Annotated in this window: 38 protein-coding genes, 3 tRNA genes and 1 pseudogene (1 of these 42 cut by a window edge); 14 read left to right on the top strand and 28 right to left on the bottom strand. The window is 39.5% G+C overall.

What is annotated here, in order from left to right:
• Both QT76_RS08380 and uvrB read left to right on the top strand, forming a co-directional pair.
• A pseudogene (locus QT76_RS08380) lies at positions 1-259 on the top strand (histidinol dehydrogenase); the annotation flags it as partial.
• Between the two features lie 40 nt (positions 260-299).
• Positions 300-2,276, top strand: a complete 1,977-nt coding sequence (gene uvrB / locus QT76_RS03920; RefSeq protein ID WP_033616677.1) for an excinuclease ABC subunit UvrB — start codon at positions 300-302, stop codon at positions 2,274-2,276.
• Positions 2,277-2,299: 23 nt separating this feature from the next.
• Here uvrB and QT76_RS03915 read toward each other — a convergent pair whose 3' ends face one another.
• The 6 genes from QT76_RS03915 to QT76_RS03890 all read right to left on the bottom strand — a co-directional run bounded on the left by QT76_RS03915 (position 2,300) and on the right by QT76_RS03890 (position 7,923).
• Positions 2,300-3,133 carry an outer membrane protein gene (locus QT76_RS03915; protein WP_033616675.1) on the bottom strand — a complete coding sequence of 278 codons (834 nt, stop codon included), beginning with the start codon at positions 3,131-3,133 and terminating at the stop codon, positions 2,300-2,302.
• Positions 3,134-3,331: 198 nt separating this feature from the next.
• Complete coding sequence (gene purB, locus QT76_RS03910) at positions 3,332-4,654, bottom strand: adenylosuccinate lyase (protein WP_033616674.1); 1,323 nt, start codon at positions 4,652-4,654, stop codon at positions 3,332-3,334.
• Positions 4,655-4,764: 110 nt separating this feature from the next.
• The gene (locus QT76_RS03905) at positions 4,765-5,709 is read right to left on the bottom strand and encodes a thiamine pyrophosphate-dependent enzyme (protein ID WP_000238168.1); all 945 of its coding nucleotides are present in this window, start codon (positions 5,707-5,709) and stop codon (positions 4,765-4,767) included.
• A gap of 12 nt (positions 5,710-5,721) precedes the next feature.
• On the bottom strand, positions 5,722-6,945 hold the full coding sequence (locus QT76_RS03900) for a 2-oxoacid:ferredoxin oxidoreductase subunit alpha (RefSeq protein ID WP_033616673.1): 1,224 nt from the start codon (positions 6,943-6,945) through the stop codon (positions 5,722-5,724).
• Between the two features lie 9 nt (positions 6,946-6,954).
• On the bottom strand, positions 6,955-7,347 hold the full coding sequence (locus QT76_RS03895; protein ID WP_000656174.1) for a 4Fe-4S dicluster-binding protein: 393 nt from the start codon (positions 7,345-7,347) through the stop codon (positions 6,955-6,957).
• A 15-nt stretch (positions 7,348-7,362) separates the two neighbouring features.
• On the bottom strand, positions 7,363-7,923 hold the full coding sequence (locus QT76_RS03890; RefSeq protein WP_000486466.1) for a pyruvate flavodoxin oxidoreductase subunit gamma: 561 nt from the start codon (positions 7,921-7,923) through the stop codon (positions 7,363-7,365).
• A gap of 289 nt (positions 7,924-8,212) precedes the next feature.
• Between QT76_RS03890 and QT76_RS03885 the strand changes: the two genes are divergently transcribed.
• Positions 8,213-8,875 carry an outer membrane protein gene (locus QT76_RS03885; RefSeq protein ID WP_033616672.1) on the top strand — a complete coding sequence of 221 codons (663 nt, stop codon included), beginning with the start codon at positions 8,213-8,215 and terminating at the stop codon, positions 8,873-8,875.
• Positions 8,876-8,881: 6 nt separating this feature from the next.
• On the opposite strand, the gene QT76_RS03880 is transcribed toward QT76_RS03885, so the two are convergent.
• Positions 8,882-10,189 carry a hypothetical protein gene (locus QT76_RS03880; protein ID WP_033616671.1) on the bottom strand — a complete coding sequence of 436 codons (1,308 nt, stop codon included), beginning with the start codon at positions 10,187-10,189 and terminating at the stop codon, positions 8,882-8,884.
• A gap of 186 nt (positions 10,190-10,375) precedes the next feature.
• Here QT76_RS03880 and QT76_RS03875 point away from each other — a divergent pair, with 186 nt between their 5' ends.
• Complete coding sequence (locus tag QT76_RS03875; protein ID WP_033616670.1) at positions 10,376-11,791, top strand: glycosyltransferase family 8 protein; 1,416 nt, start codon at positions 10,376-10,378, stop codon at positions 11,789-11,791.
• Between the two features lie 11 nt (positions 11,792-11,802).
• Here QT76_RS03875 and QT76_RS03870 read toward each other — a convergent pair whose 3' ends face one another.
• The 4 genes from QT76_RS03870 to QT76_RS03855 all read right to left on the bottom strand — a co-directional run bounded on the left by QT76_RS03870 (position 11,803) and on the right by QT76_RS03855 (position 15,986).
• Positions 11,803-12,849 carry an NAD(P)-dependent alcohol dehydrogenase gene (locus QT76_RS03870; RefSeq protein WP_033616669.1) on the bottom strand — a complete coding sequence of 349 codons (1,047 nt, stop codon included), beginning with the start codon at positions 12,847-12,849 and terminating at the stop codon, positions 11,803-11,805.
• A 169-nt stretch (positions 12,850-13,018) separates the two neighbouring features.
• Positions 13,019-14,029 (bottom strand): glucokinase, encoded by a 1,011-nt coding sequence (locus QT76_RS03865; RefSeq protein ID WP_033616668.1) that lies wholly within the window; start codon positions 14,027-14,029, stop codon positions 13,019-13,021.
• Entirely contained in the window at positions 14,016-14,699 is a 684-nt protein-coding gene (pgl, locus tag QT76_RS03860; protein WP_033616667.1) for a 6-phosphogluconolactonase, read from the bottom strand. Before pgl ends, QT76_RS03865 begins: the two co-directional genes overlap by 14 nt.
• Before the next feature lie 9 nt (positions 14,700-14,708).
• Positions 14,709-15,986, bottom strand: a complete 1,278-nt coding sequence (locus QT76_RS03855; RefSeq protein WP_033616666.1) for a glucose-6-phosphate dehydrogenase — start codon at positions 15,984-15,986, stop codon at positions 14,709-14,711.
• A 65-nt stretch (positions 15,987-16,051) separates the two neighbouring features.
• Here QT76_RS03855 and edd point away from each other — a divergent pair, with 65 nt between their 5' ends.
• From edd to hcpC, 3 genes are all read left to right on the top strand, one after another.
• A complete protein-coding gene (gene edd / locus QT76_RS03850) occupies positions 16,052-17,878 on the top strand; it encodes a phosphogluconate dehydratase (RefSeq protein ID WP_033616665.1) in 1,827 nt (608 codons plus the stop codon).
• Positions 17,879-17,896: 18 nt separating this feature from the next.
• Positions 17,897-18,517, top strand: coding sequence for a bifunctional 4-hydroxy-2-oxoglutarate aldolase/2-dehydro-3-deoxy-phosphogluconate aldolase (locus QT76_RS03845; protein WP_033616664.1), 621 nt, complete (start codon positions 17,897-17,899; stop codon positions 18,515-18,517).
• A gap of 74 nt (positions 18,518-18,591) precedes the next feature.
• Positions 18,592-19,464: a Sel1-like repeat protein HcpC gene (gene hcpC / locus QT76_RS03840; protein WP_033616663.1), complete on the top strand. Its 873-nt coding sequence runs from the start codon at positions 18,592-18,594 to the stop codon at positions 19,462-19,464.
• A 146-nt stretch (positions 19,465-19,610) separates the two neighbouring features.
• Here hcpC and QT76_RS03835 read toward each other — a convergent pair whose 3' ends face one another.
• From QT76_RS03835 to QT76_RS03815, 4 genes are all read right to left on the bottom strand, one after another.
• A complete protein-coding gene (locus tag QT76_RS03835) occupies positions 19,611-20,363 on the bottom strand; it encodes an SDR family oxidoreductase (protein WP_033616662.1) in 753 nt (250 codons plus the stop codon).
• A 21-nt stretch (positions 20,364-20,384) separates the two neighbouring features.
• Complete coding sequence (locus QT76_RS03830; RefSeq protein WP_033616661.1) at positions 20,385-21,920, bottom strand: membrane protein; 1,536 nt, start codon at positions 21,918-21,920, stop codon at positions 20,385-20,387.
• 430 nt (positions 21,921-22,350) lie between these two features.
• A tRNA-Ala gene (locus QT76_RS03820) sits at positions 22,351-22,426 on the bottom strand.
• 15 nt (positions 22,427-22,441) lie between these two features.
• A tRNA-Ile gene (locus tag QT76_RS03815) sits at positions 22,442-22,518 on the bottom strand.
• Positions 22,519-22,632: 114 nt separating this feature from the next.
• Between QT76_RS03815 and galE the strand changes: the two genes are divergently transcribed.
• A complete protein-coding gene (galE, locus tag QT76_RS03810; protein WP_033616660.1) occupies positions 22,633-23,667 on the top strand; it encodes a UDP-glucose 4-epimerase GalE in 1,035 nt (344 codons plus the stop codon).
• Here the strand turns inward: galE and truA are convergent.
• From truA to QT76_RS03790, 4 genes are read right to left on the bottom strand one after another with little or no spacing between them, the layout of a single operon-like run.
• Entirely contained in the window at positions 23,661-24,389 is a 729-nt protein-coding gene (gene truA, locus QT76_RS03805; protein ID WP_033616659.1) for a tRNA pseudouridine(38-40) synthase TruA, read from the bottom strand. The genes galE and truA overlap by 7 nt on opposite strands.
• The gene (locus QT76_RS03800) at positions 24,390-25,427 is read right to left on the bottom strand and encodes an LptF/LptG family permease (RefSeq protein WP_033616658.1); all 1,038 of its coding nucleotides are present in this window, start codon (positions 25,425-25,427) and stop codon (positions 24,390-24,392) included. It lies immediately after the preceding gene.
• 10 nt (positions 25,428-25,437) lie between these two features.
• Positions 25,438-26,067, bottom strand: coding sequence for a protein-L-isoaspartate O-methyltransferase (pcm, locus tag QT76_RS03795; protein ID WP_033616657.1), 630 nt, complete (start codon positions 26,065-26,067; stop codon positions 25,438-25,440).
• Positions 26,068-26,076: 9 nt separating this feature from the next.
• Positions 26,077-27,102 carry a ribonucleotide-diphosphate reductase subunit beta gene (locus QT76_RS03790; protein WP_033616656.1) on the bottom strand — a complete coding sequence of 342 codons (1,026 nt, stop codon included), beginning with the start codon at positions 27,100-27,102 and terminating at the stop codon, positions 26,077-26,079.
• Between the two features lie 199 nt (positions 27,103-27,301).
• On the opposite strand from QT76_RS03790, the gene QT76_RS03785 reads away from it, so the two are divergent.
• Positions 27,302-27,386 (top strand) — tRNA-Leu (locus tag QT76_RS03785).
• A 25-nt stretch (positions 27,387-27,411) separates the two neighbouring features.
• Here QT76_RS03785 and pseC read toward each other — a convergent pair.
• The 7 genes from pseC to accB form a co-directional block, all read right to left on the bottom strand.
• Positions 27,412-28,548: a UDP-4-amino-4,6-dideoxy-N-acetyl-beta-L-altrosamine transaminase gene (pseC, locus tag QT76_RS03780; RefSeq protein WP_033616655.1), complete on the bottom strand. Its 1,137-nt coding sequence runs from the start codon at positions 28,546-28,548 to the stop codon at positions 27,412-27,414.
• Positions 28,545-29,144, bottom strand: coding sequence for a hypothetical protein (locus tag QT76_RS03775; protein WP_033616654.1), 600 nt, complete (start codon positions 29,142-29,144; stop codon positions 28,545-28,547). The genes pseC and QT76_RS03775 overlap by 4 nt, the downstream gene beginning before the upstream one ends.
• A gap of 92 nt (positions 29,145-29,236) precedes the next feature.
• Positions 29,237-29,443 (bottom strand): type II restriction endonuclease, encoded by a 207-nt coding sequence (locus QT76_RS08655; protein ID WP_324286862.1) that lies wholly within the window; start codon positions 29,441-29,443, stop codon positions 29,237-29,239.
• A 34-nt stretch (positions 29,444-29,477) separates the two neighbouring features.
• Entirely contained in the window at positions 29,478-29,786 is a 309-nt protein-coding gene (locus QT76_RS08650; RefSeq protein ID WP_001912967.1) for a hypothetical protein, read from the bottom strand.
• Entirely contained in the window at positions 29,786-30,748 is a 963-nt protein-coding gene (locus QT76_RS03765; RefSeq protein ID WP_033616653.1) for a restriction endonuclease, read from the bottom strand. Before QT76_RS03765 ends, QT76_RS08650 begins: the two co-directional genes overlap by 1 nt.
• A 92-nt stretch (positions 30,749-30,840) precedes the next feature.
• Entirely contained in the window at positions 30,841-32,208 is a 1,368-nt protein-coding gene (locus QT76_RS03760; protein WP_001887906.1) for an acetyl-CoA carboxylase biotin carboxylase subunit, read from the bottom strand.
• Between the two features lie 14 nt (positions 32,209-32,222).
• On the bottom strand, positions 32,223-32,705 hold the full coding sequence (gene accB, locus QT76_RS03755; protein ID WP_001053790.1) for an acetyl-CoA carboxylase biotin carboxyl carrier protein: 483 nt from the start codon (positions 32,703-32,705) through the stop codon (positions 32,223-32,225).
• Positions 32,706-32,841: 136 nt separating this feature from the next.
• Here accB and dcd point away from each other — a divergent pair, with 136 nt between their 5' ends.
• Together dcd and QT76_RS03745 are read left to right on the top strand one after the other, a co-directional pair.
• A complete protein-coding gene (gene dcd / locus QT76_RS03750; protein WP_000523106.1) occupies positions 32,842-33,408 on the top strand; it encodes a dCTP deaminase in 567 nt (188 codons plus the stop codon).
• Positions 33,409-33,566: 158 nt separating this feature from the next.
• Positions 33,567-35,813: a porin family protein gene (locus QT76_RS03745; protein ID WP_033616652.1), complete on the top strand. Its 2,247-nt coding sequence runs from the start codon at positions 33,567-33,569 to the stop codon at positions 35,811-35,813.
• A gap of 91 nt (positions 35,814-35,904) precedes the next feature.
• On the opposite strand, the gene QT76_RS03740 is transcribed toward QT76_RS03745, so the two are convergent.
• Together QT76_RS03740 and QT76_RS03735 are read right to left on the bottom strand one after the other, a co-directional pair.
• Positions 35,905-36,585 (bottom strand): 16S rRNA (uracil(1498)-N(3))-methyltransferase, encoded by a 681-nt coding sequence (locus QT76_RS03740; protein WP_033616651.1) that lies wholly within the window; start codon positions 36,583-36,585, stop codon positions 35,905-35,907.
• A complete protein-coding gene (locus tag QT76_RS03735; RefSeq protein WP_000892137.1) occupies positions 36,586-37,017 on the bottom strand; it encodes a hypothetical protein in 432 nt (143 codons plus the stop codon).
• A 55-nt stretch (positions 37,018-37,072) separates the two neighbouring features.
• Between QT76_RS03735 and hemH the strand changes: the two genes are divergently transcribed.
• The 3 genes from hemH to ccsA form a co-directional block, all read left to right on the top strand.
• Entirely contained in the window at positions 37,073-38,077 is a 1,005-nt protein-coding gene (gene hemH, locus QT76_RS03730) for a ferrochelatase (protein ID WP_033616650.1), read from the top strand.
• 75 nt (positions 38,078-38,152) lie between these two features.
• Positions 38,153-38,818, top strand: a complete 666-nt coding sequence (locus QT76_RS03725) for a SoxW family protein (RefSeq protein ID WP_033616649.1) — start codon at positions 38,153-38,155, stop codon at positions 38,816-38,818.
• A gap of 9 nt (positions 38,819-38,827) precedes the next feature.
• A protein-coding gene (gene ccsA / locus QT76_RS03720; protein WP_033616648.1) for a cytochrome c biogenesis protein CcsA crosses the window boundary here: on the top strand, positions 38,828-41,394 show its 5' portion. It continues 244 nt past the right edge of the window; only the first 2,567 of its 2,811 coding nucleotides appear in the window; the start codon lies at positions 38,828-38,830; the stop codon falls past the right edge of the window.

Here is a 41,394-nt window from a genome sequence, read left to right as displayed (position 1 = left end):
AAAAACAAACGCAAGCGATAAGTAACATTAACCAAGCTAAAACGAACGCTAATAACGAAATAAGCGAAAAACAAACGCAAGCGATAAGTAACATTAACGAAGCTAAAACGAACGCTAACAATGAAATAAGCACCAACAAGCAAGAAGTTTTAAACAATATCACGCAAGCTAAAACTACAGCCACAAGCGAGATTAACGAAGCGAAAAACACGATCATTATCAAAACATTGATTTTTTGAGATTGAATAAAGCGTGTTAAAAATCCACTATAATACCCCTAAAAAATGCGAGTTTTAAAGATGCCTTTATTTGATTTAAAAAGCCCTTATCCACCAGCAGGAGATCAGCCCCAAGCCATAGAAGCTTTAACAAAAAGCTTGAAAAATAACAACCATTATCAAACTCTAGTGGGGGTTACAGGGAGCGGTAAGACTTATACGATGGCCAATATCATCGCTCAGACCAATAAACCCGCTTTGATCATGAGCCATAATAAGACCTTGTGCGCACAGCTTTATAGCGAGTTTAAGGCGTTTTTCCCGCATAATAGGGTGGAGTATTTTATCTCCCACTTTGATTACTACCAGCCTGAAAGCTATATCCCTAGGAGGGATTTATTTATTGAAAAAGACAGCTCTATTAACGATGATTTAGAGCGTTTGAGGTTGAGCGCGACCACCTCGCTTTTAGGTTATGATGATGTGATCGTGATAGCGAGCGTTTCGGCTAATTATGGTTTGGGTAACCCTGAAGAATATTTGAAAGTCATGGAAAAAATCAAAGTGGGCGAGAAGCGCGCTTACAAGAACTTTTTATTAAAGCTAGTGGAAATGGGTTATAGCCGTAATGAAGTGGTGTTTGATAGGGGGAGCTTTAGAGCGACGGGGGAATGCGTGGATATTTTCCCCGCTTATAATGACGCTGAATTTATTAGGATTGAATTTTTTGGCGATGAGATAGAAAGGATTGCGGTCTTTGACGCTTTAGAAAGAAATGAAATCAAGCGCTTGGATTCTGTCATGCTTTATGCGGCCAGTCAGTTTGCCGTAGGGAGCGAGAGGTTGAATTTAGCCATTAAAAGCATTGAAGATGAACTCGCTTTAAGATTGAAATTTTTTAAAGAGCAGGATAAAATGCTTGAATACAACCGCCTCAAACAACGCACTGAGCATGATTTAGAAATGATTAGCGCAACCGGTGTGTGTAAGGGCATTGAAAATTACGCGCGCCATTTTACAGGTAAAGCCCCTAACGAAACGCCTTTTTGTTTGTTTGATTATTTAGGGATATTTGAGCGGGAGTTTTTAGTCATTGTAGATGAAAGCCATGTGAGTTTGCCGCAATTTGGGGGGATGTATGCAGGGGATATGAGCAGGAAAAGCGTTTTAGTGGAATATGGTTTTAGATTGCCTAGCGCTTTAGACAACCGCCCTTTAAAATTTGATGAATTTATCCATAAAAATTGCCAGTTCCTTTTTGTGTCCGCTACGCCCAATAAGCTAGAATTAGAGCTTTCCAAAAAGAATGTCGCTGAGCAAATCATTCGCCCTACAGGGCTTTTAGACCCTAAATTTGAAGTGCGAGACAGCGATAAGCAAGTCCAGGATTTATTTGATGAAATCAAGTCAGTGGTGGCCAGAGATGAAAGGGTGCTCATCACCACGCTCACTAAAAAAATGGCAGAAGAATTGTGTAAATATTATGCTGAATGGGGCTTGAAAGTGCGTTACATGCATAGCGAAATTGACGCGATTGAAAGAAATCACATTATCCGCTCTTTAAGGCTTAAGGAATTTGATGTTTTAATAGGGATCAATCTTTTAAGAGAGGGGCTGGATTTGCCTGAAGTTTCTTTAGTAGCGATCATGGATGCGGATAAAGAGGGGTTTTTAAGGAGCGAAACAAGCCTCATTCAAACCATGGGGCGAGCTGCTAGAAACGCTAACGGCAAGGTTTTATTATACGCTAAAAAGATCACCCAAAGCATGCAAAAAGCCTTTGAGATCACGAGTTACAGGCGCGCCAAACAAGAAGAGTTCAATAAAATCCATAACATCACCCCTAAAACCGTTACTCGCGCTTTAGAAGAGGAATTGAAATTAAGAGACGATGAGATTAGAATCGCTAAAGCCTTAAAAAAGGACAAAATGCCTAAAAGTGAAAGGGAAAAAATCATTAAAGAATTGGATAAAAAAATGCGAGAATGCGCGAAAAATTTGGATTTTGAAGAAGCGATGCGTTTGAGAGACGAAATCGCAAAATTAAGAACGCTTTAAAAACTATCGCTTAAAAATTGCATTTAAAAACTATAAGTGTAGTTGAAATAAACCGAGTAATTGCGCCTGAAATCAACTTGGTATAACAAGCTGTTGATCCCGTATTCCAAAAATCGTAAAACTTTGAGGATATCTTCACTATTATTGCTAATGTTATTCATGGAATAATAATGGTTAAAATAATAAGTGGGGATTTTAATCCCAAAGCCAAATTGGTTGCGCTTATTCCCTAAACGAACCCCTAAATTTACCAAAAACTGGAAGCCATTTGGATCCACTTTCCCGCCAAAAGTGTCTAAAAGAAGCGCTTGATACAATAACGCATCGCTCAATTTATCATACACCCCAGCAAAAGCAATCCCCAGATTGAACCCGGCAAAAAACTTATCCCCATTATAAGCGTTAAGCAATAAATCCATATAAGTGCCGTAAGTGGAAATGATGACAGACTGCGATTCTTTTTGGCCATAAAGAGAGGCGCTCAAATCATAAAATAGCCCCCACCTGAAGCCAAACCACTTCGTTTCTTCATGCTTACCCACCCATTTATAGCCCACCTGAACGCCAAGGCCGTTAGACACATACGAATTTTTAAAAACAGGGCTTAAACTATCGCTGAAAATGATTTGGCTTTTATTGAATTGCTGGGATAAATTCAAGTTGCTGTAGTTGTGCTGAATGCTCCCCAACTGATACCCAAGCCCCAAATAAAACGCCGATTGATCCGCATAGCGTTTGATGGGCGAAACCACCTTTTTATTAAAAAAAGTGTAATCCCCTTTAATCAAAACATCTTTAAAACCCTCTGCATTAAGCGTGCAAAAAAGCCCTAAAATTAAGTATAACGCTCGTTTCAAAAAACCCCTTAAAACTTCAATTTTTTACCGCTTTATTAAAAAAAGTGTAATCCCCTTTAATCAAAACATCTTTAAAACCCTCTGCATTAAGCGTGCAAAAAAGCCCTAAAATTAAGTATAACGCTCGTTTCAAAAAACCCCTTAAAACTTCAATTTTTTACCGCTTATTTTATAGTTTTGTTTTTGTAAAAACGCGCCTTATTCAAACACTCTTTTAAAAATCGCTCCCACGTTTTTAGTGTAATAGTTGTAATCAAAACATGCTTTGATTTCGTCCTCGCTCAAATATTTTTTCAAGCGTTCATCGTTGAGTAGGGCGTTTAAAAACAAATTTTCATCAGCGTTTTTAAAAGCACCTTGTTGCAAAACCTCCCATATTTTCATCGCATTTTCTTGCACGATAGAATAGCTCTCTTCTCGGCTCAAACCTTTTTTAGGCAATTCCAATAACACCCGTTGCGAAAAGACTAGCCCCCCACTCAAAGCTAAATTTTTAAGCATGTTTTTAGGATAAACCACCAAATTTTTAATCACGTTGTTCAAGCGGCTGAGCATAAAATCGCTAGTGATAAACAGATCGGGTAATGCAAAACGCTCCACAGAGCTATGGCTCATGTCCCTTTCATGCCATAAGGCGACATTTTCTAGCATAGGGGTCGTAAAAGAGCGAATCACCCTGCAAAGCCCGGTGATATTCTCGCTCAATATGGGGTTTCTTTTATGAGGCATCGCAGAGCTTCCTTTTTGCCCTGTTGAAAAAGCTTCTTCCACTTCATAGACTTCACTGCGTTGCAAATGGCGGATATTGACAGCGATTTTTTCACAACTGCTCGCTAAAAGAGCCAGATCGCATGCAAGCCTAGCGTAGCGGTCTCTTTGAATGACTTGATTATTGATATTGGCGGTTTTTAAGCCTAAAAATTCGCACGCTAATTCTTCTAATTCTAAGGGAGCGTGTGCGAAATTCCCCATAGCCCCACTGATCGCTCCCACGCTGATAAATTCCATCGTTAAATCTAAGGCTTTTAAATGCCGTTTGATTTCATCAGCAAAAAGGGCTAACACTAAGCCAAAAGTAATGGGTTCGCCAAACACCCCATGGCTTCTGCCTACCATTAGCGTGTCTTTATGCTCTAAAGCCCTGTTTTTAAGGGTTTCATAAAGGTTTTGAACGCCTTTTTGAATGAGCTTTAAGCTTTTGGTCATCAATAACGCCATAGCCGTATCAATGCAATCGCTAGAAGTGATCCCATAATGGAAAAAGCGGGATTCTTCACCCAAGCTTTCAGCCACGCAAGTAGTGAAAGCGATTAAATCATGCTTAGTGGTTTTTTCAATTTCTTTGATGCGTTCAAGATTAAATGCCGCTTTTGAGCAGATTTTTTCACAATCGCTATCTTGGATTTGCCCAAGCTTGTTCCACGCCCTAACAACAGCTTTCTCCACTTCTAAATAGGTTTCAAATTTGGTTTGCTCATTCCATAGGGCTTTCATTTCTTCATTCGCATAGCGTTCTAACACCGGACAATCCTTACAATCAAAATGGGATTTATGTTACTTTAAAGGGGTTTAAAGAATCAAGGGGGAAAATCGTACAAGGCACAAAAAAGCCCCTTGATTTAATGGAAAGGTTATACTTTAGCTTCTTCTCTGCGTTGCAAGTATTCCCAACGCTCATTCACATCTTTTTGCAATTCTTCAATGATGTGTTCGTTTTCCTTTTTGAAAAGGTGTTTGAAGCGCTTTTGAGCCGCTAAATAATCCCTTACAGGAATGATATTTCTCGGGCGGTAAGTGATTTTCAATTCCCTGCCATTAAAGATTTCAAACAAGGGGAACATCAAGCTATCCACAGCCATATCCGCTAATTCAATGGTTTTATTGGATTCAAATTTCCATTCAGTCGTGCATGGGCTAAGAGCGTTGATAAAGCAAGGCCCTTCAGTGTCTAGAGCGGTTTTAATCTTTTTATTCATGTCTTTCCATTTGTTAGGCGAGAGTTGCGCCACATAAGGGACCCCATGGCTTGCCATGATATTGACGATGTCTTTTTTCTTTTCTTTTTTACCAAAGCTCACCGATCCTGATGGCGTGGTAGAAGTGCTAGCCCCTAATGGCGTAGAGCCGCTTCTTTGACCGCCGGTATTGGCGTAGTTTTCATTATCTAGGCAAATGTAAGTCATGTCATGCCCTCTTTCCATGCAACCGCTGATGAATTGAAGACCAATATCATAACTGGCCCCATCGCCTCCAAACGCCACAAATTTTGGTTTTTGACCTTGATAGCGGCCCTTATTCACTAAAGCCTTATACATCGCTTCCACCCCTGAAATCGCCGTAGAGCCATTTTCAAAACCAATATGAATCCAAGGCACATCCCATGAAGTGTGCGGATACACAGCCGAGCATACCTCTAAACAACCGGTAGAATTGCCTAAAACAATAGGCCCATCTACAGCGTTTAAAACTTCGCGCACAATAATGCCATGCCCACAACCTGGACAAAGCAAGTGCGAGCCTTGGAATTTCTCAGCGCTTTGGCTAAAACCTTTGAGTGTTTTGACTTCTTTTACCATGATATTTCCTTTTTAAAAAAAGCTCATTTTAGGGCCGTGCAAACCTACGAATTGTTGGGTAGGGTGCGTGAGCGTGCCTTTAAGAGCGTCTTCATTGATTTCTTCAAAAATCTCGCATAAATGCGCGATCGTCATATCCCTTTCGCCTAAACCATAAATGTAGTTAGACACCACCGGGTGTTTAGTCCCTTGGGTTTGATACACCGTGCTCGTTACTTCATTAAACATCGCCCCCATAGCGCCCGCTGGAGAGCTTTTATCTAAAATCGCTAAAGCTTTAAGGTTTTTCAAATCCTGCCCCAATTTTTCATAAGGGAAGGGGCGTAAGGAATGGATGGTGGCCACGCCGGCCTTAATGCCTTTTTTACGCATTTCTTTAGCCGCCACGATAGCGGATTCATAAGTAGTGCCTAACGCAAAGATAGCGATTTCAGCGTCTTCTAGCTGGAAAGTTTTGGTCAAATGGTATTGTCTGCCTGTGAGTTTAGCGAAATCATTGAACACTTCTTCAATCACAGAAGACGCGCTCATGATGGCATGGTGGAGTTGGGCTTTATGCTCATAATGCCATTCTTCTTCAGCTTGTGCGCCATAGCTTACCGGTTTATCAAAATCCAAAAGGGAATGCTTGGTTTGGTATTCGCCTACGAATTGATAAGCCACTGCATCGCTCAAAGGGCGGACATTCTGCACGGTGTGCGAGCATAAAAAACCATCTTGATTGACAATGGTAGGCACGCGCACCTTTTGGTGCTCTGCGATTTTAAACGCCATTAAAGTGAAATCGTAAGCTTCTTGAGGGTTGCATGTGCATAAACTTACCCAGCCAGAATCCCTACTTAAATACATATCAGAGTGATCGCCATGGATATTTAAAGGGGTTGCTAAAGCACGATTGACTAAATTCAAAACAATAGGCAAACGCATGCCAGAAGCCTGGTATAAAACCTCTACCATTAGCGCCAAACCTTGAGAGCTGGTCGCAGTGCTGACTCTCCCTCCAGCTGCCGCAGCTCCCACGCATGCGCTCATGGCGGCATGTTCAGATTCCACTAAAACGAATTCGCCATCAATATAGCCATTATCCTTAAAGGTGCCATAATTTTGCACAATGGGCGTTGATGGGGTGATAGGATAGGCTGCGATGACATCAATTTGAGCCTGTCTTAAAGCGTTAGAACTAGCGGTATTGCCATCCCACACTTCTATCTCTTGCAATTCAATACTTTTTGCCATATTTTTTCCTTATGATTTTTTCTTTTCTTGTTTTTGCGGCCATTGAGTGAGGGCGGTAGCGGGCTCAATTTGTTCTTCAAACATCCATAGCGATTTAGGGTTGGTGGGGCAGACATCCACGCACACGCCACAGCCTTTACAATGAGAATAATCCACGCCTTTTAACTTGCCCTCTCTTGAAAGAATGGCAGCGTCTGGGCAATAAACCCAACAATTAAAGCAATTGATGCAAATATTATTGTTATGCACAGGCTTAGCCACGCGCCAATGAGCCACTGAAGTGGTGAAGTAGCTTTGCTCGGTGTAATGGCGCTCATCGTTGTGTTTTTCCATTTCGCTTTGTGCGTTTTTTTCAAAAGGGAAGAGCACCGCTCCCATTTCAAATTCATTCCAATCTTTCATCTTTGTTCCTTAATGTTATTGAACTTCTTCATAAGCTCTTTGGATAGCGAGCATGTTAGCGTCAATGACTTCTTGCGTGAGTTTTTTGCCTAAAACTTTCTTAAAAGCTTCTTTAAAAGCCTCAATTTCAAGCATGCCAGACACTTTCATTAAAGCTCCTAGCATGGGCGTGTTAGGGATGGGGCGTTTTAAGGTTTCCATAGAGATCTTTAAACAATCCACTAAAAACACCTTACGGGTTTTTAATTCAGGTTTTTTTTCAAACAATTCTTCTTTGTTAAGATAGCTGGTGATGATATAAGTCGTGTCTTCTTTTTCATTGGCGAAGATGTTTTCAATGAAAACCAAACCGGGATCAATCACCAGCACATAATCAGGCTGCATGAAGCGTTCATGGTTTAAAATAGGCTCATCATCAACGCGGTTATAAGCCATCATAGCAGCCCCCCTTTTAGCTGAGCCATAAGAAGCGAACGCTTGCACTTCTTTGCCTGTTTTTGAAATCACATCAGCTAACCCTTTAGCGCCAGTGATTGCGCCTTGACCCGCTCGTGCATGCCATCTAATTTGAAACATGGTAATATGTCTCCTTAATATCGTATAAAATAAATTGAATTTAGCCCAAACATTATACAAGAAAAACTATTAATGTGTCTTATAACAATATCTTTTTAGGAATTTTTATAGGAAAATGGGGGCATACTTACAAGAATTATGGCTATTTTATGGCTATTTATTCTAAAAAGATAGGCGTTCTTAATCAAAATCACTAATATTTATTTTAAACTTTGTTATTATTAGGGTGTGATTTGATTTTAGTCTGTATGGGGCAAGTGTGGGGCAGGATAACATAAGGAATTGGGTTATGAATAAAACAACGGTTAAAATATTGATGGGCATGGCGTTATTATCATCGCTTCAAGCCGCAGAGGCAGAGCTTGATGAAAAATCAAAAAAACCTAAATTTGCGGACAGGAATACGTTTTATTTAGGGGTTGGGTATCAGCTTAGCGCGATCAACACATCTTTTAGCACCGAGTCTGTAGATAAATCGTATTTCATGACCGGCAATGGCTTTGGTGTGGTGTTAGGGGGGAAATTTGTGGCCAAAACGCAAGCTGTAGAGCATGTGGGTTTTCGTTACGGGTTGTTTTATGATCAGACCTTTTCTTCTCACAAATCCTATATTTCTACCTATGGTTTAGAATTTAGTGGTTTGTGGGACGCTTTCAATTCGCCAAAGATGTTTTTAGGGTTAGAGTTTGGCTTAGGCATCGCTGGGGCGACTTACATGCCAGGAGGGGCTATGCATGGGATTATCGCTCAAAATTTAGGCAAAGAAAATTCGCTTTTCCAATTGCTTGTGAAAGTGGGTTTTCGTTTTGGCTTTTTCCACAATGAAATCACTTTCGGGTTGAAATTCCCTTTCATTCCTAACAAAAGAACTGAAATCGTTGATGGATTGAGCGCGACCACTTTATGGCACCGCTTACCGGTCGCTTATTTCAATTATATCTATAATTTTTAGATATGGTTATTTAGAGGTTTTAGATTTGACAAAATCAATCAACTCTCGTGTGTCTATGGTTAGGGTTAAGAATTGCTGATAGGTAGTGATCCACTTGCCCCCTTTCCCATACAAATGATACCCATCGCCCCCACCTAAAAAGTTAAAAAACGCATCCGCTCGCACGCTTATCCATTTATTTTTATAAACATAGTAAAGCCCTATCATGTCAAAATTAGGGGCTCTATACCATGGCAAGCCGGTATAAAGGGATTGGCCATAAGTAGCATAAAAATGCATTTGAGGTTTGTTGGAAAAATAGTATCTGTTAAAAATCCCAAAGCCTTTGTATTGCGCTTGGGCGTAAAATTCCCCCCCAAAGCTGTTATAAAATTGAGCGTTTTTGCACTCGCTAGCATAACGCACGCAATAATGGGTTTGAGACGACTGCGTGCCAAAGGTCATAAAAATATTGTCCATATAAGGCATGAGATTTTTAAAATCCGCTTTTAAATAAGCATGGTAATAGACCCTGTCTAAAATGGTAGGGTTAGAGTATTTCCCTATTTCTCCGCCTTGTGGGTTATTTTTTTGACTGAAATAGGGGTAGCCATTAGGCCATTGCGGGGTTATATCGCCTGGTTTGAGATAGGAATTTCCGCCATAAGGGTAGTTATTTCCCATGCTATGATGGCTGGCGTTATGAAAAATGACAAGCTGCCCCCCCAAACCTAAATACCCTTTAAGAAACTGAAATTCTGAAGAAACAAAATACAAGAATTGATCAAAATCGTAATTTTTCTTTTTGGGCTGGTTGTTCCAATTACGCCCCCCATACCAATCCACAACGCCCTCAAACCACCCATTCCACCAACGATTGGGATCATAAGCTGGTTTGAATTGAAACGCTCCTCCCCTAAAAGTGGGGTCTATAAACCAAAAAAGTTTTTTAAAAGCGCTTAAAGGGTAATGCCCTATTTGATAGCTTCGCGGCACAATGCCTAAAAAAAATCTCAAATTTTTCCCTATGTATTGGTAATACATGGTAACCCCCCACGAATAAGGGAAATAGCTATAATGCGTGTGTAAATTTTGAATGAACCACGCTCCAAACATCAAGGCCTGTCTTTTGTCCAATTGAACGCCAATTTGAGGCATGAGACGACCTTGCATTTTGGTTAGGCTATTCCAATAAGGGTTGTTATTTGGGGCCACTAAATTGAAATTAAAGCTCATGAACTTCAAGTCATAGACAAAACTAGCCGCTTTTATTAAGGGTGGTATTGAAAAACTTGAAATTAACAACGCATAAAGAGATTTTTTTAAGAAAATCAAACTAAAATACAGCCCCTTTCATCATCTTTTAAAATTGCAGCATTTAAAATAGCGGCACTTAAAGACAAGATGCGATTTTAAATTAATTTTCATTAAAAACAGCATAAAAACCAAAAACAGAACCCTTTCAAGTTCGGTTTTTTTTTTTTTTGATAAAATAGCTTCAAAAAAGGGTGTTTAATTTTTATGACTTCAGCTTCAAACCATTCTTTTACAGAACAAGATTTTCATATCCCTATCGCTTTCGCTTTTGATAAGAATTACCTTATTCCTGCGGGCGCATGCATTTATTCCTTGCTAGAAAGCATCGCTAAGGCTAATAAAAAAATCCGTTACACCCTACACGCTTTAGTGGTAGGATTGAATGAAGAAGATAAAGCAAAGCTTAATCAAATCACAGAGCCTTTTAAAGAATTTGCTACTTTAGAAGTAAAAGATATTGAACCTTTTTTAGACGCTATCCCCAACCCTTTTGATGAGGATTTCACCAAGCGTTTTTCTAAAATGGTGTTAGTGAAATATTTTCTAGCGGATTTATTCCCCAAATATTCTAAAATGGTGTGGAGCGATGTGGACGTTATCTTTTGCAATGAATTTAGCGCTGATTTCTTAAACATTAAGGAAAATGATGAGAATTATTTTTATGGGGTTTTAGGAGGTGGAGAGCGCCATGTGTTGGAAGGGTTTTTGTTTTGTAATTTAGATTACCAGCGCAAGAACCATTTTGTCTCAAAAACCCATGCACTTTTGGAAGAAAACAAGGCTACAGAAGAATTGGATTTCACCCAATGGTGTTGGCCTAACATGAAAGCTTTAGGGATTGAGTATTGCGTTTTCCCTTGGTACTACACGATTAAAGATTTTTCTAATGCATACTTAAACGAGAATTATAAAAAAACCATTTTAGAAGCGCGAAAGAACCCTATCATTATCCACTATGACGCTTGGTGGGGGGCGGTGAAGCCTTGGGACTATCCTTTTGGTTTAAAAGCGGATTTATGGCTGAACGCTTTGGCTAAAACCCCTTTTATGAGCGACTGGATTGATTCGATCGCTAGGGTGGAAATAGGCAGCGAAAAATGGCATCGTTACCACAGCATTGTTGCCTATCACTACTACTTTCCCCTATGGAAGACTGAAGAGCAGATCGCCCACGACGCACTCAAGACCTTTTTAGACCATTATTTTTCGTGCATCCATACCACAATCAAGCAAGAAAATCTCGGAATGTTCTTGAACCACTACTTCTCGCATGCCCATGCAGAGATCAAAGAAAACTCCCTTGAAGCGTTCTTGAACCACTACTTCTCGCATGCCCATGCAGAGATCAAAGAAAACTCCCTTGAAGCGTTCTTGAACCACTACTTCTCGCATGCCCATGCAGAGATCAAAGAAAACTCCCTTGAAGCGTTCTTGAACCACTACTTCTCGCATGTTTATAGGCTCCCTAAAAACGCACGAAAGAAACTCTTTAGGGTGTTTATCAAACACTGCATCCTCATACCACTCAAGAGCCTTATTAGTAAAACCCTTAAAATCCTAGGACTCCATGCACTAGCCAAAAAAATCCTAATCAAACTCAAGCTTTTAGGAAAGGGCTAGAGCCAAAACCTTTAATCAAACGATTTTTTCATGTCAATCACATAGCGGAATTTCGCTTTCCCATGGGTTAGGTTATGATAAGCGGTGTCAATATCCTTGCCTAAAATCAAATCCACTTCAGGGTAAATATTGTGTTTGATAGAAAAATCCATCATCTCTTGGGTTTCTTTAATGCCCCCAATCAATGAGCCATAAACCTTGCGATTGCTTAAATAGATAAAATCAAAAACGCTAAGTGCTGGGGCGACTTCTACAGGGGGGAGTCCCACAAGGGCTAGATCGCCATTATAAGTTAAGAGCTTGAGGTAGTCTTTTAAATCATAATGGGTAGGAATGGTTGAAATGATAAAGTCCAATTCCTCTTTGCATTGTTTGGGGTCAGTATAGAAATGTTTAACCCCCATGCTCAAAGCGTCTTGCTTTTTGTGTTCGTTTCTTGCAAAAACGCTCACTTCAGCCCCCATAGCCACAGCGTATTTAACCGCCATGCCTCCTAGCCCGCCAAACCCAGCGACACCAACTTTTGTGCCTTTAGTAACCTTAGAAAATTTTAAGGGCGAATAAGTGGTGATGCCCGCACAAAGCAAGGGGGCCACTTTTTCTAAAGGAGCGTTTTTATCCACGCTAATCACATAGTTTTCATCCACGACAATATTATTAGAGTATCCGCCCATGTGGGGTTCATTGTCATGGAAAGAATCCAAACAATCATAAGTAAATACCACTTTGGCGCAAAATTGCTCTTGGTGTTCTTTACAGGGCTTACATGTTTTGCATGAATTGACAAAACAGCCCACGCCCACCACATCGCCAACCTTAAATTTCTTAACTTCCTTACCCACTTCTTTGATGACCCCAGCAATTTCATGCCCAGGAACCATAGGATAAATGCCTTCTTTCCATTCGCTATAAGCGCTATGAATATCGCTATGGCAAATCCCTGCATAAAGAATGTCAATCAGCACATCTTTAGGGCCTACAGCATGGCGGCTAAAATCATGGGGCTTGAAATGCCCGTCTTTAGAAAAAATAGCAAAACCTTTAGATGGAACTCTCATTAAAACTCCTTGTTTGATTAAAATACCGCTATTGTATCGTTTTTATGGTTTGCTTATGTTCCTATAGGTTTAACTAATTTGATAGTTATTGGCTATATGGTAGCGTTGTTTGGCGCGTTTAAACGCACCCCTTACACTAATCGCTTTTATCTTAAGCGGCTACTATTTGCTAAATTTTATCATGCAGTAAGTAATTCTCTAACGCAATGCCCGCCCCATCAAGTCCGGGAGTTTTTTTCAACACGACATGCACAGGGATAGAAGCGAGAAACGCTCCCATGCGCCCTTTCGTTTCAAAACGCGCTCTAAAAGGCGAGGTTTTAAAATAGTCAATGAATCGTGGGATAATCCCCCCACACAAATACACCCCACCTCTAGCACCCAAAGTGAGAGCCACATCAGCAGCGAGTGTGCCAAGCATGGAGCAAAAAGTGTCCAAGGTCAATCGGCATATAGGGTAATCCCCATTCAAAGCGCGTTCGCTAATGATTTGTGGGGTCAATTCAGCCTTGCTCAATTTCGCCACTTTTTCTAAGCCTTTTCGTTTGGATAAAGCTTCATAAATCAGCACCAAGCCGCTCCCGCTCAAAAACCTTTCCGCGCTCACATGGTTGAATTTAGAGCGGGCGTATTGCCACACTAAAATTTCCAAATCATCAAAAGGGGCAAAGCTCACATGCCCCCCTTCGCCGGGCAAGACTTTCAAAGAGCCATCGCTGTTTTGGATAAGAGTGCTTACCCCAAGCCCCGTTCCTGGCCCTAAAATCGCTTTAGGGGCGTTGATCTCGCACTTAATCCCGCCTATTTGGGCCAGATCGTTTTCTTGCATCGCGCTAATGGCATAGGCTTGCGCGACAAAATCATTGATGACAAGCAATCTCTCTAAGCTCAAACATTGCCGTGTCGTTTCAATAGAAAAAGTCCAATGGTTGTTCGTCATTTGGACAAAATCCCCCATAATGGGCGTAGCCACAGCAAAAGAGCCATAAATAGGGTGCAGTTTAAGGCTTTCTTTGCATTTAGAAAGGTAAAACCGCACCGCATCGCTCAAGCTTTCAAAATCGTTACATGGTAAAACTTCAATGCATTCAATCTGTCGTGGGGCGACTTCCAAACCAAAGCGCGCGTTCGTGCCGCCAATATCGGCTAAGAGTCTTGGGTAAGTTTCAGTTTTTGGCATAAAACACCTCCGTGGTAACTTTTTTAGAATGTAAAATCCGAGCAATCGGCAGAGAATAGGGGGCGTTTTCTTTTAAAGCCTTTTCTAAAACCTCCCTTTTTTCTGCCCCACTAATGCTTAAGAAAAGTTTTTCGCAATTTTCTAAAGCGTTAACAGACATGCTCAGGCGCTCATAAGGAGCACTAATTGGCTTAGTCAAAACGATATTTTCTTTTTCTTCGTTTAAAAAAGCGCTCGTTTCGGGAAAAAGGCTAGCCGTATGCCCATCAGTCCCCATGCCCAAAATGGCTAAATGGGGCTGTTTGAAATGCTGGTTAGCAAAATGAAAAAGCGCGTTTGTATCGCTAGAAATCTTTTTGGGCAAAAGCGGGGTGAAAGAAGCTTTTAAGGCGTTATTTTGCAACAAGTAGTCATGCAATAATTTAGTGTTGCTGTCATCATGGCTAGCCTCTATAATGCGTTCATCTACTAAACTGATTGAACACTCATGCCATTTGAGATCCAAAACGCTCAATTTTTGCAACAAGCTAATGGGCGAACGGCCCCCAGAAAAAGCGATAGAAACTTGATGGTGCTTTTTTAAGGCGGCGTTAAAAAATCCTTTAAAACGCTCTATTAAAGCCCTGTGGCAATCTTCTAAACTTTCAAATTCAAACAATTGATAACCCATGAAATCCCTTTACTGATAGAGTGGTTTTAAAAATTCTGATTCGTTGAGATTATGGCTTTCATAGGAATATAAGGGCGTGGTGTTATTGATAAAACCCTCTATGAGCGTGTCAATAAAAACCCATGACGCTTCTAATTCCAGCTGGTGGGCGAAATTATTGTGGTTATTTTGTATCGCATCATAGAGCAATTTAGCGTAGGGCTGTAAAAATTCTTGTTTGTTGTGGGTTTCTAAAATAAGGGGGTTTTGATGATCTTTTAGGGTGAGGGTGATTTTATCTTGAGAGAGGAAAAATTCTAGCGTATTGACCGCGTTAAAATGGATTTTCACGCTCGCTTGGTTGCGGGGCATTTTTTTAGCGTGCTTAAGGTAGAAAGGCACGCCTTTAAATTTAGGCGTATCCAAAAAGGCTTTAATAGCGACAAAAGTCTCTGTCTGGCTCTTTTTATGAACCTTATTTTCATCTCTATAGCCTTGATATTGGGCCCGAATAACCTGTTTTTTAAAGTCTTTAGGGGGTTGTAAGGTTTTTAAAACCTTGATTTTTTCTTTCCTCAAATCCTTTAAATCGTTAGGTAAATCTGTAGCGATAAGGGATAAAACTTGCAAGAGATGGTTTTGAACCATATCCCTTAAAGCCCCAATTTTATCGTAAAATTCGCCTCTTTCTTCCACCCCTAAAGTTTCATACACGCAGATTTCAACCGCGCTGATTTGATCCCATAAAATGTTTAAGATAGGGTTATTCAGGCGCAATTCAAGGATATTTTGAACGCCCTTTTTCCCTAAATAATGATCGATTCTAAAGATTTGTTCTTCTTTAAAAAAAGCGCTAATGCTTTGGAAAATCTCTTTACAAGTCTTTAAATCATGCCCTAAGGGTTTTTCTAAAATCAAACGAGTGTTGGCGTGATTGAGCGCGTTTTGGGCCAAATTTTGAGCGGTCGTTGCAAAAAAACTAGGGGAGATAGAAAAGTAGAAGATTAAGGGCTTATTTTTTGTAGCGATTTTACTCAATTCTTCAAAGTCTTTAGGGTTATCCAAACGGACGCGCAAATAACTGATATGGGTTAAAAATTCCTCACCCTTTTCTCTTGAATGCAGTTGTGTCTTTTCACAAAGGAGCGCTAAAAACTCTTCATTGGATAGCTCCTTACGCCCCGATGCGATAATTCTAGAATCTTTTTTAAAACCATAATGAATATAAATTTCATAGAGCGAAACAAAGAGCTTTCGCATGGCTAAATCCCCAGTCGCGCCAAAAAGAACCAAATCAAAATCCAGCATCAATAACCCTTTTAGAGTGTTTTTAAGTTATTATTATATATTAAATCTTAATTGAAGGGGTGTTCATGCCTAAGCATTCTTTAGAACAAATCAAAGAAAAAATTACAGAGCGTAGCAAAAAAACCAGAGAACTTTATTTAGAAAATATCTTTAACCCTAAAAACCAGCCCAAGATTGAGAGTTTGGGTTGCGCGAATATTGCCCATGTTACGGCGAGCATGCCAGAGCATTTAAAAATGCCTTTAGGTTCGCATAAAAGAAAGCATTTTGCGATTATCACCGCTTATAATGACATGCTTTCAGCCCACCAACCTTTTAAAAATTACCCTGATTTGATTAAAAAAGAGTTGCAAGAGCATAATGCTTATGCGAGCGTCGCTAGTGGGGTGCCAGCGATGTGTGATGGTATCACGCAGGGTTATGAGGGAATGGAATTGAGCTTATTCAGTAGAGATGTGATCGCCTTAAGCACCGCCGTAGGGTTAAGCCATAATGTTTTTGACGGGGCGTTTTTTTTGGGCGTGTGCGATAAAATCGTGCCAGGCTTGCTCATAGGAGCGTTAAGTTTTGGGAATTTAGCGAGCGTGTTTGTGCCAAGCGGGCCTATGGTGAGCGGGATAGAAAATTATAAAAAAGCCAAAGCACGCCAAGATTTTGCAATGGGAAAGATCAACAGAGAAGAGCTTTTAAAAGTGGAAATGCAAAGCTATCATGATGTGGGCACTTGCACTTTTTATGGCACGGCTAATTCCAATCAAATGATGATGGAATTTATGGGGTTGCATGTGGCTAATTCTAGTTTTATCAACCCTAACAACCCCTTACGGAAGGTTTTAGTAGAAGAGAGCGCGAAAAGATTAGCGAGTGGGAAGGTTCTGCCTTTAGCCAAACTCATTGATGAAAAAAGCATTCTTAACGCTCTTATAGGCTTAATGGCAACCGGAGGTTCTACTAACCACACTTTGCATTTGATCGCTATCGCTAGATCTTGTGGGGTGATCCTCAATTGGGACGATTTTGACGCTGTTTCTAATCTCATACCTCTTTTAGCTAAAGTCTATCCTAACGGATCAGCGGATGTGAACGCTTTTGAAGCGTGTGGGGGCTTAGCGTTTGTGATCAAGGAATTGTTAAAAGAGGGGCTTTTATTTGAAGACACTCATACCATTATGGATACAGAAACGCAAAAAGGCATGCAAAATTACACCAAAACCCCCTTTTTAGAAAACGACCAATTGGTGTATAAAGACGCCATCAACCATAGCCTGAATACGGATATTTTACGCCCTGTTAGCGAGCCTTTTGCCGCTAATGGGGGGCTTAAAATTTTGAAGGGTAATTTGGGGCGGGCCGTGATTAAAATCTCAGCCATTAAAGATGAGCATAGGAAAGTCAAGGCCAGAGCGATTGTTTTTAAAACCCAAAGCGAATTTTTAGAACGCTTTAAAAATAAAGAATTAGAAAGGGACTTTGTGGCGGTCTTGCCTTTCCAAGGACCTAAATCTAACGGCATGCCAGAATTGCACAAACTCACCACGAATTTAGGGGCTTTGCAGGATATGGGCTATAAGGTTGCGCTGGTTACTGATGGGCGCATGAGCGGGGCGAGTGGGAAAGTGCCTAGCGCGATCCATTTAAGCCCTGAGGGAGCGTTAAATGGGGCGATCATTAAGATTAAAGATGGCGATTGGATAGAATTAGACGCTCCTAATAACGCCCTGAATGTGCTTGAAAAGGATTTTGAAAATAGAGGCATCAACCCCTTGTTTTTAGAAACCTTAGAAAATTTAGAAAAGCCTACTTTTGGGCTGGGTAGGGAATTATTTACAAGCTTGAGATTGAATGTTAATACCGCTGAAGAGGGTGCTATGAGTTTTGGCATAAAGGTATAAAAATATAAAGGAGATAAAATGCAAGATAAAATAATAGAGGTTTTACAAATTAGCCCCATTGTCCCTGTGGTGGTGATTGAAAATATAAAAGACGCTGTGCCTTTAGCGCAAAGCCTGATAGAGGGGGGTATTCCAATCATAGAGGTTACTTTGCGCTCCAGTTGCGCTTTAGAAGCCATAGAGCTTATCGCTAAGAATGTGCCAAAAATGCGCGTGGGTGCTGGCACGATTTTAAATCTTACTCAATTAGAGCAAGCGCAAAATAGGGGGGCAGAGTTTTTGATTAGCCCGGGTCTTACGCCTAGCCTTTTAGAACACGCAAAGAAAAAAGGCATGCCCCTAATACCTGGGGTTTCTAGCAGTAGTGAAGTCATGCAAGCCTTAGAATTGGGTTATAGTGCTTTGAAATTTTTCCCGGCAGAGTATTGTGGGGGCGTTAAACTTTTAAACGCTTTTAATGGCCCTTTTAAAGGGGTGAAATTTTGCCCCACTGGGGGGATTAGCGCAGATAACATGCGTTCTTATTTGAATTTAGAAAATGTTTTGTGTGTGGGGGGGAGTTGGCTTACCCCTAAAGATTTAATTCAAAACAAAGAGTGGGATAAAATCACAGAAATTTGCAAGCGGGCGTTAGCTTAAGATAACAAAGAGATCATGGCATTTTGTATTTGCTTAATAACACTATAATAAAATTTTTAATAAGGAGATACATCATGTTAGAAAATGTCAAAAAGTCCTTTTTTAGGGTTTTGTGCTTGGGTGCGTTGTGTTTAGGGGGGCTAATGGCAGAGCAAGACCCTAAAGAGCTTGTGGGTTTGGGGGCAAAGAGCTACAAAGAGAAAGATTTCACTCAAGCGAAGAAATATTTTGAAAAAGCTTGCGATCTGAAAGAAAATAGCGGGTGTTTTAATTTAGGGGTGCTTTATTATCAAGGGCAGGGGGTGGAAAAAAACTTGAAAAAAGCCGCTCAATTTTACGCTAAGGCTTGCGATTTGAATTACAGCAATGGGTGTCATTTGCTAGGGAATTTATATTACAGCGGGCAAGGCGTGTCCCAAAACACCAACAAAGCCTTACAATACTACTCTAAAGCGTGCGATTTGAAATACGCCGAAGGGTGCGCGAGCTTAGGGGGGATTTATCATGATGGTAAAGTGGTAACTAGGGATTTTAAAAAAGCGGTGGAATATTTCACTAAAGCTTGCGATTTAAACGATGGCGATGGTTGCACGATATTAGGGAGCTTGTATGATGCAGGCAGAGGCACGCCTAAAGATCTGAAAAAGGCGCTCGCTTCGTATGACAAGGCTTGCGATTTAAAAGACAGCCCGGGGTGCTTTAACGCAGGGAATATGTATCATCATGGCGAAGGCACAGCGAAGAATTTTAAAGAGGCTCTCGCTCGTTATTCTAAAGCATGCGAGATGCAAAACGGCGGAGGGTGTTTCAATTTGGGGGCTATGCAATACAATGGCGAAGGCGTAACAAGGAATGAAAAGCAAGCCATAGAAAACTTTAAAAAAGGCTGTAAATTGGGTGCTAAAGGGGCGTGCGATATTCTCAAACAGCTCAAAATCAAAGTTTAGTTTGAAGAAAGCTTGATTGAACGGCTTTCGTTTGATTAGCTTTAATCTTTTTTTTGTTTTATCGTTTTGGATTTCATTCTAAAATAAAACTTAAAGAGATGATCGCTTATTCTTCAAGCTCTTTTATTGTTTGTTTTAAAAACCCTTTAAGAGTTTTTATGGGTGAATAGGGGGGCGAAAGTTTGGCTTGTGGGCATGATTTCTATGCGGTTGATATTGACATGCAAGGGTTGTTCATAAATCCATAACACAATATCAGCAATATCTTGTGGTTTAAGGTAAGTGGTGTTTTCATAAACGGATTGGGCTTTGATTTTATCACCCTTAAAACGCACCATACTGAATTCTGTTTCGCCACACAAACCAGGCTCAACATTGCTCACTCTAATGTTAGTGCCAGCCAAATCCGCTCGCAAATTTAAAGAAAATTGTTTCACAAACGCCTTGCTCGCTCCATAAACATTCCCTCCAGGATAGGCGTAAGTGCCAGCGATAGAGCCAAGGTTGATGATGGTCCCTTGGTTATGCTCTATCATAGAGGGTAAAATCAAACGAGTGAGGTATAATAACCCCTTGATATTCGTGTCTATCATGACTTCCCAGTCGTTGAACTCGCATTCATAAGCCTTGTTTAAGCCTAGAGCTAAGCCGGCGTTATTGATTAAAGCGTCAATACGATCCGTCATGGAAAAAATAGTCTCTACCGCTTGCTTAGTTTCAAGCTTGTTTTTAAGATCAAAACACAGGGGAATGAAACGCTTAGGGTAAGCAAGCTGTAATTCTTGCAAATTCTTTTGCCGTCTCCCTGTGCCAAAAACCACATGGTTTTTTTGTAAAAACGCCTTAGCGATTTCTAACCCAAACCCTGAAGTCGCCCCGCTAACTAAAATGTGCGCCATAGCCATTCCTTAAAAACAAGTTTAAAAAAGCCCCTTAAGCCCTTTTTCAAGCTTTTCTTTGAGCTTATCATCTTTAAGCAAATGATCTAAACCTTTTTTAAGGGTGTCGTTTTTTAGGATTTCTTTCAAGCCTTGTTGCAGGTTTTGTTGGATGGCTTTTTCGTTTAAAATGAGGGAAAATTTTGGCTGGTGCATGTTACCTTGAAGTTTCATTTTAAAAATGAATTTTAAGATTTCCGCATCCATGAGCATGTCCATTTGCTTGGTGTTTAAATCCAACAAGCCGTTATGGATTTTCAATTGGGTTTTGGGGCTTTTTAAGCTGAGATCAGAGAGCAGGCGTTGTTGGTTGATTTGGCTTACCAGATTGACATCGTTATAAATTTCTTTAGTAATATCAAATTTAGAAATGGAGTAGAGGAAATCGCTGAATGCATTTTTGAGGAATCTTGCGTTTTTTAGGCGGGCTTTCAATACGCCTTGCTTGGCGATAAAATCATAATCCAAGTTAGCGTCTGCAATGGATTGGAAAAATTTAGGGTAATGGAATAAGTCTAGGGCTTTTAAAGTGGAAATATTGGAAAAACGGGCTTTCAAATCTTTATTTAAAAGCGTGAAATCTAGCGTGCCGTCTAGCAAATTTGAATGGCCGCTGACTTTTAAGAGCTTGGGGCTTTGTTCTATAGCGCCTTTTAAAGTCAAGCTCCCTTTTAAGGGGTGGTTAATCATGTTTTGGAGTTTGGCTAGATTGGGTATTTCTAAAGTGTAGGGGGCGTTGAGTTTTAAAACAGAGAAAAGATATTCGCTTTTTAGGGCTGTGAAATTAACTAAAGGGCTAGTTAGGGTGGTATCGCTGATGGCTTTGTTTTCTTTAAAATCGCTTGAGTGCGAGAGGTTGAAGATAAGCGTGTCTTTAAGGTTTAAATGAAAGATTTGATTGATTAGGGCGTTATTGATTAAAGCGTTATGGGCTGTTAGGATCAAATGCCCCTCTAAAGGCTTTAGAGAGTTAAAATCCGCCTGTAAGGACACTTTTGCGTTCGCATAAGCGGGGCGATTGATTAAATAAAGCAAATCTTCTAAATTGGCGTCTTTTGCGTTCAAATTTAAGTGAGAAAGCTTGAAATCGTCTAAAAGGGCGTTGTAGGCAGTGTGGGATTGAGCGACATTAGAGACGCCTTGAATCACAAGGGCTTTTCTATGCCCTTTAATGTTCCCAGAAGTAACAATAGCCCCCCTTAAAGGGTAGGGTATCCATTCTTTGAAAGAGCGTAAATTTTTAATGTCTATATGGTAATTCAAGTTTACGCTTTGCTTTAAAAGCGAGAAATCCCCCTTAAGAATGAGCGTGGAATCATCGTTGGCTTGAGCTTCAAAGTCTAAAGAGTTGAATCTCAATTTAAAGGTTTTAACGCTCAAGTAGCGCTCGTTCGGGTTGATTTTTTTCTCTATATACGAAGCGATGATTTTATTCCCCCATTCTGTAAAAAGGATAAAATAGGTTGTTAAAAGGCCGATTAAAAGAAGCGCGAGTAGGGTATAAAGAAATTTTTTCATGTTTGTTTGTCCTTGAAATAAATTGAATAGAATATATTAGCTTGTTTTGTAAGGGTTTCTAACATTTTTTCCACGCTCTAACGAAAGGCTTGAATTGAGCTGATAAAGAAAGAATGAAGCGCTCAAAACCCACCATTTAGTAACAACACGCTTACAATCATTGAAAAACTCAAAACCCTAAAATTTTAAGCCCCTAGAACAAATATAAGCCGATAAAGCCGCCAAAGATAGAAAGCGAAAAGTTATAAAGCAAAAGAGATTTTGCGCCATTTAAAGAACAAAGCAAATAAAAAATCTCAATCCAACTCAATCTTTTATCAAGGAGCTTTGAGTTAAAAGACTTGCGGCGTTAAACAAAGACGATCCAATCGTTTAAGATTTCTCAACCAAGACACGACTGATAAAAAGAAAAAATTTAAGGAGAAAACAATGGTGGAGAATAGCGGGATCGAACCGCTGACCTCCTGCGTGCAAAGCAGGCGCTCTCCCAGCTGAGCTAATTCCCCAAAGATGGTAAAAAATGGTGGGCTTAGGAGGAGTTGAACCTCCGACCTCACCCTTATCAGGGGTGCGCTCTAACCACCTGAGCTATAAGCCCTTTAAAGTCAATAAAGATGAAATTATAGATTAAATTTTCTTAAAAAATCCTTAAATAATAAATGGGATTAAGATGTTATAATACTCGTTATTTTTTCATTTCAAAAGGGGTTTTATGGCATTATTATTCACAGGGGCGTGCGGGTATATAGGCTCGCATACCGCAAGGGCGTTTTTAGAAAAAACCAAAGAAAACATCATTATTGTAGATGACTTAAGCACCGGTTTTTTAGAGCATATCAAAGCGTTAGAGCGTTACTACCCTAATAGGGTTGTGTTTATTCAAGCGAATTTGAATGAAACGCACAAATTAGACGCCTTTTTAAATAAGCAGCAGCTAAAAGACCCCATTGAAGCCATCTTGCATTTTGGGGCTAAAATTTCAGTAGAAGAATCCACGCGCTTGCCTTTAGAATACTACACCAACAACACGCTCAACACTTTAGAGCTTGTCAAACTTTGCTTAAAGCATGCAATCAAGCGTTTTATTTTTTCTTCTACGGCCGTGGTTTATGGCGAATCTAGTTCAAGCTTGAACGAAGAAAGCCCCTTAAACCCCATTAATCCTTATGGAGCGTCTAAAATGATGAGCGAAAGAATCTTGTTAGACACTTCTAAAATAGCGGATTTTAAATGCGTTATTTTGCGCTATTTCAATGTGGCTGGGGCATGCATGCGCAATGATTATACCACCCCCTATACTTTAGGACAGCGCACGCTCAACGCCACGCATTTAATCAAAATTGCATGCGAATGCGCGGTGGGGAAAAGGAAAAAAATGGGGATTTTTGGCACTAATTACCCCACAAGAGATGGCACTTGTATTAGGGATTATATCCATGTAGATGATTTGGCTAACGCGCATTTAGCGAGCTATCAAACCCTTTTAGAAAAAAATAAGAGCGAGATCTATAATGTCGGCTACAATCAAGGCCATAGCGTGAAAGAAGTGATAGAAAAGGTCAAAGAAATCTCAAACAACGATTTTTTAGTGGAAATTTTAGACAAACGACAGGGTGATCCAGCAAGCCTTATTGCTAATAATTCTAAAATCTTACAAAACACCCCTTTCAAACCCCTTTATGACAACCTAGACACCATTATCAAAAGCGCTCTAGATTGGGAAGAACACCTTTTAAGGTTTCAATAATACACCCTGTGCAAATACAAGCCATTAGCCATTATGGGCGTTCTTATAGTGGCTTTGAGGTTGTGGATTTGCATTTCAATTTCAGCGAGCGTGATTTTTTCTAAGGAATATTGAACGCATGCTTGAATGATCAAACGCACGCTGGAGCGTAAAAATGCATCGCCAATGATTTTAAACACCACGCACTCATGCCCCATGATAAAAGTTTTATAAGCCAAAGCGTTAAAAATGATGCGATTAGGATTGGTTGCCGCTCCGCCTTCTTTCTTAAACATGGAAAAATCATGCTTGCCTGTGAATTGTTTTAAAGCGGTATTTAATAAATCTAGTGAGCCATAATCCCCACAAGCGATATAGGGCGCTAAAAAAGGCGTTTTTAAATTCTTCGTCAAAAGGTAACGATACGCTCTTTTTTGAGCGTCAAAACGCGCATGAAAGTTTTTTTCTTCTAGTTTTTTTAAGACAATATGCGGGGCGAGTTTAGGGGCTAGATAATAAAATAATTTATCAGCGTTCCAGTGTTTTGGAGCGTGAAAAGACAGCGTTTGGTTATTCGCATGCACGCCTTTATCCGTGCGCCCAGCCGCAACCACAACGCTTTTAATCCCTAGCACGTTTAAAGCGCTTTCTATTTTGTCTTGCACGCCAAGTTTGTTAGGCTGTTTGGCATAGCCTAAAAAATACGCCCCATCATAAGCGATAGTAGCCTTAAAACAACGCATTTAATAACGCTTTAAAATGAATTTTCTAAACAACAAATAAGAGCCAAACGCCCAAATAAAGGGGAAGAAAAAGGTCATCAAAAACAAATCCGTAGAAATCACATGCACCATTAAAAAATAAACCCCAACCGCTCCAAGGACATAAAAATAACTCCAATTCGTTTTGAATCGTGGGTTGGCGATACCAAATAAAGGGATTAAAAACATGCTCGCTAAAGGGAATAATGAAACTAAAATCGCTTGAGAAAAACGGCGTTTTTGATTTTTATTAGCGTTTTTACCAAAGGCTTTTTTCCAATAACCTAAATAATCCGTGCCTTGCAAATAAGCCGCATCATTAGAATTGAAAGACTTGAGCTTGTTGCGCAAATGCAATTCTTCAAAATCAACTTTACGCATTTTATCGCCTTGAGTGAAATACGCATGCCCTTTGTATAAATTCAATTCAAACACGCCGTTTTGATTGTTGATATTGCCTTTTTGGGCCAGAATGAAGCTTTCTTGAGAAAGGCTTTTATTGGAAAAAAGCACTAAATTATCATAGGAATTGTTCTCAGCCTTATCCACATACACGAGCCAATCGCCTAATTTTTGCCCGAATTCACCGGCTCTGATGTTAATGTCAATCTTGTCTTTTTTTTGACGCAAAAACCCGTAATAAGCGCTCTTAGAAGTGGGGATTAAAATGAGCGAAAACACTAATAAAATCGTGCTCACTAACAAACTTAAAGGCACAAACGCTTTAGTCATTGTTTTAGGCGAAACCCCTAAAGAGAAAAACACTAACAATTCATGGTCATAGCTAAGCCTTGAAAGCCCTAAAGCGCAAGCCGCAAAAAAAGTGATTGGCAAAATAAAAAAAATGGTTCCTGGCAAGGAATACAAAAAGAGTTGCACCAGATCCAAAAAGCTCACTTTAATCACGAGCGTTACGCTTGCAATACTGATTAATAGCACGATGGAAGAGATAAAAAACAGCACTAAAAAGAAAGAGAAAAAGACTTGCGAAACCGCCATGAAAAGATAGTGTTTGATCATGCCTTAATCTTTATTGCACCCCATCTATAACAGGCACAAACGAGCATTTTTCTAGCACTTTTTGGACGCGCAAAGCGTTATTTTGCTTCACAAAGCGTTTGATCACTTGCTCGTTATTTTCTTGAATGGGTGCAACTAAAATCCCGCCTTCTTCAAGCTGATCAATGAGCGCTTGCGGGATATTTTTAGCGCAAGCAGAGAATAAAATCCTATCATAGGGGGCGTATTGCTCCCAGCCCTTGTTCCCATCAGCGAATTTGACATGAACATTTTCTAAACCCAAATTTTTAAGGCGCAAACGCGCTTCTATATATAGGCTTTCAATCCTTTCCACGCTAAAAACGCGCCTAAAAATTTGAGAAAGCACCGCCGCTTGATAACCGCTCCCGCAACCAATTTCTAGCACGCTATCCACATGATCAATTTCTAAATATTGCGTCATTTTAGCTACGGTTAGGGGCGAAGAAATGTATTGTTGCGCTTGCATGGAAAGGGCGTTCAAAGTGTAGGCAAAATGCTTGAAAGGGGCTGGCACAAAAACCTCTCTTTCAATGTTTTCCATGGCCTCTCTCACTTTGGGGTGCAAATGAAAACGCTTATTGATTTCTTCGCACATCAAATGGTTTTTGATACTATTCAAACAAACCCCTTAAAAATCATCAAAACTCACGCTCCCTTTAGCGTAATTGCTCACCCTAGCTTCAAAGAAATTGGAGCGTTGCTCATTGAAACTTGAAAAGCTCTCTACCCATTTAATGGGGTGTTGGACGCCATAAATTTTAGCGATACCCACTTTACTCAAACGGCTATCCGCTAAAAACTGGATGTATTGCTCAATCAAGCTTGAAGTAAGCCCTAAAATCTTGCCTTGCGTGATATAATCCCCCCATGAGGCTTCAATTTCTACCGCTTTTTTAAACATTTCTATGACTTCATCAATCAATTGCGGCGTGAATAAATCCGCTCTTTCATTCCTTAAAGCATTGATCATGTTTTGGAATAGGATCAAATGCGTTACCTCATCTCTTTGGATAAAACGAATCATTTGAGCCGATCCGAGCATTTTACCGCTCCTGGCTAAAGTGTAAAAATAGCTAAACCCGCTATAAAAATAAATCCCCTCTAAAATTTGATTTGCAAAAAGCGCTTTGAGGATGTTTTTTTCTGTGGGGTTTTTGGCTAATTCCATATACACCTGCGCGATATAATCGTTCTTGCTTTTTAATTGCATATCACTACGCCACATGTCATAAATTTCTTCAGTATTGGCGCTAATGCTTTCTACCATCACCGCATACGCATGGCTGTGTAAGGCTTCTTCATAAGCTTGGCGCACCAAGCACAAATTAATTTCGGGGCTGGTGATGAAGGGATTGATATTGTCAATTAAATTATTGGTTTGCAAGCTGTCCATAAAAATGAGTTGCGCTAAAGCTCTGTCATAGCCGATCTTTTCTTCTGCGCTCAATTTCAAATAATCTCTTTTATCATCGTTCATGCTCACTTCTTCAGCAAACCAGGTGTTAGCGAGCATCGTTTTCCACAAATGATCCGCCCATTGATACTTGATTTTATTCAAATCAAACATGCTTGTAGGATTACCCCCAAAAATCTTTCTTTCATTCACACTTTCTGTAGAATTGGGGTTGTAAATTTTCTTGCGTGAAACTTCCATTGTGTTCCTTAATTTCCTTAAAACTATCTCAATGATATAGTCTTGTTAGAATACCTTAAAAGAATTTAAAACCCCCTAAAAGACGGAAAAAACTCCAAATTTTAAAAAACTTCAATTTTTCAGTATTTTTAAAGGATTAAACAGCTAAAATACTGCTTCTTTATTTTCTACTTCTTATGTGCGCGATGGCGTGCGGTGTGCGGAAGTGGCGAAATTGGTAGACGCACTAGACTTAGGATCTAGCGCCGCAAGGCATGAAGGTTCGATTCCTTTCTTCCGCACCATTCTTAATGATTAAGACTTGAAGCCCTAAATGGAACTCATTCTATTAAAACTTTCAAAAGTTTTTAAAACGCCATGAGCGATGTTTTGAACGCTCTCTAAATCTAAATTCGCATGACAAGGCAAGGAAATTTCAGCGTTATAAAAATCTTCTGCACTTTTTAATGGGGCTGTATTGAAGAGCTGTTGGTACAATTGGTATTGGTAAATGGGCTTGTAATGCACTTGGGCTAAAATGCCAAGCTTGTGCAAATTTTCTAAAATGAGTTTTTTGCATGTAAAAAATTTTTGATCCATTAAAATAGGATAAAGGTGGTTAGAGCTTTGATATTTTAACAAGGGGTGTAAAGGGGTGAAATAAGGGTTATCTTTAAAAATCCTATCATAGGTTAGAGCGATTTCTTCTCTTTTTTGCATTAAAAAGGGGGCTTTTTTAAGCTGGCTCAAACCCAAAGCGCTTTGGATTTCATTCAAGCGGAAATTATACCCTACGCTTTTGACTTCGCCTTCAAAAAAATCTTTTTTGATCATGCCATGAGAGCGAAACGATTTCATTTTTTCATATAATTCGCTATCGTTAGTAACCACCGCTCCCCCTTCAGCCGTAGTGATAGGCTTAATGGCATGGAAACTAAACACGCTCGCTAACGCAAAGCCTCCTACTTTTTTATTTTGATACTCGCTCCCTAGAGCATGCGAACTGTCAGAAAGAAAACTCAAAGAATGCTTTTTGCAAAGCTTTTGAATGCTTTTTGCTTCCACGCTTTTACCGGCATAATCCACGCTCACTATGGCTTTGGTTTTTTTAGTAATGAGCTTTTCTAGGGCCAATTCATCTATATTGCCATCGTTTTTGACTTCAGCAAACACGGGTCTATAACTACTCTCTAAGAGCATGTTAGCCGTCGCTACAAAGCTTATAGGGGTGGTGATTATTTCATTACAATCAGCGTTAAAATCGCTAAAATTCCTATAGAGCGTTAAAAGGGCTGAAGTCGCGCTGTTAAACACTAACGCATGCTTAACGCCCAAAAACTCGCACAAAGCTTCTTCAAATAACAGAGAGCGTTTGCCTTGCGTGAGCTGTTTAGAATTTAAAACCTCTAAAACAGCCTTTTTATCTTCTTCATCTAAACAAGGCTCGCTATAAGCAAACTCTTTCAAGCGAGCAAGTCTTGCAAGCGAGATGGGGTGATCTTGCTTGTGTCATGGACATCTTGGAATTTTTGAGCGTTCAGTCTTGTTTTATCTAAGGTGTTATATTCCTTGTTTAAATGATTCGTTTCAGCGAGCTGTTTTTTCCACTGGTGCAAAGAGTTTTGAATGCTTTCTTTCTCACTTTCTAATGAATTTGAAAATTTCTCCAAAGCCTTCGTGTCATCAATGTCAATATTGCTAGGGAGTTTCAAACTATCGTTGCCTGATTTTTGATTGAAAGAATCAATCGCTTTATCCAAACGGCTTTTAAAATGCTCAAAATCGCTTCGATCTTTTTCATTATTGTGAGCGTAAGCTTTAGAAATCCCCACCAATTCCTTAGCGTCTTTATCCATGCCTTTTAAGCTTTTAAGACGGCTTTCTAAATCCCCTATGGCTAGGTTATCCTGCTTGGCTTGTTTGGCTAATTTGATTCTTTCATCATTCTCTGAAAGATTTTGAATTTCCTTATTTTCTTCTTTTCTTGTGCGCGGACTAACTTTTTGAGCATGGTAATCCCTCATCGTTAAAGGCGGGTTATAATTGTTTGAAATCTTAGACATCCTATCCTCCATTTCGTTTGATTTTCTTAAAGATAAGACAAGCAAACTCTATTCCTAAAATATTTTGATCCACTCAATTCTATCTAAAAATATTAATCTAACTCTAAAATTCTTTCTAACTCTTTGATGAGGTTTGTAATTTCTTTCAGTTCTTTAATATTGAGGGTGAGCTTATAATTGACTTGATTATAAGGATTCATTGGCACCAATTGCTTTTTAAACTCATTTTGTTTCATAAAGTATTTTCTTTCTTTATGAATGTAATGGATTTCATCCTTTTTAAAAATTCTATAAAGCAATTGGTCTTCGCACACTCCTAAGCAAATCAAAAAATCATAGTTGTATCGTGGGTTTATACCATTGAACTAAAAAAGTGTTGTTGGTTCTGCCTTTTCGTGCGGTTTTGACTTCAAAAGACACACCGCTTTTTGTCATAATATCGTATTCATCATGAATAATGCCATCATTGATCACTCCATCTATAGCGTTAAGCACGCTTTTTAAAAATTCTTCGCCAATCTGCCCTATAGCGTTGGCTTCAAAATCTCTAATTTTTGAAAAAATAGCGTTGTAATCTTGCCCTAAATTCAATTCTTTATGTTTTTTTTCAATAATTTTTAAAAAAGTTTGTTCTAAGTCCATCAATTATCCTTTAAACCATCCAAATGATCATGTAGGGCTTGAAAAATATGGCTTTTGCCTAAATGATAGCAAGAATTAGTCGCTAAACTTGCGTATTTTGTCCAATCAATTTCTTTGAATAGTTTTTTTAATTTAGCGTTTAAAACCTTGTCAGCGCTAGTGAATACCACAGCAATACCAGATTGATACTTAACTTCCTCAAAGTTCTCTACAATTTGTGTGCTTTTATAAAAAGTTGATGAAATGTAAAAAGACGCTTTTTGATTAAAAATCCACTCTTTACCGCATTCTCTGTTTTTAGCCAATGAAACCGTGAAAACCTTGATATATTCGCCAAAGGGTTCTTTATGGCGATTCTTATACCAAGAAAATTCATTTTTTTTATTTTGATACTTTTTGCTCCAAATTTGAAACACGCAATGCACATCCACTTCTTTATTTTTAAAATCTATAAACGCATTTTTTTCTAAGCGTTCGCTATAAAGCAGATTTAAACCTTTCACACGATACTTAATAGAACCTTTTCCTTGACTTTCAAAAAACATGGGCAAGATAAAACACACAAAATCACAATTTCTAGCATGGTTGATAAATTCTAACGCCATAACCCCACGATGCCCAAAAGGAGGGTTGCCCAAGCAAATCACTTTTTGATGCGTAGGCAATTTATAATTTAAAAAATCGCATTGAATAAAACCATCTCTTTTGGGTTCAATATCTATGCCAATGCGTCTATCTTTAGGAAACAAGTCATAAAACACCCCATCGCCCGCACTTGGTTCTAAAAAAATAAAGTCATCTGGATTTTCGTATTTTTTAATAACTTCACAAGCTTTTTGGAAGCATTTTAAAGCCACACTAGGCTTAGTGAAATACTGATCTAGAGCATTGCTAGAATTTTCTTTCATCTCATTGCCATTGACGTAGCGTTTAGGAGTAATTTCTTTAAACAAGGTTTGCATGAAAAAATTTTACTACAAAATTATAAAACTTAATGCCGATTCTTTCTGACTGCTTAAAACCCTTAAACTATGCTTAAAAAAATCCTTAAAACTTAAAAATTTTCTTCTAAATACTTCGTGTGGATTTTTGCTTGCCTGAAATCCGCATTTTCAAGCATTTCAAGGTGGAAAGGAATGGTCGTTTTAATGCCTTCTACTTTAAATTCCTTTAAAGCCCTTTTCATTTTAGCGATCGCTCTTTCTCTGTTTTCACCCCACACAATGAGCTTGCCAATCATAGAATCATAGTGCGTAGGCACGACATAATTGGCATGTGCATGCGAATCAAGGCGCACATTCACCCCACCAGGAGCGATCCATTCGGTGATTTTGCCCGGGCTTGGGTAGAATTTTTTAGGATCTTCTGCAGTGATTCTACATTCTATCGCATGCCCTTTGAGAGAAAAGCTTTCTTGCTTGGGCAATTCTTCGCCTTGAGCGATTTTAATCATCCACTCAATGAGATTTAACCCGCTCACCATTTCGCTAATGGTGTGTTCCACTTGCAAACGAGTGTTCATCTCCATGAAATAAAAATCTTTCATGTTAGAATCCAACAAAAATTCAAAAGTCCCCGCCCCCACATAGCCGATATATTTAGCGGCCTTGATCGCTGTTTCTAGCAAACGCTCACGCACGCCCTCTTCTAAAACCACTGCCGGGGTTTCTTCAATGAGCTTTTGCTGGCGTCTTTGCACCGAGCAATCCCTTTCGCCCACATGAATGACATTACCGTGCTTATCGGCTAAAATTTGGACTTCAATGTGCTTAGGCTTGTTGATGAATTTTTCTAAATACACGCTCCCATCGCCAAACGCGCTCAAAGCTTCCGTTTCGGCGGCTAAATAAAGATTTTTTAATTTGGATTTATCTTCTACGACACGCATCCCCCTTCCGCCCCCACCAGCGGCCGCTTTAATGATGACAGGGTAGCCGATTTTATCAGCGATTTCTTCAGCTTCTTGATAGCTTTTAAGCAACCCTTCACTGCCCTCAATCACAGGCATGCCGGCTTCTTTCATCACGCTTTTGGCTTTGGATTTATCGCTCATTAAAGCCATGACTTTCGCGCTCGGGCCAATAAATTCCAAAGAATGGTGCGAGCAAATCTCTACAAAATTCTGGTTTTCACTCAAAAACCCATACCCGGGGAAAATCGCATCGGCTTCAAACAATTCCGCCGCACTGATGATCGCAGGGATATTCAAGTAACTCTCGCTGGATTTGGCCCCCCCTATGCACACTTTTGCGCTAGCCGTATTGAGGTAGTGGGCGTCCTTATCAGCGATAGAATAAATGGCTATGGATTCTTTACCCATTTCTTGAATGGTTTGGATCGCTCTTAAAGCGATCTCGCCTCTATTAGCGATCAAAATGCGTGAAAGCTCTTTTTTTTCTACCTTTTTATTTTCTTTATTCACTTTATTCATGGATTTTAAAGCTTTTCCACTTTGATGAGTTTCGTGCCGTATTCTACCGGTTGAGCGTCTCCCACTTCAACAGAAACCACCTTGCAAGGGTATTCCACTTCAATTTCATTCATGATTTTCATCGCTTCTACAATGCCCACGATCTGCCCTTTTTTAAGCGTATCGCCCGCTTTGACATAAGGCTCAGCCCCAGGGGAGGGCGCATGATAAAAAGTGCCTACCATAGGCGAAAGCACGAAATCTTCTTTTTTATCCACAATAGGGGTGCATACCATAGGCACAGGGGTTTGAGCGTTTGGCATGCTCGCTTCTACCATGATGGGGGCTTGGATGGAGGCTTGAGAATGAGCGGGACTTAACGCATTTTTTTTCGCATAAGCGGATTCTTTATCCAAAACCAGTTCAAAATGCTCATGCTTTAATTTCAAATGCCCTAAATCAGAAGCTTTAAATTCTTTGATCAACTCTTCAATTTCAGAAAGGTTCATAACGATCTATTCCTTATATTATATATTATTTTAAAGTATGCCACAAACGCACAATCTTACTAACCATAAGCGTTTTTAGCAAAAAATTATTGTTATAATAACATAATTATTAACAAACTTTAAAGGCTTTGTGCGTATGGGATTAAAAGCGGATTCTTGGATTAAAAAAATGAGTTTAGAGCATGGCATGATTAGCCCTTTTTGCGAAAAGCAAGTCGGTAAGAATGTGATCAGCTATGGTTTGAGCAGTTATGGGTATGATATTAGGGTGGGGAGTGAGTTCATGCTCTTTGATAACAAAAACGCTTTAATTGACCCTAAAAACTTTGATCCTAACAACGCGACTAAAATTGATGCGAGTAAAGAAGGGTATTTTATCTTGCCGGCTAACGCGTTCGCCCTAGCCCATACGATAGAGTATTTTAAAATGCCTAAAGACACTTTAGCGATTTGTTTAGGTAAAAGCACTTACGCCAGGTGCGGGATTATTGTGAATGTTACGCCTTTTGAGCCGGAATTTGAAGGCTATATTACGATTGAAATTTCTAACACCACTAATCTACCGGCTAAAGTCTATGCCAATGAAGGGATTGCGCAAGTGGTGTTTTTACAAGGCGATGAAATGTGTGAGCAAAGCTATAAAGACAGAGGCGGTAAGTATCAAGGGCAAGTGGGCATCACTTTGCCTAAAATTTTAAAGTGATTTGAAGAAAGATAAAAGCACTTATCCTTTGGGCGTTGTTTAATTTTTAATACAAACAATACCGCAATTTCTTAAAAATGTATTATAATACGAAACTTCAGTTTTATTGAGTTACAAACTCTTTGAGAACAAAACGCTAAACCATTTAGGAAATTACCATGCTAAGGCTCGTTAGTAAAACGATTTGTTTGTCTTTAATTAGCTTGTTCAACCCTTTAGAAGCCTTTCAAAAACACCAAAAAGACGGCTTTTTTATAGAAGCCGGGTTTGAAACCGGGTTATTAGAAGGCACTCAAACTAAAGAAGAAACAACAGCTCAAAACACCCAAAAAATCTATGAAAACCCCCTAACCCACCCCCAAACTAAAGAGCAACCCAAAGAACAAAACAAAAGCGATACAGCCACCCCCCAAAGCGTCTATGGGAGATACTACATCCTCCAAAGCACCATTTTAGAAAAAGCGACTGAGTTATTCACAGCGGCTAATATCAACGGCAACGGCTTAACTTTTTATTCTCAAAACCCTGTGTATGTGATGGCATACAATAAGGATAATGCCGAGTTTGAAGGCTATGGCAATAACAGCGTGGTCGTGATACAAAACTTTCTGCCCTACAATTTAAACAACATTGAGCTGAGCTATACAGACGCTCAAGGCAAGGTGGTCAATTTAGGCGTGATAGAGACTATCCCTAAGGATTCTCAAATCATTCTGCCGGCAAGCCTGTTTAATAATTTTTCCAACGATTCGCCATTCAACTCTGATGGCCTCCAACAACTCCAAACCACTACCACCCCCTTTTCTGATGCTAACACACAGAGTTTGTTTGAAAAGCTCAGTCAGATCACAACCAATCTTCAAATGACTTATGAGAATACAGATCCGTTTTCTAGCGGCAACAATGATCCTAGTGGCCCTCTCGCTTCTCCTAAACCTCATTATGAATGCCCTGGTTATAAAAAGAGCTGTCAAGTTGCTTCGGTGGATTTCACCCCACAAACCGCAGAAGAATTGACCAATTTAATGTTAGATATGATTGCGGTGTTTGACTCTAAATCGTGGGAAGAGGCCGTTTTGAACGCCCCTTTCCAATTTTCTAACAGCCCATCAGAGTGCGGCATTGATTACCCTAAATGCGTTAATCCCTTTAATAACGGGCTTGTTGATCCTAAAGATGAAAAATACGCGCTAACCCCAGAAGAAGTTATCAATAGTTATAGAGTCGCTAATGAACTTACGGTGAATCTCTTGAATGCGGCCAAGGGGTTTCTGGGGCTAGGATCCCAACTGGGCAGCGCTAATGCCCCCGGTGATAATGGCTTCAATCAAGGTGTTTTAGGGATAGCGCCTTTTGCCTTAGATCCTGAAAAATTGTTCGGTAAAACTTTGAATAAAGTGGCTATTTTGGAATTAAGAGACATTATCCATGAGTATGGCCATACTTTAGGCTATACGCATAATGGGAACATGACTTATCAAAGGGTGCGTTTATGCCAAGAAGGAAACGGGCCAGAGGTGCGCTGTGAGGGCGGGCATGAAGTGGAGAAAAACGGCAAAGAAGAGCTAGAATTTAGTAATGGGCATGAAGTGCGAGACCATGATGGTTACGACTATGATGTGTGTTCTCGTTTTGGCGGCAAAAATCAGAGCGCTTTCCCTAGCAATTACCCCAATTCCATTTATACGAATTGCGCTCAAGTCCCCGCTGGGCTTATAGGGGCTACTACCGCTGTTTGGCAACAGCTCATCAATCAAAACGCCCTCCCCATCAATTTCGCTAATCTAAACAGCCAAACCAACCATTTAAACGCCGGGTTGAATGCACAAAATTTTGCAACCTCTATGGTCAGCGCGATCGTGCAAAATTTTTCCACCACTTCCACCACCACTTACCGCTCTTCAAGTAAAAATTTTAGAAGCCCTATTTTAGGGGCCAATGTTAAAATAGGCTACCAACATTATTTCAATGACTACATCGGGTTAGCCTATTACGGCATCATCAAATACAATTACGCCAAAGCTAACGATGAAAAAATCCAACAATTAAGCTATGGTGGGGGAATGGATGTGTTGTTTGATTTCATCACCACTTACGCTAATAAAAAGCAAGGCAATCCAACTAAAAAAGTTTTTGCTTCCTCTTTTGGGGTGTTTGGGGGGTTAAGGGGCTTATACAACAGCTACTATGTTTTCAATCAAGTCAAAGGAAGCGGTAATTTAGATATAGTTACTGGGTTTAATTACCGCTACAAGCATTCTAAATATTCCATAGGCATTAGCGTTCCTTTAATCCAAAGCGGTATTAAAATCGCTTCTAATAATGGCATCTATGCGGATTCTGTCATTTTGGATGAAGGGGGCAGTCATTTTAAAGTGTTTTTCAATTACGGGTGGGTATTTTAGGGGTTAAAAATTGGCTTTAACTCAAGCTTTTTAGCAAAAAATTAAGATCTTAAGTTTTTAAAATTTTGTTTTTAAAACTTTTGCGATACCCCTAAACTTGCGCGATACTCGCTACAAACACGCATGCACTCTCAGACTTTAGCACCATATCTAACGGGATGCGATAAATTTCACGCTCTTTAAAATACCCTCTTTCTTGCTCGCTAAAGCCCCCTTCAGGCCCTATGATAACGCCCTTTTCAAAATCTGCGCTTGCGGGTAAGGTTTCGCCCTTAAAATCCAAAACGCTCGCCTTTGGGTAGGCTTTTAATACCTCTTTAGTGTTTGAAAACGCTTCCAATTCCATTAAAGTGCTCCTACCGCATTGCTCGCAAGAGTGAATCAAAATCTTTTGAAAGCGCTCTAATTTGGCGCTGTCTATTTTTTCATTATGTTGGCTAAAATCCGCATAGAATAAACTCAACTTGCTCACGCCTAATTGATTTAAAAAGGGTAGGATTTTTTCAATGTTTTTGATTTCAATCACGCTTAAGATCAAATGCGTTTTTTTACTGGCCATAATCTCTAATAATCGCACGCCCAATAGCTTTAAAAGGGCGTGTTTTTTAGTGATTTCTGCATGCTCATAGGTGTATAAAAAGCCGTCTTTTAAATTCCTTAAATCCAAACGACTCGCGCTTTTGATACGCCTTGAGCGGTATAAATGCGTATAACTCTCGCCTTCTATTTTTAAAACAGGCTCTTTGGCTAAAGGGTGATAGACAAAACGCATTCAAAGGCCCATTAACACAACAATAAGAATCGTTTCTAAAAAATACAAGATTTTAGCCTTTTTGATATACGCCTCCATCCTTTCCTTTTTAGTGATAGCGAATTTCACGCTTTTATGGCGCTTGATTTCTGCTATCAGCATCAACAACAACCCTAAAAGCATAACAACAGCGCTAAAAGAAAATTCAAATTGCTGCATCGCCCAAATAAAAATCCCGCTCAAAAGAGCGATGCTTAAAAGAATGTAAATCGCTGGCATGACAAGATAGATTTTTTTGTTCAATTGGATAAAATTCTTTTCTTTAAAAAGGGTGTAAAGATTGATCATAAAGGCTAGGGCAAGCAAAGCGGCAAAAAAGGCATGGACAAGCAAGGATTGAGCCATCACAGAAGAATCTTGTGTATTTAATGCTTGCAAACTCATCTCTAACATTAACTTCTTTCTAACGATTTATTTTTTATTAATCGTTTTATTTTAGCATGCACTAATGAATTTGATCAATGAAAAGCTCAATAATTTAGAAAATAACGCCACAAAATCCCCCAAAGAAGCAGTCGTTCTTTTGAATATGGGAGGGCCTAACAGCCTTTATGAAGTGGGGGTGTTTTTAAAAAACATGTTTGATGACCCCTTTATCCTTACCATTAAAAATAATTTTATGCGTAAAATGGTGGGTAAAATGATTGTCAATAGCCGCATAGAAAAATCCAAAAAAATCTATGAAAAATTAGGAGGCAAATCCCCTTTAACGCCTATCACATTCGCCCTTACAGAGCGTTTGAACGGATTGGATCCTACTCGTTTTTACACTTATGCGATGCGTTATACCCCCCCTTATGCGTCTATGGTCTTGCAAGATTTAGCCTTAAAAGAGGTAGAAAGCCTGGTGTTTTTTTCCATGTATCCGCAATATTCTAGCACCACCACCCTTTCTAGTTTCAATGACGCTTTTAACGCCCTAAAATCCCTAGAAACTTTCCGCCCTAAGGTGCGAGTGATAGAACGCTTTTATGCTGACAAAAAGCTTAATGAAATCATCTTAAACACGATTTTAAGCACCATAAACAACCGCAAAAGCCAGGATTTTGTCTTAATCTTTTCCGTCCATGGCTTGCCTAAAAGCGTTATTGATGCCGGCGATACTTACCAGCAAGAATGCGAACACCATGTGAGTTTGTTGAAAGGGTTGATGCAACAAAAAAATATCCCTTTTAAAGAAGTTTTACTCTCTTACCAATCCAAGCTAGGGCCTATGAAATGGCTAGAGCCAAGCACTGAAGAGTTGATAGAAAAGCACCGCAAGTCTCATATCATCATCTATCCTTTAGCTTTCACGATTGACAATTCTGAAACGCTCTATGAATTAGACATGCAATACCGCTTGATGGCAGAGCGCTTGGCAATTAAAGAATATTTGGTTTGCCCATGCTTAAACGATTCCATAGAGTTTGCACAATTCATTATTGAACGGGTTAAAAACCTCAAGGAATAGTAAAATGTGCATAAAAAAGCGATTATTGTAGTAAGATACTGAGTTTCAAACCCATTAAAAGATAAAGGTTATTTCATGTTTTCACTCTCTTATGTTTCCAAGAAATTTTTAAGCGTTTTATTATTGATTTCGCTATTTTTAAGCGCTTGCAAATCCAACAATAAGGACAAGTTAGATGAAAATCTTTTAAGCTCTGGCTCTCAAAGCTCCAAAGAATTGAACGATGAGCGAGACAACATAGACAAAAAGAGTTACGCTGGTTTAGAAGATGTTTTTTTAGACAACAAGTCCATTAGCCCTAATAATAAATACATGCTTTTAGTTTTTGGGCGTAATGGTTGCTCCTATTGCGAAAGGTTTAAAAAAGATCTCAAGAATGTCAAAGAATTGCACGACTACATTAAAGAGCATTTTAGCGCTTACTATGTCAATATCAGCTACTCTAAAGAGCATAATTTTAAAGTCGGCGATAAAAATAATGAAAAAGAAATCAAAATGTCTACCGAAGAATTAGAACAAATTTATGCCGTCCAATCCACCCCTACGATTATTTTATCCGATAAGACCGGTAAAACCATCTATGAATTGCCCGGCTATATGCCCTCTACGCAATTTTTAGCTGTGTTAGAATTTATCGGCGATGGGAAGTATCAAGACACGAAAAACGATGAGGATCTCACTAAAAAATTAAAGGCTTACATCAAGTATAAAACCAACCTTTCTAAAAGCAAGTCTAACTAGGAAAGTCTAATGAAGAATCTCAAAAGCCTGCTTTCTTTTTTGCTGGCTTCTTTTTGGGTCGCTATCCCTTTAATCGCACTCTACGCCTTAGCGTGCGCGATAGCCACTTTTATAGAAAATGACTATGGCACGAGCGCGAGTAAGGCGATTGTGTATAACACCCCTTGGTTTAATTTCTTGCATGCGTATTTGTTGGTGGTTTTAATAGGCACATTCATTAAATCTAAAGCTTTGGAGCGCAAAAGGTATGCGAGCCTTTTTTTCCACAGCTCCTTGATTTTAATCATTTTAGGGGCAGCCATCACGCGCTTTTTTGGCGTAGAAGGGCTTATGCATGTGCGAGAAAACAGTGCGCAAAGCTCTTTTGAAAGCGCGGACACTTACCTTAATATCACCCTAAACGACGAAAAAAAACTTTCTTTAAAAACGCCTTTAACTTTTTATTATTCCAAACGATTAAAACCCATTCATGCCACTTTAAATCACAAGCCTTTGATTTTAGAACCTTTAGAGATCTACAAGCAAAACGCTATTAAAAAAGATGACGCTACCATTTTAGTGTTAAAAGCGACCTATAACGGCGTGAGCCACAAATTCAATCTCATTAAAAACAACAGGAATGAAGGCATAGAAGAAAGCGAGGTGTTTAAAGACGACAAGCTCTCTTTAAGTTTTGGATCGGCTTACATTGAACTGCCCTTTCAAATCAAACTGAAGCGTTTTGAATTAGAGCACTACGCCGGCTCTATGAGCCCTTCATCTTACGCTTCAGAAGTGGAAGTTTTGAAATTGGATAACACTTTAATCAAACCTTATAGGATTTTTATGAACCATGTTTTAGATTATGAAGGTTATCGCTTTTTCCAATCTTCCTATGATACGGATGAAAAAGGCACGATCCTTTCTGTCAATAAAGACCCGGGCAAAATCCCCACCTATTTAGGGTATGCGATGCTTATTTTGGGGGCTTTGTGGTTGCTTTTGGATAAAAACGGGCGTTTTTTGAAGCTTTCACGCTTTTTAAAATCCCAACAAGTTGCTAGTTTCTTGCTCGCTTTAATTTTAATCAGCCCTTTTACTTCTTCGTTCGCCAATGAAGGCCAAATTGACATGCATGGGGGTAAAAGCGCTAAAATTGAGCGACAAAGCGTAGAAAATTCCGCCAATAAAGAAGATTCTAAAAGCGCGATTTTAGAGCGTTTGAAACATTTGAGAGAGTATTCCAAAGACCACTTAAAAGCCTTTCAAAGGCTTCAAGTCCAGGATTTTGACGGGCGTATCAAGCCTTTAGACACCATTAGCATTGAATACATTCATAAGATTTTAAAAAAAGATGATTTTCAAGGGCTAAACGCCATGCAAGTGCTTTTAGGAATCATGTTTTTCCCCAATGATTGGCGTAGCGTTAAAATGATTTACACTTCTAATAAAGCCTTAAGAAAGCTTATTGGCACGCCTTTAGACGAAAGCCGTATCGCTTTTAGAGATGTTTTTGATAGCCGTGGGTATAAATTAAAAAATCTGGTTGAAGAAGTCAATCAAAAATCCCCTAACGCGCGCAACGAATTAGATAAAGACGTGTTAAAAGTAGATGAACGCATCAACTTAGTCTATACGCTTTTTAGCGCTCAATTTTTACGCATTTTCCCTAGCGATAAAACCACCGCTTGGCTCTCGCCCATTGAAGCGATCAACAGCCCCAATAAAGAAATTTCAAGCGTGGCAACGGCGTTTTTAAAAAATATTTTTAGCGGGTTTGATGACGCTTTAAAAACCAACCAATGGGATAAAGTAGAAAAAACCCTAAAAGATTTAAGCGTCTATCAGCAAGAGCATGCCAAAAACCTCTATTTGCCCTCTTCTAAAGTGGATTCTGAAATTTTTTTAAACCACACTAATTTTTTTAACCGCCTGACTTTGCCTTATATCTTTCTTGGGTTATTGCTTTTTATCGTTGTGATTAGTTCTCTTGTTAAAAACACGATTCCAAATATTTGGCTCACTAAAATCCTTTATATGGCTATCTTGCTTTGCGCGATCGCTCATTCTATGGGACTCATTTTGCGCTGGTATGTGAGCGGGCATTCGCCTTGGAGCAACGCTTATGAGTCCATGCTTTATATCGCATGGGCTTCTGTTATCGCAGGGTTTGTTTTACGCTCCAAACTCGCGCTATCGGCCTCTAGCTTTTTAGCTGGTATCGCGCTCTTTGTGGCTCATTTAGGCTTTATGGACCCTCAAATCGGCCATTTAGTGCCGGTGTTAAAATCCTATTGGCTCAATATCCATGTCTCTGTCATCACCGCTAGTTATGGCTTTTTGGGCTTGTGTTTTGTGCTAGGGATTTTAAGTTTGGTTTTGTTTATTTTGCGCAAACAAGGGCGTTTCAATTTGGACAAAACCATTCTTTCCATTAGCGCTATCAATGAAATGAGCATGATTTTAGGCCTGTTCATGCTCACGGCCGGGAATTTCTTAGGCGGGGTGTGGGCGAATGAATCTTGGGGGCGCTATTGGGGGTGGGACCCTAAAGAAACCTGGGCGTTGATTTCTATTTGCGTCTATGCTTTGATCTT

Origin of the sequence: Helicobacter pylori SA37A, from assembly GCF_000476015.1 — a bacterium.
GTDB classification, from domain to species: domain Bacteria; phylum Campylobacterota; class Campylobacteria; order Campylobacterales; family Helicobacteraceae; genus Helicobacter; species Helicobacter pylori_DB.
This window is presented reverse-complemented; position numbering and strand designations above follow the sequence as displayed.

Excerpts from the sequence above, each read along its gene's own strand:
- QT76_RS03765 (WP_033616653.1), bottom strand. The coding sequence starts at position 30,748 with ATGCAAACCTTGTTTAAAGAAATTACTCCTAAACGCTACGTCAATGGC.
- accB (WP_001053790.1), bottom strand. The coding sequence starts at position 32,705 with ATGAACCTTTCTGAAATTGAAGAGTTGATCAAAGAATTTAAAGCTTCT.
- QT76_RS03745 (WP_033616652.1), top strand. The coding sequence starts at position 33,567 with ATGCTAAGGCTCGTTAGTAAAACGATTTGTTTGTCTTTAATTAGCTTG.
- QT76_RS03895 (WP_000656174.1), bottom strand. The coding sequence starts at position 7,347 with ATGAAAGATTGGAATGAATTTGAAATGGGAGCGGTGCTCTTCCCTTTT.
- QT76_RS03835 (WP_033616662.1), bottom strand. The coding sequence starts at position 20,363 with ATGGCGCACATTTTAGTTAGCGGGGCGACTTCAGGGTTTGGGTTAGAA.
- QT76_RS03775 (WP_033616654.1), bottom strand. The coding sequence starts at position 29,144 with ATGTCTAAGATTTCAAACAATTATAACCCGCCTTTAACGATGAGGGAT.
- QT76_RS03740 (WP_033616651.1), bottom strand. The coding sequence starts at position 36,585 with ATGCGTTTTGTCTATCACCCTTTAGCCAAAGAGCCTGTTTTAAAAATA.
- hemH (WP_033616650.1), top strand. The coding sequence starts at position 37,073 with ATGAATTTGATCAATGAAAAGCTCAATAATTTAGAAAATAACGCCACA.
- QT76_RS03865 (WP_033616668.1), bottom strand. The coding sequence starts at position 14,029 with ATGCCAAAAACTGAAACTTACCCAAGACTCTTAGCCGATATTGGCGGC.
- edd (WP_033616665.1), top strand. The coding sequence starts at position 16,052 with ATGCCTAAGCATTCTTTAGAACAAATCAAAGAAAAAATTACAGAGCGT.
- hcpC (WP_033616663.1), top strand. The coding sequence starts at position 18,592 with ATGTTAGAAAATGTCAAAAAGTCCTTTTTTAGGGTTTTGTGCTTGGGT.
- uvrB (WP_033616677.1), top strand. The coding sequence starts at position 300 with ATGCCTTTATTTGATTTAAAAAGCCCTTATCCACCAGCAGGAGATCAG.
- truA (WP_033616659.1), bottom strand. The coding sequence starts at position 24,389 with ATGCGTTGTTTTAAGGCTACTATCGCTTATGATGGGGCGTATTTTTTA.
- QT76_RS03725 (WP_033616649.1), top strand. The coding sequence starts at position 38,153 with ATGTTTTCACTCTCTTATGTTTCCAAGAAATTTTTAAGCGTTTTATTA.
- QT76_RS03885 (WP_033616672.1), top strand. The coding sequence starts at position 8,213 with ATGAATAAAACAACGGTTAAAATATTGATGGGCATGGCGTTATTATCA.
- QT76_RS03890 (WP_000486466.1), bottom strand. The coding sequence starts at position 7,923 with ATGTTTCAAATTAGATGGCATGCACGAGCGGGTCAAGGCGCAATCACT.
- dcd (WP_000523106.1), top strand. The coding sequence starts at position 32,842 with ATGGGATTAAAAGCGGATTCTTGGATTAAAAAAATGAGTTTAGAGCAT.
- QT76_RS03735 (WP_000892137.1), bottom strand. The coding sequence starts at position 37,017 with ATGTTAGAGATGAGTTTGCAAGCATTAAATACACAAGATTCTTCTGTG.
- QT76_RS03900 (WP_033616673.1), bottom strand. The coding sequence starts at position 6,945 with ATGGCAAAAAGTATTGAATTGCAAGAGATAGAAGTGTGGGATGGCAAT.
- QT76_RS03875 (WP_033616670.1), top strand. The coding sequence starts at position 10,376 with ATGACTTCAGCTTCAAACCATTCTTTTACAGAACAAGATTTTCATATC.
- QT76_RS03870 (WP_033616669.1), bottom strand. The coding sequence starts at position 12,849 with ATGAGAGTTCCATCTAAAGGTTTTGCTATTTTTTCTAAAGACGGGCAT.
- pgl (WP_033616667.1), bottom strand. The coding sequence starts at position 14,699 with ATGGGTTATCAATTGTTTGAATTTGAAAGTTTAGAAGATTGCCACAGG.
- QT76_RS03905 (WP_000238168.1), bottom strand. The coding sequence starts at position 5,709 with ATGGTAAAAGAAGTCAAAACACTCAAAGGTTTTAGCCAAAGCGCTGAG.
- QT76_RS03830 (WP_033616661.1), bottom strand. The coding sequence starts at position 21,920 with ATGAAAAAATTTCTTTATACCCTACTCGCGCTTCTTTTAATCGGCCTT.
- QT76_RS03845 (WP_033616664.1), top strand. The coding sequence starts at position 17,897 with ATGCAAGATAAAATAATAGAGGTTTTACAAATTAGCCCCATTGTCCCT.
- QT76_RS03855 (WP_033616666.1), bottom strand. The coding sequence starts at position 15,986 with ATGCTGGATTTTGATTTGGTTCTTTTTGGCGCGACTGGGGATTTAGCC.
- QT76_RS03800 (WP_033616658.1), bottom strand. The coding sequence starts at position 25,427 with ATGATCAAACACTATCTTTTCATGGCGGTTTCGCAAGTCTTTTTCTCT.
- galE (WP_033616660.1), top strand. The coding sequence starts at position 22,633 with ATGGCATTATTATTCACAGGGGCGTGCGGGTATATAGGCTCGCATACC.
- QT76_RS03790 (WP_033616656.1), bottom strand. The coding sequence starts at position 27,102 with ATGGAAGTTTCACGCAAGAAAATTTACAACCCCAATTCTACAGAAAGT.
- QT76_RS08650 (WP_001912967.1), bottom strand. The coding sequence starts at position 29,786 with ATGGACTTAGAACAAACTTTTTTAAAAATTATTGAAAAAAAACATAAA.